The sequence below is a fragment of the Bacillus sp. FJAT-25509 genome, assembly GCF_001420605.1.
Taxonomy (GTDB): Bacteria; Bacillota; Bacilli; order Bacillales; family Bacillaceae_G; genus Gottfriedia.
The window spans coordinates 57672-115342 of the sequence record NZ_LJIZ01000038.1 but is presented as its reverse complement, the minus strand read 5'-3'; the positions used below and the strand labels follow the sequence as shown (position 1 = coordinate 115342).

The window sequence follows — 57671 nt, the reverse complement described above, 5'->3', positions numbered from 1 at the left end:
CGAGACTTTTGGCGAAGTTAGAGGCGTAGTTGCATTTATATTTGTTTCCAAAAATTAGCAACTACATCAAGTTTTCTTCTCCGCTTCTAATGTATACTTTAATGTCAAAAATAAAACAGAATGATTTTGTGTCATCCTGTTACAATAAAACCTTAAATACCTTTCTTGGGCGTCCACGTGAATTAGGAGTTTCTTCAGCAACTTCTTTTGCAAACCCTTCATTCAAAAGTTGATCCAATATTCTGCGTGCACTTCTTGGTATGATTTGTAAATGCTGAGCAAGTTCATGTGCTGTAATTTCTGTTTTACCTATTTTTTTTAAAATCGAATCAACTTTACTTATAGTAGAAACACTTAATGAGGTTTGTTTACTGATCGTCTGGAATTTCTTTGATCCATAGGAGTAAGTAATTTTTTCAGGTCTTCCTAATGGACCATTAATTGTTTTGTTGTCAAAGAAGACCATCCAAGCTCCGTTTCCATAATTCTTTGCATTCAGTAGTGCTTTTCCAGCGTGTATTTCAGCCTCATATGCAGATTGTCCGATTCCTATGCCACATGTCACAACTCGTTGACTAAGCTGCTGAATTTCTTCTAAATCAGGAACAGAAGTAAAGTTTTGGGTTATATCAGAAAGTGCACCGCGTGTTGAGAAAATAACGTAACGTCCAGGGCCTACTGATTTTAGTGAGCCTTGAACTCTCTTAGTATAGATAAGTAACTTTTGTATAATTTGGATTTCCTTATTATAAATTTCATCAGAAGAATACATGTTATTAGATAAACCAGACAAAATATCAATTTCAAACATTTGAACTCCGATTTGTCTGGTTTTAAAATGTAACAGTTCATTTTTACGAAGTGCCGTATTCAATTCTGATTGAATTGCGTTTTTTGTTGGTTGAACACGAAATACTGGTACACCGATTTTTTGTAGCTCTTTAAACACGTACCATGAACAAGTAACAGCAGCTTTTGTCTTTTCTTTTTTCCACAGCTCATAATGGTGCTCAATAATAGGATCAGGGGACGTCTGATCTGTTATTAGAAAATTCTGAGTAAAAGTAATATCAATTTCCTCAAAAACTTGTTCTAACTCGGATCGTGTAAAAAAATCAAAGCTAAGTTCATTTATGTTCACTTTATGATAATATAACGTGTGGTATAACGTTTTGTATAAACTCGCTCCCGTATACTTAACAAAAAACATCGGCTTATTAATTTTCCCCCACTCTTTTGCAAATGAATATGGTAAATAACCCGAAAAAAGCCACATATCGATATCATGTTGATGAGACTCCAAAATATCTATGATATCCTCATGGAGATAATGTAAAAATGTAAAAGTAGTAAACTCCGAATATTGCTTGGCAACGGAATCCATCAATTGTAAATTATCTTCAACGCCTATTATTCCTAATCGAATTGTCATATTCACCCTACTTTTGTTGTTGCCTTAAGATACACAACCTAATTTTATTTTAGTAAACCTTTTTATATAAATATTTTTCTATATGATTCATTTACTATAACCTAACTTTTTTACATTTTGTTTCGATTTATATGCTCCTATATTTCTAGCATATAATATTTACTTAATTACATAATTATTTTATAACATAAATATTAAAATAAGCTCAAATTATACTTTGATTAAATGTAAATTATTCTTTATAAGGATTTCTTCTGCAAAAACAATGTGATGCAGACATAGAACTTTAATGCTCATTCAATAATTCGCAGACTTTTATTTTCCAAATCATATGATCATTTCCTTTTTCCCAATAATCATTTAATAAGTAATCAGGTTCTCCAAATTTCTTTTTCCAAATTTTTTGGGCGCTAATATATCCACTATCTAAACAAGATTCTTCAATACCTCTATCCTGTAAAGTAATATACATTTTTTTTAATAATAAATTCCCAATTCCCATCTTCTGATAATCAGGATGAACAAATACAGTTCCTATCTCAGTTAGACCTTTTAAAGCATTATTTGTGTAATTACAAATAAAATCGCTCGCAGGTCCGTATTCAATTGACCCAATTATCTTTTCGTTATTTAATGCAATCAAAAAATATCTCTTCTCACCATTGCTTTCAAAATCAGTAATTAAGTATTTTTCTTTTATCTCGATTTGATTTTTAATTCCCTCCAACTTATCCCCTATACCTTCTTTATTAAACGTATCAGTAATCACTATTCTAAAAAATTGATTTAACTCCTGAATGTCCTCAATTTTTGGCCTTCTTATCTTAATATTTATCATCTAAAAACCACCCCTTACTACTCTACATTTCAAGAACAAACTAAGTAGTTTCCCATAATCTATACTGCTATTTGTTGAATTATTATTTATTCATGCCTATTCTATAAAAAAAATTATTTTCTGTCCCATTAGGGTTGTCCATAAAAATTATAGAGGTACTATAAAATAAAAACCCTCTTATTATTTAAAAGAGGGTTTTTGTTTTAACTCGGCTAGAAGCCAACCAGTGACCTCTCCCCTGCCAAATTCAGAGTACGAGTATTATACAGTAATTATGAATATATTAGTTCAATTAAGTCCAGTAAATCAAGCGGTCTCTGCAATTTTATTCTTTGCAACTCTTTTAATTCTAGTAGTTCTATTATGTCTGTGCAATCGAAAAGTAACGCTTTTTGATGTGGTAGGATGAATTGCACAAATTTGAAATTGAAGAAGAAATTACTCCGATTAATCGAAGAGTTAGAAGATCTTAAATCTGAGGATGGTGTCATTGAGGCTATTGAAATTCCTGGTGAGAGATTTATAGTTGGAGTCCAATGGCGCCCTGAGATGATGCAGAGAAACAAAGTAAATCACTCTGTCATTTTTGAGAGTTTTATTAAGGAGCGCTCTCTTAGGAATTAAAATCAGGAGCTGATAGTCAATCAGCTCCTAATTATTTTTTCTCAGGATTGTCGAGTAATTATTTAATTCTGTTAAGATTATTTTCTTATATTAATCTTCAACTACCGTGAAAATAAACTGCTGTAACTCTAGGAAAAAGGCAATACAATAAGACTCAGCTTATTCATCAAAAAAAGAGGTGCGACTGATCAATGTTGTTTATGGACTCGAGTTATTAAGGTCTTCAATGACCTAAATGCTCCAACATCCTGTAGGAAGTGAAAGATAAAGTAATAGCATCCAAATTGTGTCATACGAACGAAATAAATTAAATTTTCGCCTTTATATTTCCCCTCAAAAAGGAGATGATTAATAGTAAGATTGGAAATATACTAAATAAATAAAAAGCAGCATTTGCGAGAGTTCCCCCATTTTAATCGCCTAATTGATATTCCTAGGAACACTTGCAATGATGTAAGTGATAGGAATCATACCAAAAACAAAAGGTCGAATACATCTTTTTTTAAAAATTTGAGCCATTCCTAGTGCGGCTACATAAATAGCAATTGTATAAGTTGTAAATAATTGCATAATCCAAATTACAATGAATAAGGAGTCGAATCTTTCAAATAAAAGACCTGGAATTTCATAACTTCGAAAATATGTGAATAGTGGCCATGTTTGTAACACAACACCGTCTACTGATAATGCTCCAACTACTATTATTATAGTAATTGTATAGAAAAAAATAATCATCCCAAGTCCAAGAATAACGACTTTTGATGCTTGCTTTTTTTCTTTCATATACATAAATATAAAGAGAATAATTACAAATCCAGAGAATCTGTAAGAAGAAGTCATTATTCCTTTAAGGATTGGCTTCACACCCATCCCTAATACGGGACGTAAATTATCAATTTCGAATATCCCGATCCCTAAAAATAAAACTATTAGTAAGCAGATAGCCGTAATAGGAAATAAAATCTCTAACATCCGGCCCAACGAATTGATTCCTCCAAGTACTAAGTATAGACCGATCCAAATAAATGGTATCATAATAGCCCACATTGGAGTTCCTTTAAGAAAATATATTCCGATCGTGTCCGCCATGGATCGAACTTCAAATGCTGAGAGCGCTATGTAATTGACAATTACATTTAAGCTTAGAAATAAGCCTATCCATTTTCCAACAATTTTTTGATTAAATTGAAAAAACGTTTCATTTGGGTATCTTTGGCATAGTTTAACATGTAAGAGTACGATAAGAATAATTAATACGCCACCTAAAATAACTGATATCCATGAATCTGGAGTTTTTACTTTTTCTGTTACTGTTTTAGGTAGTACAAAATTCCAGCTCCTAAAATAAAGTTTGTAAAAAACATTATTGCTTGAAAATTGCTAATTCGATCAGTTGAACTATTAATATTCATTCAAAAAGATCCTTTCGAAATGCAATAACTTTTAACTCCCACTAAATGGATACAAATCAAATAGGAAGAATAAAAAAGCCCGATACGTGTTATTTTTACCAACATTTAACAATCACATTACAAAGCAAAACTTATAAATGGGAATAGGTAGATAATTAACATAGTTTATTTTTCCCTATTAATATGTTAATATTCACCAACGTTTTTTATTGCTGAGAAAAGTATTTATGTAGACTAGATTTCAATACTAATCTCGTCCGCATTCAATACTTCAATATCAACCGGCTCTTCTTTTATCCTATTCAAACGGATACTTATCGATATAATTCCGTATATATAAGAAGTTTATAAACGACCTAAGCTTATTTATGCAGTTTCTATCGTTCGTTGGTGATAATCCCATCTTCTTATAATTCCGGTAAAAAGTCGTTATTATAGTGCTTAACGTGTTGATGCAATAAATAATCCGAATAGTTTCGGATATGTGCTTCGTCAAAATTAAACCAAGTTCGCCGAAATGACGCTCATTTTCGTTAAAACTATATTCATACTGTTCCAGCGTCTTGACCGCCTTACCTTCTACTTTCATTCGGACATAAATTCCTCTCATAATTGATATTAGCCGTTATTGTTACCTTTTTTACGTTATTACTTTCGCTTTAATACGTTTACTTTAAGCAAATTACTAGTGTTCACAACGAAAAACGCTTCCCTTATCGTAATTTATCGGTTTAGAACCCTGCATATTAAAAAGGGTGCTAACGGATAAGCTAACGATAAGCAAAGCGCATTAGGTCAACGGTATGATCCCAACTGGAAGCCAAAGTAATCATTTTTCAGCCGTAAAAAATAAAATCAGCAAGAAATTGAACGTCCTTGGTTCTTAGTTCTAAATTGTAGTCATTGATCTAAACCCATCACTTATCGACAAAGAAATTGATATTTCGTTGTTGAGTAGTATAGGTCTTCTCGTTCTAAAATGATAGATGGAAATTCAGGGTGATTGATCGCATCTGGATACCCTTGTGTCTCAAGGCAAACCCCTAAGTATTTTCTCGCTGGGACATCTGATATGGAAAATGGGCCTTCTAATTGATTTCCTGAGTAGAGAACGACACAGGGTTGATCAGTTGTAACACGTAAAGTCCGCCCACTTTCCTCTTCCCATAACATTATAATATTCTCACAATTGTTAGCGCAAACAATCGGATGGTCATAACCGTGACCAACAAGGACATTTTGGGGATGAGACGATTGGATTCCGTTTTTTAATTTTCGACCTTGCTTAAAATCAAAGGGAGTGTTCTTAACATCAAGTAATCTTCCAGTAGGTGTTAAATCAGGACTTAACTCTAAAAAGTAATCAGTTTCTAATTGAAGCATATGCTCCAAACAATCCCTTTTTAAATTACCACTTAAGTTAAAGTAAGAATGATTCGTTAAATTAACCAATGTCTTTTTATCCGTTTTTCCCTCATACTTAATTTTCAGTTCATTGTCGTTTGTTAAAAGATACGATACGGTTAGATCTAAATTTCCTGGATATCCTTCTTCACCATCATGACTAAGATTGAAAAATTTCAGACCAATTGCATTTTCTTCTTCAATTTTTTCTGTTTTCCAAATGACAGAGCTAAGCCCTACTTTTCCACCATGTAAATGGTTACGATCGTCATTAGCTACTAGACTATATTTCTTACCATCCAAGTCAAACGATGCACCTTTAATCCTTCCAGCCACTCTTCCTACTATCGCTCCAAAGTAAGGTGACCATTTTAGATAGTCATTAAAATTATCAAAACCAAGGACAACATTTTCAACAATTCCATCATGATCAGGAACCATAATTTTCGAAATGACACAACCATAATTTAGGCAAGAAACCGACATTCCTGAATTATTATAAAGAGTATACTCTTTGACGGATTCACCCTCGTAATTGCCAAACAACCTTTCAATCATTTGCATCGGATTATCTCGACTTTTGGAGAACATAATGATTGGATAAAACGATGAAATCCATCAATTCCCACTTCATCTCGTTTAAAAACACCTGAATCCTCTAATGCTTTCAAAAACTTCTTCCCTACTTCTTCTCTTAAAATCGATTCAATATTTGTTTCATTGGCAACAGAATAATACTGATTCTTTAACTCATTAGCCCAGTGGAAATGATATTTTGCAACGACACTTGCTTTATTAAGAATGAATTTCCCTACTTCTTCAAGTTCATCCTTTAGTCGTGCAGGTAACACTGCTAACCCCATGACTTCAATAAGACCTATGTTCTCCTTCTTGATGTGATGAACATCTTCATGTGGATGAAAAATCCCATGTGGATACTTAGAGTTCGTTCGATTATTACGAAGAACTAAATCTAATTCAAATAAGCTTCCATTTTTACGAGCTATTGGGGTAATCGTATTATGATACGCCGCGCCTGTTTTCGATATGATTCCTAATTCTTCATCATTGTAGCTTTTCCAAACTGTTAAAATTCTTTCTGCTGCTTCAACTAGTGTGCTCGATTGTTCCGATTGTAACCGAATCACAGACATTGGCCATTTCAAAACTGAACATTGAACATCTCGAAACTCTTGCAATTCAAAAGTCAAATCAGCAGCCGCACGTGCCATAGCAAATTCATAACGACCACCTTGATAATGATCATGAGATAAAATTGAGCCACCTACAATGGGTAAATCGGCATTGGATCCAACAAAATAATGTGGAAATTTCTCAACAAAGTTTAACAATCGTTCAAATGTCTTGCGGTTAATGGTCATATTTGTATGTGTTTTGGATAAAACAATACAATGCTCGTTATAGTACAAATAAGGTGAATACTGTAAATACCAAGTTTCTTCTAATAAATTAACTCGAATCATACGATGGTTGGAACGAGCTGGATGACCGATTCTTCCTACATAACCTTCATTTTCAATGCAAAGCAAGCATTTCGGATAGTCGCTTTTTTGAGCTGTCCTTTCTAATTCAATGCTTTTTGTATCTTTTTCTGGTTTAGACAAATTAATGGTAATATCTAATTCACCATATTTTGTCGACACCTTATACTCAATATTCTTCTTGATTTGCCTCATCTGAATATAATTACTATTTTTACCTAATTGATAAAAATAGTTTGTGGCTGATAGAGGATCCTGTTTATATTTTTCATAAAAAAACTGATTCACAATTGATGGCTGTGGAATAAAGCAGTTCATTATTTTACTAGAGAACATCTCTCTTTCATCAAATTGGTTCTCAATGATCCCTTTTTCACATGCATAATTAACGATTAAATCAAGTAAGTCTGGAATCATAACTTGACTCTCCCCAGTTGATTCCTTATATTCGGCTAATTGTAAAAGGAAAAGAATTTGATTGCGTGCATATATTTCATCATCCGACTCAATTAATTGAGCGGCAATTGCTTGATTGATTAATTGTTGTACGTATTGAAAGATCATCTTTTCACCTCTATTTCTGATAACCGCTAGGGTGATGTTGGTGCCAGTTCCAAGCATCACTAATGATTTGGTCAATTGAAGATTTTGATGGTTTCCAGCCGAGTATACGTTTTACTTTTTCAGATGAAGCAATGAGAGTACTTGGGTCACCAGAACGTCGCTCCCCCTTTTTAACCTGAATATCGATGCCCGTCACCTGTATTGCAGACTCAATAATTTCTTGAACAGAAAAACCTTGACTACTACCAAGATTAAAAACGTTACTCTTCCCACCATTTTGCAGATAACGAAGCGCTAAAATATGAGCTTCAATTAAGTCCTCTACATGAATATAATCCCTCACACAAGTACCATCTTTTGTATCATAATCGTCACCAAAAATCGTAACAGCTTCTCTCTTTCCTAATGCAGCTTCTAAAACAACAGGGATTAGGTGTGTTTCTGGGTGATGATCTTCACCTATTTGACCGTCACTTCTAGCTCCTGCAACGTTAAAATAGCGAAGGGATACATAATTCAAATCAAAGGCTTTTTCGCTCCAATCCATCATTCTTTCCATCATTAATTTCGTTTCGCCATATGTGTTTGTTGGCAATTCACAAGCCTCTTCCGAAATAGGTACAATTTTTTGTTCCCCATAAACAGCCGCTGTCGAAGAAAAAACAATGTGTTTGACTCTAAATTCTTTCATCATTTCAAGAACAATCTGTGTACCGTATACATTATTATCAAAGTACTTTAATGGCTCACTCATGGACTCACCTACAAGAGAATTAGCCGCAAAATGCAGGATTGCCTCGATGTTTTCTTTTTCAAAAACAGATTTCATAAATTGGCGATCGCGGATATCTCCTTTATAAAAATGAGCTTTTGGATGGATTGCATCTATGTGACCTGTTTGTAATTGATCTATCACAACCACTTCAAAATCCTGATCGATTAACTGATAAACAGCATGCGATCCAATATAACCTGCTCCACCTAGCACTAGAATACTCATTTATATCGCCTCCGTCATTTCAATTTCTTTCGCACCATCCCCGATGCTTGCTACATAAAAATCAGCATCATAGCCGATAACTTCTCGATAAACTGCACCTACATTTGCTATAAAGCAAACTATCTCGTCATTCGCCACAATTGCAATCGCACAGCCCCCGAAACCTGCTCCTGTCATCCGTGCTCCAATGACTCCAGGCTGTTTCCATGCCGCTTCTACTAAGCTATCAAGCTCTTTCCCCGTCACTTCATAATCATCTCGTAATGATCGGTGTGAGTCGTTCATTAATTGGCCAAACGCCTCTAAATTCACTGCTTTTAATTCTCTAAGTGCTTTTAATGTTCTTCTATTTTCATAGACCGCATGCTTGGCACGCTTTCGAACGACTTCATTTGAAATAAAATGTTGATTTTCATCGAACTCTTTTTCAGAAAGCTGCCCAAGAGCTTCAATCGGAAGCTTTTGCTGAAGTTGCCCAAGAGCTTCTTCACATTCTCTTCTACGCTCATTGTATTTCGAATCCGCTAACTCTCTGCGCTTATTCGTATTCATAATTAAAATTTTATATCCTTCAAGCTGGATTGGCGCGTACTCATAACTTAGCGTCTGGCAATCTAGTAATATCCCTGCATGTTTAACACCCAAACCGATCGCAAATTGGTCCATGATGCCGCTTTTCACCCCAATAAACTCATTTTCAACCCTCTTTCCAAGCTTGATAAGATCTAATCGTGGAATATTAGTATTATAAAGGCCATTCAGCATTACACCTGTTAACATTTCAAGCGATGCAGAAGAAGAAAGCCCTGCACCATTTGGAATGTTCCCGTAAATAAGCAACTCAAATCCTGAAGTAATTTTGTATCCTGATTCTTGTATATATCGGAGCATACCTTTTGGATAATTTGCCCAATTATGTTGCGGATCATAATCTAATGAGGTCAAGTCAAACTCGATGATCCCTCTGTCTGGAAAATTAATAGAATACATACGAATAATCTTGTCCTTACGCTTTTTAACAAGAGCATAGGTTCCATAAGTAATCGCACATGGAAAAACATGGCCACCATTATAATCCGTATGTTCTCCGATTAAATTAATCCTCCCAGGTGCAAAAAACGCTTTTTGTGGTAACGAATAATATAATTCCTTAAATTTAGAGATTAATGTTTCCATATTCATACTGTTCAAATCGGGAATCGTAAGCATTCTCTTTATTCCTTCCTTCAATTTTTTCCATAATACAAAGCCCCTTTAATAGTTTATTTACATTTTATTAAAGGGGCTTTTAGCTATATTCAAAATATTTCTATTAAACTATTTCTTCTTCGCATGCTTACGCATATCAAATGCAACAGCAACAATAATAATTACACCTTTTACAATGAATTGAATGTATGGGCTTATTCCAAGGAAAGCTAGACCATAGTTAATGATTTGGAAAATTAAAACACCAGTAATAACACCAGGTACCGTACCAATACCACCAGATAATGACACCCCTCCGACAACGCATGCTGCAATGGCATCAAGCTCATACATATTACCTGTATTATTCGTAGCACTACCTACGCGCCCAGCTTCAAGTGTTCCAGAGAAACCATAAAGAAGTCCGGCGATTGTATAGATTATGATGATATTTTTTGCAACATTTACGCCAGAAACTTTAGCTGCCTCAGGGTTTCCTCCGATTGCATACATATTTTTACCTAATTGAGTTTTATTCCAAAGAACCCAAATAATAATAGAAAAGATAATAGCATAAAAAATAAGAAATGGAATTTCATAGTCTCCTATTGGAATTCCCCGTTGAGCAAACTTTGTAAAACTTTCGCTTAGTCCTCCAATTGGCTGTGCACCGTATGGAGGGCGATCAAAGTAGATCGAAGTTATTCCATACACACCTATCATCATCCCTAAAGTTGCAATGAATGGTGGTACATGAAATTTTGAAACTATGACACCGTTTAAAGCACCAAATAGACCCGTGATTACCATGGCTATGATAATTGGAACAAACAAAGGTAATTCTGGCAAGCTTGGATACATTTTATAAGCATAATCACCGGCTTGTAATAAAGATGCCGACACTACAGCCGCAAGACCGACCATTCGTCCAGCAGAAAGGTCCGTTCCAGCCGTAATTAGAATCCCAGCTATTCCAAGCGCAATTATTATACGTGAAGATGATTGACTTAAAATATTAATTAAGTTTGTAACCGATAGAAAATCAGGAGACGCAATTATAATTCCTATCACAAGAAGTATTAAAAAAACATAGATTACATTTTCGAATAGCCATTTGGTAATTTTGGAATTTTTCATGGCCTGTGTATTCATTTACATTTCCTCCTAATACAAAGCTGCTAAACGCATAATTTCTTCTTGAGATGTAGTAGCCGTATCAACGATTCCAGCTACTTTCCCATTACTCATTACTAATATTCGGTCTGTGACGCCCAACAGCTCTGGCATTTCAGAAGAAATCATGATGATGCCTTTACCACCCGCTGCTAGTTGATTAATAAGTTGGTAGATTTCAAATTTTGCTCCTACGTCAATTCCTCTGGTAGGTTCGTCTAGTAATAAAACTTCTGGATTAGTGAGCAACCACCGTCCAATGATTACCTTCTGTTGGTTGCCACCGGATAGACTGCCAATGGACGTCTTTTGAGATGGAGTCTTTACCTTCATTGAATCAATTACCCATTTAGTATCATCGTGTACTTTCCGATCAGAAAGGAATATCCCTTTTTTATACTGAGCTATGTTAGCTATGATTGTGTTAAAGCTTATGCTAAGATCAGGGTAAATTCCTGTCATTCTTCTTTCTTCCGTCACGAGTGCAAAACCATTTTTGATGGCTTGCTGAGGTGAACGGTTAAGAACTTTCTTACCATGAATTTCAATCTCACCTGATCTTATTGCTCTCATACCGAATAATGACTCCATTACTTCTGTCCGTTTTGAGCCAACTAGACCTGCAATACCTAAAATCTCACCTTTTCTTAGCTCAAAATTGATTTTAGAAAAGGAGGATTCGTCTTCAGCAGTTAAGTCTTTGACTTTTAATATAACCTCACCAGGCTGATTAACCTTTGAAGGGAAGCGTTGTGAAAGATCCCTGCCAACCATAAGCTTGATAATCTCCTCTGTCGTTAAATCTTTTGCACTTTTGGTAGCAATGTATTGACCGTCACGCATGATGGTTACTTCATCTGAAATCTTCAGAATTTCTTCCATTTTGTGTGAAATATAAATAATAGCGACGTTTTCACTTTGTAGTTTTCTAATGATTTTAAATAGATGGTCTACCTCTTTTTCGGTTAGAGATGAAGTAGGTTCATCCATTACAATAATTTTCGAGTGATAAGAAACCGCTTTTGCAATCTCCACCATTTGCATTTCAGAAACAGATAAAGTGCTCACTCTACTTCGTGGATCGATAGAGATATCTAGACTTTTAAAAATAGCAACGGTATCTTCATACATTTTCTTTTCATCTATAAAAATGCCTTTTTTCGGATAACGCCCTAACCATAAATTATCCATGACATTTTGCTCACGTACTTGATTCAATTCCTGATGAACCATAGAAACTCCGTTTTCTAGTGCTTGTTTGGAATTGGCAAATCCGACTTCCTTGCCATCCAAAAAAATCTTGCCCTCATCCATTGAATAAATGCCAAATAAACATTTCATCAAAGTTGATTTTCCTGCACCATTTTCTCCCATTAAGGCATGTACTGTCCCAGCTTTCACTTTAAGTGAAACATTTTGAAGAGCAATTACACCTGGAAATCTCTTCGTTAAATGACTCATTTCAAGTATATTTTTCGTTTTGGCTTCTAACATGAGCGAGCCTCCTTTTTAACCTTTGAAAAAATATGAATGGTACTTAAAAAGTGCTTCTCATATTTTTTATTGAATCCAACAGCTATATTCTACTTATTTATAAGCATCCTTACCGACTTTAATATTATCGTTTGTTACTTCAATGTATGGAACACGAACTGCTTTAGAGTCATCTAATGTCCAGTCTGTTCCTTCAAGTACGTCTTTGCCGTTTGCAGCATTTGTAGCAAGTTCAATAGTCGCTTTCCCTTGGTTAGTAGCGTCATTTAATACCGTTCCAACCATTTTTCCTTGTTCAATCATGTCAAGAGCTTCTGGAATTGCATCAACACCTACAACGGGCATAAACTTGTTTCCAGAAAAATATCCTGCTTTTTCAAGTGAAGCAATAGCACCTAAGGCCATACCATCATTATTAGCAATTACAAATTCAATTTTGTCATTGAATTTAGCGATCCAAGCATCCATCTTTTCTGTTGCTTTGGTTGCATCCCACATAGCTGTATCCATTGCTAATTCTTCTACACCGATCCCTTTTTCTTTAATTGTATCAATTGCAAATTTTGTACGAGATTCTGCATCTGGGTGACCTGGTTCCCCTTTTAGTAATACATATTGAATTTTTCCATCACCGTTTTTGTCATACTTTTTAAGGTTTGCTTTCCATGCTTTCACAATCATCTCACCTTGAATCACACCTGCTTCAGAAGATGTTGTTCCAACATAATAAGCCTTGTCATAACCTTTTAAAACAGATGAATCTGGTTCTTTATTAAAGAAGATAACAGGAATATTCTTTACCTTTGCTTTGTCAATAATTGTCTGTGCTGCCTTTGGATCTACTAAGTTAATAGCCAATGATTTAGCACCTTTTGCAATTACCGTATCTACTTGTTCAATTTGTTTTGCTTGGTCATTTTGGGAATCATTCAACATCAGATTAATTTTCCCTTCAGAGGCCCCTTCCATTGCACGACGAACATACGACATAAAATTATCATCAAATTTGTAAATTGTTGCTCCAACAGCTGGAAGCTTCTCGCCACCCTTATTTTTGCCAGAATCCGAACCACTAGTAGTGATACTGCAGCCAGTAGTTAATAGAATGCTAGAAGCAACTGTTAAAGATAAAATCAATCCTTTATTCTTTTTAATCATTTGATCATTCTCCTCTTCTATTTAGTAAAGTCAATGATAAGTTAATACTTTCCTTGCACTTTGAAAACCCTTACAAATATGTTAGCATGATGTAATTTTGTTCATAAGGTATAACCAATAGCATTAAATTGTGATATTCTAGATTATTTTGTAAATATAAACATTAATAGAAAAGATGAACCTTTTACAGAATATAAAAAGACCAATCCGCTAAATCGAATTGGCCATTATTAGATTCTATCAATCTATTTACTTATTAAACAAACGCATTCTTTATTAACTTACAATTGCTTTACGGAACTCAGAAGGGGATAAACCTGTATGCTTCTTAAATACCCGACTAAAATAATTTGGATCTTTATATCCGACTGAATAACAAATTTCCTTTAAGCTTTTTCCACCGTCTAGCATTTCTGTTTTTGCCTGCTTCATTCTTACTTTTGTTAAGTAATCAATAAACGTCATACCAAATCGATCTTTAAACAATTTGCTGAAATAAAACGGGCTTAACTCTACATAATCAGCAACTAACTCCAAATTTATGGCTTCAGCATAGTTTAATTCAATGTATTCCTTCGCCTTTTGAAGCATACTTTTTGCATGATTATTTCGCCAATCCTGTACGTGACGAACGACCGATAGTAAATAGGTCTTTCCATCCTCAAAAAGAATTTTAATATCTTCAGACTGATTAATTGTAGGCGTTTGTTCATAGCTTATACCCAGATCTTGTAGCATTCGAGAAACTAGAATAAACAATTCATCAAAAGATTTACTAATCATTTTTGGATTGTTTTGTTGGTTGAAGGAAAGTTGTCTTACAAATTGTTCATAAATGACGGACACTTGGTTAACATCTCCTTGACGTAAAGCATCTAATAGTTGCTTCTCAGTCTCGAATAACTCTGTCGAAGTTGATATTTCAGTATTTCCTTCATGATTACCGAATAAAAACTTTTGATTAGGTACTTTAATCAATTGTTGTAGTGCTGAAAGTGCCTCGTGATATGATTTATACAGTTCACTTGCATTTGCATATGGCAATCCCACCCCGACCCTTAATTCTGCGTGAAAAAATTCCTTTTGAAAAAGATGGCATATATCTTCTATGATGTTAATAGCATTCGTTTTAAAATGTATTTTTTCAGTTGTTTTTCTGCAAAGGAATATAACAGGAACTTGTGTATCAATGAAAGGTCCTACCATTAATTCATATTTTTTTACGACCAATTTTAATGATTCCTTCAACCATAAATACCAGGATTGTTTATCTTTTATGAAATGTTCTAAATCAACTGCTTCTTGAAGCGAAAAAAGCATCATGTATCCATAAGTAATTTCTACTCCGAGCAATTCACCCCACTCATCAAAAGTAAGATCCTCAACCTGGTTCATTAATAATGTATTTACCCATTCCTTCCCCGCAATTGATACAGCTCGGTCCAAGTTTTTCCTTAAATTTTGCTCCTCGTTTATTCGTTTACGCTCCTCAAGAATTTCAGCCGATACACGTTGTAAGCTCTCGAGTATATCTTGCTTTCGACTTGGTTTCAAGATAAATTCCTTTACTCCCTGCTGCATCACTAATTTAGCATACTCAAAAGTATTAAAAGCAGAAACCATGATAAATCTTATACTAGAATCAATCTTTTTTATTTCCCTTACAGCTTGAACACCATCAATACCTGGCATTTTAATATCCATAAAAATGATATCAGGTCGTTCTTGTAACGTCATTTCTATTGCTACTCTTCCGTTACGGGCTTCTCCAATGACTCTAACGTCTGTTGAACATCCATTTATGATTTTCGTTAATGCCTTTCTTTCTAGAACTTCATCATCAACAATCAATACCTTCAGCAAACTTCTTCCCCCTCTCCTCAACCGTATAAGGTATAATTAGTCTGAAATTCGTTCCTTTATTCAATTCCGATTCAATTTCAACAACTTCATTTCTTTGATAAAAGAGCTGTAACCTTTTAATCACATTTTTCACACCTATGCTAGTAGAATGGCCAGTTGATTTTTCTGGTGAAAATATCTCTTCAAAATCCTTCCCATCTATGTAATTAAGTAATCTAGCTTTTGTTTGATCATCCATCCCATTCCCATTATCAATCACTTCTACATGGATAAGGTCTTGAACGCGGTATATATTTAAGCTAATCCTAGCATTTTCTTCAAATGATTCAATACCGTGTATGAATGCGTTTTCAATAATTGGTTGCAAAATTAAGGTAGGTATTTCAAAATCTAAACAATCATCCTCGATATTTGTAAAAAATTCAATTCGGTCACCAAATCTTGTTTGCTGAATAAAAAAATACTCTTGAACAATTTTTACTTCATCTCTTAGTGTCGATGCCTTCTTTAAATTACCAAGATTATAACGCAGCAGTGCTGCAACAGCTTCAATTAACCTGGAAGTTTGCTCTGCTTCTTCCAAATAAGCCATTTTTGAAACAGTATTTAATGTATTAAATAGAAAATGTGGATTGATCTGATTTTGCAGACTCTTTAACTCCAATTCTTTTAACAGTTTATCTAATTCTGACTTTTGTTTAATTTCCGAGACCAGCTGCCTAAGATTCATTCTCATCTGGTTAAAGGTTTCCGTTAAAGGCTTTAATTCATCCTTAGATGTTACCTTTATATCTTCTCCAGATAAATCGCCTTTTGAAATCCGCCTTGCTGCTTCTGATAATTTACTTATAGGCTTTGTAATACCACTTGAAATCCATAATGCTAACAACGTACTCAGAAAAAAAGTAGCAGAAAAAAGAGAAATACACATAAACTTATAATATTGATTTTTCAGTTCCATTTGAGCATAAAACAATTGATAATCAGATAATTTATTATTTAACAAAGCAAGTGTACTCTCTTGAAGAAATCCATTTATTTTTAATACTTCATTAAAATGATTGGAGTAATTATTAATATCATCCTTCTGAAAAGACCTTACCGTTTCATCCGTTTCCGCTAAAAAACTATTAATCATATTTTTATAGTTTATTAATGTTATATCTTTTGTCTTCATTACATCTTCGAGACTTCTCTTATCTTTGATTAAATTTAACTTTTCGTTTTGATAGTCGGCTAAATAAGTATTTTCTTTATCCAGAATATAAGAATGTAACTTATTCGTAATGAAATTTGTTTTTTGTGAAATATCGTTAAGTAAAAGAAATCGTTCAAATGCATTGTCATATTCATTTTCAAGTTTTTCACTGCTCTTATAAAAAAAGAAACCAACTGATGATAATAAAACCACTAACACAATGAAATATAGAAGTAACTTAGATCTGATTCGGAATAACATTAACGTGAGCTTTCCCTTCTATCCATAAGACTTACTTGAAGATCGTTTACCCTCATAATTCTAGTATTTGTATGGACAATAGTGGGTACCTTTTTTCCTTCTATTAGATCAATCATCATTTCTACTGATCGATATCCCATATCGTAAGGCTCCTGGACAACTGTGGCTTTAATAATTCCTTTTTTTATGTAATTAATCGTTTCAGGAAGAGTGTCAAATGCAATGATCGTCATATGATTTTTCTTTTTGTATTTCTCAACCACTTGTGCAATTCCAATCCCATCTAAAGCACTTGTCCCATAAAATGCATTCACCTCAGGAAAATCTTGTAAAATTTGATTCGTTTTCTCAGCAGCCCGAACTCGACTAATATCTGATTCTTTAACAGTAATAATGCGAATCCTTTTTTCTTTTTTCACCGCTTCCCGAAAACCCTTTACCCGCTGTATTTGGTGATTCTTATAAAAGTTTCCAGTTATGATTGCAACATTTGTGATTCCATGTGTCTCTTCTATCATTGCTTTGCCTGCCAAATAACCTGAATAATAATTATCTGTCCCAATATAAGCGTTTCGCTTACTATTTGACGCATCAGTATCAACTGTAATTACTGGAATTTTTTTCTCAACAACTCGATCAATTAACGGTGTATACTGTTCGTCATTTAATCCTTGCATAAGAATGCCATCTACTTTTGAGGCTACTGACATTTCAATTGTTTTTATATGCTCATCCATATTGGATTGCTTCGGCCCCACATACTCTAAGAGCACATTATTCTTTTCTGCTGCATTCCTTGCCCCTTTCTCTACAAGTCTCCAATACTCATTATCTATTTCTTCTGGGACTAAAACGATATGGTATTTATATTTTTCTAACTTATTACTCTCTGTGGGCAATTTATGTGTGACCACTTTGTATCCAAAATAAATAGAAAAGGATAAACTTACGAGGAAAAAAAAAGTCCCCAAGACATACGAAACACTCACTAACCTGCTCACTAAACTCCCCCTTCACCACCTGTTCCCAAAGGTTATTATCCCGATACTACCAAACGGCAACAAATGTATAATCAGACTTACATAAAACATGCAGTTAATTCTAAAAAACTATTAAAGAATAAAAAAAATAATAAGAATAATAAAAATAACCTATCCATCATTGGCAGATAGATAGGCTATTAAACTTATCTCAAGCTTTAAATCAGGAAAATTCTCTGCAATTGCTTCACTGGAAGGTACTGAATGAATAGTTTAGATCATTAAGCCTGCAGAAAACTCCATTGCAGTTGATTTTTTAATTAATGACTTTTCCTTTATTAAAATTTTGAAGTATCCAATGATCAAGCTTCTCTTTTAGAGTAATAGAATCAAACTGTCTCAGATTTGCTATATTAATACTTTAAGTTTTTACTAGACCACTGTAAAATAATGAAATTTTATGGTAACCCATAACAAAATTTTATCGATGTTCAAAAGCAATCTATTCTTAGTAGAATCGTATTTTATGCTACAGTCCTAAACAATTGATGGATGAACTCATTATGAATAAGGTCAGATGATTCTCATAAATCAGTCTGTTCTTTTTATCATATGTACGGCTTTTAATACTGAAGGAATGAATTTAGCTATGTCAAAATACTTAAACTCTAACATAGGGCGGACTCTCCTCTTAATGAATCAATGAACCTGTTCCATGATATCGCTAAGGTTTTTTCTTTGTCTTATATTGGAAGCTTTTTTGCATTTTGTTTTCGTTTTAATACTATTGAATTGCTCCTAGATTAGATGATTTTTTTACTGTCACTACATATTATCTAACACAAATTCATCGCCATCTAAATCAATTAGCGAAAATTCTCCTTATTCATCTAACTTCTTTGCTTCATACTACTCGCTCCATTCCATATACTCGAAGAAAAGCTCAAAAAAACAGGATTAAGTAGGACCTGAATATTCCACAGATCATTACTTAATCCGGTTTAGTTTAATATCATCGGATAATTTACACCGATTTCTTGAAACACTCAAAATCTTGAATTTAGCAAAAGAACACTGTGACAGGTTCACTGTCCCATTTGAATAGATAAATAGCTTACTAGTATATTAATAAAGAATAAACATCTACTACTGAACTAGATAATTTCCTACCTTTTACGCTTGCCTTATTTGACTTATCGTTACCTGAAATATTTGAGCCTCATTTTTTCTCTAAATTAGCTATAGCTAACTTTAAGTTTTTAGTTGCTGCATTTACTTCTAGCTGTGTAGCCTCTTTATCTTTTAATACTTTGTCAACATTTTTTAATTCTTTCTTAAGCTTTGTTACACTTTCCTTAGTATATTTAGATAAATCCATATTATTTACTTTATTTATTAAATCTTCAAGATCAGATTTATCTGGAACTAATTTTAAATCAAGGTAAGATTTAAGTAGGTTATTATAAGCTGCATCTACTACTACTTCTGTTACATCTTTATTTTCTAAAACCTTTTTACCCTCATTTAATGCTGTTTTAACCTTATTCCAATTTGATTTAATATATTTATCTTTATTTAAGCCTTCAACCATAATTACTAAGTTTTGAAGATCAGTCTTATTTATATTCTTCTTAACTAAAGCATCTATAGCTGACTTTAAGTTATTTAATGCGTCATCTACTTCCTTTTGCATTGCATTTTCATCAGCTAATACACCTTCTGCTTCGAATTGAACTCTTTGTAAGTTAGCCCATGAATCTCTTGTATATTCTTTTTCAACCAATACTTTTGCCGAATCTACAATAGTTTGTAATGCTTTCTTATTTCCTTGGTTAAAATCAAGCATCCATATTGAATTAACTAATTTCTTATATGCAGCATCTATTACGACTTCTGTTGCATCTTTATTTCCATAAACTTCTTTAGCCTGCGCTAATGATTCATTAAAGTCTTTAACAACAGCTGGAACTACACCTTCTAATCCGCCAGTAGCTACCACTTCATCAGCATAGTCTAAAGCTATCTTTAATGCTGCTTTACCAACTTGTTCTTCTTTAACTTCTCTTTCTATTGTTATTCCATATTTTACTTCTTTAAGTCCATTTTCAGATCTTACAATTACATCTAGCTTCTCTGAATTAATTACAGTATAAACTACAGATGATGATGCATTATTAGTTGCATCTACTGTTATTTTTGGTAACTCTTCATTAGCAGCTAATTTAATTGTGTAGTTGTATTTATCAGCAGTATATCCATCTAAAGCTTTATCATTAACCTGAATTCCACTTACCACGAAATCTGAATTCGGCTCTACTCTCTCTTCAAAAGCTTTTATTTCTTTTATTCCTAAAGATTTACTACTTTTAGGTTTCATCTTTATTCTTAATGCCTTTGTTTTTACCATATCAAAAGTATAATAATTTGTATCGATTGATGATGTTACATTCGGATTAGCAACTAAATTTGTTACTGTTACCCAATTTTTATCATCATTAAATGGATTTTCTGCCTCCATTAATACATGTGATGGTTGCTTTGGTAAAACAAGCTTATCCCCAACATAATATTGTATTTCAAAGCTTTCTGGACTGCTGCATCCCCAATCTTCAAAGAAAGTTGCTTCTAGATTATTTATATATTTCTCCTCTGGCAATCCTGATCCTAAGATAATGCCAACCCAATCACCACTTCTTGGATTTTCTACCCAGTTAGTCCACCTAGTATCATTTATTACTCCATCATTTACATATTGGATTTTATCTTTTGAATTTGGATTTACAAATGTATCATTTGTAAATGAAGCTATTGCCATTGGTAAATCAAAACCTGCCTTTGTTGCAGCAATGTTAACACCTTTTACAGTTTCATTACTTACTCTGATACTAGCAGTTACAATTCTATTTGTTCCTTCTACTTTTCCATTTATCGAAAAAATCCCAACTTTATTTAGTAACGCTTTATCATAATCCTTCCAAATAACAGGTAGATCAACTACTTCTCCATCTGTATAAAAAGCCTTTACCTTTTGTGGAAGCTTTGGCTCTACCATTACATTAGTTGCAAGTGAAATATTTTGTAATGCTGATAATCCTTTTACAACAACTCTTGCCTTCACTTTTAAAGCTTGTCCCTCAACAGTTCCTTCAACTTCAAATACTCCATACTTATTGAATGACTCTTCTTTTAACTTATCCCAGGTAACCTTTACCTCTCTAGGTAATCCAATATCATAGATCGCCTTTACCTTTTCTGGTAATATTGGTGCAACACCCTTATCAGTTTCTATATTTACTTTTTCAAAAGAAATAATAGTCTTTACGGCAGTATTCTTTCCAATATTTATTACTATATTTTTAGTCGTAACTGTCTTACCACTATAAGTTACCTCAGCATTTAAAGTTACGGTTCCTGCTGTATAGGCATATAATTTATTTCCTTCGATCTTAGCTTCTCCTGTATCATCTGAAGTTAAATTATATTTTACTTGTAGTTGATCTGACCCAATTAAAGAACCATCTTCTAATCTACCATCTACTTTAATATTGACAACATCGTCTTCAATTAGATCTTTTTTAGATAATTCTATCGTTGCTGAAGTTAATTTTGGATCACCTTCAGAGAAATTAACTAGATAACTACTAGTTGTTCCATCTTCTGCTATAACGATAACAGTAGCGTTACGATCAGCATTTAACGCTGGAACTACAAATACACTGGCATTATCCTTAGCAGTAGCTGAAACTACTGGCACTTTTGATCCATATGGTAGATTAATTCTGTATTCATTCATCTTTTCATTAAAGTTTTCAACAGTTGCACCATCTACTTTAATATCACTTAGTAATGCTGTTCCTTGCATTTCTATTACATCAGAATAAACATAGAATTCAGTAAGACCAACTGCCTTATTAGCTGAAGTATCTTCTTTTAGTAAGGCTCTTATTTTAGATGTGCCTACTTCATCAAAGGTAATTTCTTCTGTACCTGCTGCAGAGAATCCTTTTGTTTTACTTTGATTAGAAACTCCAACCCATTCATTACCATTCCAATATTCAACTAAAATCTCACTTGGAATCGCAACTCCATAATCACTATATAATGAAATTCCTATTTTATTAACAGAATACTCTGTACCGAATTCAATCCCAACATTATCATCATAATTTTCTCCAGGTTTCCCCCAGTTTGTCCATCTATTTTTCGGACTGCTCGCCTTATTAACCACACCATCATTTATATAATTTATACTATCATATCCTATAGTATATGAACCAAATGCCATTGGATAAGCCTTGCCTTTATTTAATGCTATATTTGCTTCTTTAAAATTATTAGATATAACTACGATTGCTTTAGGATGTAAGCTTTCTATTCCTGTAATCTTACCTTCTATTGTAATCGTTTTAGGTGAATTAACATCCTCTGCTGTTAACTCTCTATCCCAAATTACAGGGTACTTTTCTATACTTCCGTCATTACTTACTACAGATACTTCTTTTGGAAGCTTAGCTTGTTTGCCAACGGGTACTAACATCCTAGAATCTAATACTCCAATAACGTCTTTAACAATTACTTTAATAGTTACTGAAATATTACTGCCTTCTACAGTTCCTTTAACTTTAAATATTCCAGGATTTTTTAAAGCATCCTCTGGAACTGAATCCCAACTAACAGCTACCTCTTTTTTAGTTTCGTTTGAATAAAGTGCTGTTACTTTCTCTGGAAGTTTTAGTTCCCCATTAATAGGTACTATTAAATCGCTTACATCATACCCTACTATTTTATCTTCATTTAGCTCTTCTTTAGACACGGTATATACTGTTAAATTATCAGAAGAAATTCCTTGACTTGTTGCTGTCAATGTAAAGGAACCTGCATTTTTTGTTGATTGAACGATCACTAAAGCCTTACCATTAAACGCCTTTCTCTTATTATCCTTATATCTCTCAACACTTGCAGCATTACCATTATCTACTCCTACAATCTTACCATTACCTTTAACGTCAAAATTTACTAAGTTATCAGCATTTGGTACTAAAGTTCCGTTTTCATCAGTTACATCTACTGTTATATAGGATAAATCATATCCATCTGCAGTTATAACTTGTCTATCTGCACTTAAATCAATCTTTTTAGCATCATTAGCAGTTTTAACTACATCTCTTGCAATTTCTTTCCCATTTTCGTCCTTTGCAACAGCAGTTAATTTACCTGGTTTGTAAGGAACTCTAAATTCTAAGTGAAACTTACCATCCTTAGTCTCTTTATATTTTCCATTGTAACCTGCATTTGTAACTTCATATCCTTTACTTTCTACTAATTCACCTAAATCTTTACTTGTTACATCTTCATTAAAATATAAATCTACAGAATTAGCATTCGTATATGCATAAACTAATATTTTATCTCCATCAACTTTAATACTATTATCATTTTCCCAATTCCAGTGTGGTAATAAATGAACCATTGGCTTATCCGACCATTGGCTTTGGTAAAAATAGAATATATCCTTTTCAAATCCAGCTGTATCTATAGCTCCAAAATATGACGACTTTGATGGGAATTTATTATAATAAGGAGTTGGTTCTCCTATATAATCAAAGCCTGTCCAAATATATTCTCCTAGTATATATTCTCTATTTCTATCCATCTTCCATGATGATTCTGCTGTTTTCCCCCAAGGAACATAATCATTATCATAAGAAGATTGTTGTAAATCTGTATGATTATCACCTACACCATATCTTTCTGGGTGTGAGTATACTCCTCTGCTTCTTATAGCAGAAGAAGTCTCTGAACCGTACATTATCCAATCTTTATGTTTTTCTTTTAATTTATCATACTGATTTTCGGCATAATTAAAGCCTACAACATCTATAATATCAGCTACATTTTCATGAGGTCCTTCTCCCCCCATAAATGCAATTTCTCCCATAGTCGTAGGTCTCGTAGTATCAATTTCCTTAACCCACTTTTGAAGCTTGGTTACTGTTTCTACACCCTTTGCTTCACTGGTTTCCCATATTTCATTTCCTAATGACCACATCATTATACTCGGTGCATTCTTCCCTCTACTAACCATTTGCTTAATATCATACTCTGCCCAAGTCATATCTCCATAAATAGATTTTTGCTCAAAAAATCTTGCATAGTCATATGTCTTCTTTCCGCCATACCAAGTATCAAAAGCCTCCTCTATAAGAAGAATCCCCTCTTCATTACAACTATCTATTAAGTGTTGTGATGCAGGATTATGAGTAACTCTGATAGAATTTACTCCCATCTCTTTTAACTTTTTAACTTGCCTTCTTATTGCTGTTTTATTATCAACAGCACCTAAAGCTCCTTGATCATGATGCATACTGACTCCCTTAAGCTTCATTTGCTTCCCATTTAAGAAAAAGCCATTGTTAGGTGTCATATTAAACCATCTAATACCAAAATCTGTTTTATACTCATCTACAATTTTATTATCAATACTTACAGTAGTAGCTACCTTATATAAATACGGTTTTTCAGTTCCCCAAAGTATTGGATTTTCTATGGTTACATCTGCATTGAATTTCTTAGTAGCACTTGCACTAACTACTTCAGTAGTTACATTTTCCGCTACACTATTTCCTTTAGCATCTAAAATAACTGATTTAACACTTACTTCTTTATCTGTAGAATCCTCATTCATAATATCTGTTTTAATATTAACTTTAGCTTTACCTTGTTTGTATTCATTTTCTAAATCTGGTGTAGTTACATAAGTACCATACTCTGCAACATGAACATTGTCAGTAACGGTAAGGTTTACATCTCTATATATACCACTACCTGAATACCATCTACTACTTGGCTGCTTATTTGTCGCTTTTACAGCTATAACGTTTTCAGTAACACCATCACATACTACATCATCTGTAATATCAAATGAAAATGGAGAATATCCATTAGGATGATTACCTATTTGCTTTCCATTTACATAAATATAACTATCCATGTATACTCCGCCAAAGTTAATACTTATTTTTTTTCCTTCCATTTCCTTAGGAAGTACAAAGCTCTTTCTATACCAGCCAATTCCTCCATCTAGATATCCTCCCTCATGAGTTGCTGGAGAATCTTTATTAAAATCTAACTCAATGCTCCAATCATGAGGTAACGTTAACTTTCTCCATTCACTATCGTTAAAATCTTTTTCTTTTGCTCCTACTTCATCTCCTAAATGAAATTTCCAATCGTCATTAAATGATATCGTTCTTTGTGATTCATTAGTTATAGCGCTAACAATTCCACTATTATCTTTTGCTATAGTATTTGCCAATGCTGTTATCCCTGAAGTAGTTGTAATTACTACTGTAGCTATGGCTAGGCTTACTATCTTTTTAAACTTCATGCCTTCAACTCCATTCATCAATTTTTTAACTAAACTAAATATTCTGTATATTCTGACTGGTATTTTTATACTGTTACTAGTATAGTTTCATGGACACTTCTTAGTTAAGCTTTCTTATCATTGACCATAATGAAAGGATGTGTCCTTTATAGGTTTGCTATAATCAGAACCACCAGTAGAACTACTGCAGCCAGCTGCTTATAGAATACGAGAAGCAACCGTTAATGATAAAATCACTCCTTTCTCTTTTATTTAGTAAAGACATCGGTAAATTAACACTCACCTTTTTTGAAAGCACTTACAAACATGTTAGCATGAGGGAATTTCGTTCAATAGGCAAACCAATAGCATAAAATTGCGATTTCCTAGATTATTTAGTAAATTTTAAAACTAAACTGAATCAAACATAATAAAGTAGGGAAATCTCTCACGAGACTTCCCCCTTATCAAACCTATAGAAGCGTCAACCATAGAATCTACTGCTGTTGTTCCACTTTTCAGGAAAGCCTTGTGCTTTTTATCCAGCTCCGAAATTATTACGACAAATACTATTATCTAGAAACAAAAATCTAAATAATATAATGAAAATAACTAAAACTTCATTTAGTAAAGGTAATTAGAACCTTTTACATTCAATTAATTAAAAATAAAGGCTGTTTTCGTAAACATTGTTGCTATAGAACAATGTTTAATACCTAAAAAAACGACACATAGCAAATGCTACATGTCGTTTGATTAATTACGCTTCTACAGTATTTTGATCTATACCACTTCCATATTGCTTTTTGAAAGCTACCGCAAAGTATGCTAAAGATAATACACTGAATAAGACAATAAAGCCTAATAAGATTATTACATTATGCCACATTAAGCTATAGTCCCCAGTGGAAATAACTACCTTAAATACTTATACAGTATATGTCATTGGTAAAATCGCATTAAAGTGTTGTAAGAATTTCGGTACTAGTTCTAACGGGAATGTACCAGCACTTAAACCCAGTTACCAGAAATAAACCTTGGAATTAGATTTGTTTTCAAATTATACATTCATAATACCTTTTGATTATGTTAACTAGATTTGAAAACTTTCATCATAAGATGAAGTTGATTTTGAATGATGAACCTATGGCGATAACAAGGTTTACATTGAGCATGTTCAAAAAAATACAAATTAAGTTTCAACAGATATTTTCTTTCCAAATTGCTAAATGAAAAACTCAATATTAGAGATGATGAGTATGGAATAAATAGACTAAAAGTTTGAAATGAAATCATAGAAGGTATACGTAAATTCTTACCACGTGAGGTACTGTTGGAACTTGTTAATCCCATTAAACAGCCATTTGACGTTGTTTGCTAAATTCGCAACGGATTGTTGGTACAAGTTAATTCGAATAAATAAACTTTTGTAAACTGAAATTTATTACTAATTTGAATATACAATTACTATAATTTATCCGTCATCCCATCAATTAATATTTAGTGGGTTGTTGGTATAGATAAACTTTATATAAAACTCATAGACAAAATGCTATGAGTTATGATTAGCTTAATTCTGTGTAAAAGCGGCAGCGATCGCCACGTACAATGGAGATACAAAATTCAACAGGCTCACCATTGGCATTGTAGGCAGTACGTTCAAGGAGAAGTGCGGGACTGCCTTCCTCGGATTGCAAATATTGACTTTCGTCGGCACGGATGAGTACTGGTTCAAAAGCCTCTTTTGCTCTTGTTACCATGGTATTGAACTGTTGTGAAAATAAATCATATAAAGAAATTTCGCCTACCTTATTTAACTGCTCTATATCTGTAACAACATGTTTCGGAATAAAAGATGATTCCAAAATAAACGGCTCATCTTCAGCACAACGAAGGCGTTTCATTTCAATGACATTCATATTTTCACTCAACTGAAGCGCTTCTTTGATTTTGACAGTCGGTTTGACCTCTTCTATTTTCAGAATGATATCCTTAGGGTTCAGTCCCTTTTCTTTTAATACTTTGCTAAAGCTGTAGAATCCCATCAATGACTGCTGTAATTTTGGTTTTGCCACATATGTACCTTTACCTTGAATTCGGTAAAGAATCCCTTCTTGAACTAGCTCCTCAATTGCCTTTTTAGCGGTGTTCCGGCTCACACTGAATTGAACCATCAATTGATTTTCCGATGGGATTTTATCACCAGGGGTCCAATTTCCCTTTTCAATCGAATCCTTTAGTCTTTCCATCAATTGGTGATAAAGTGGGATTAAACTTTCATGCTGCAATGGTTTCATTTTACTAAACCTGCCTCCAAACCATACTAAGATTCTATTAATAACATAAATTATATCACCAACACTTGTAGAGTCAACCTAACAACCAGATTCTATAAGGGAATAGTTTCTTCCAAACTATAATAATGATGTTTTATCTAAATCGCTTGTAAAATATTAATAACCTCCTTAATCGAACCTGTTTCCGTGTTTTAGTCAAAACGACTTTAAAAACAAATCAAAAAATAAGGAAGCTCGAGATCCTTCCCCGCACTTCCCTACCTTTCTTCCCCCGAGATTTTTACAAACCACGAGTATGCTGTCTCTTTCAAGACAATTTTTAGTTCTTGAATATTTATTTACCGGTTTCTTGTTACCATGCACGTCCAGCCTGTTCTCCATCTTCTGCAAATGGAGCGACTCCATTTTTCAATATTGCCCGGCCATCAAGGACACCATTGATTGAAACTAGATTGTAAGAATAATAGTTAGATTATTTCAAGTAATTCTATTCTATTCTATTCTATTCCTAATCGAGGCATGGGAGTTATTCACTTTATCGCTTTCATTATATTCCAGACTCTTTGGCTCTTGGACGTTCCGACTTTTGAAAACCTTTAATCGATTCTTTACCAGTATTGATCGCTAAATCTCTTAACCCATCGATTTGAAGTCCGTCCTTTAATAAAGCAGTTTCGATGACCATCGCAAGATTTGTACCGCCAACTACAGCAGAATCTTCCTTCCCATTCGTAAGCGAAACGGCCGTTTTAAACGGGGAACCGCCAACTAAATCACATAAGACTAAGATAGATTCACATTCTTGTAATCTTGAAAAAGCCTCAAGCAGCTTTTTCTCCAAGTCACCTGTAGAATCACTTTCAAGAAAATCCACGTATTCCACATTGGGTTGATCTCCAGCGATTAGTTTTACCGAAGATTGAAGCCCCTTTGCAAACGATCCATGACCGCTAATGATTAAACCATTCATTTTAAAAAGCCTCCTAACATGCTAAATATTATAAAATAGTTCCAAAAGGAAATGGAATTTTACCAATTATACCAATGATAACGGTAATGATAATTAGCTTAACTGGAGAAAATCCCTTTTTTAATAGGTAGTACATTAATAAGGTATAGGCTAAAGGCAATAGATTTGGCATGACTTTATCAAGCAAATCCTTTTGCAGAGCAATTTTTGCCTGACCAGCATGGATTACTAAACTTGATTCTAAATTTACGAATGAGGCAATCAATGCGCCAACAACTGTTAACCCTACAATAGATGCTGCATGTGCTACTTTTTTAGTATTTTCCTTTAAAGAACTGATAGCATTTGTTCCGGCATTATAACCGTAATGCATTAATCCAAATCTAAGCGAAAAATGTACTGCGTTAAAGATTAATAAGAATATGACTGCTCCCATAGGGTTTCCATCTTGCCCAAGCGAGGCACCAATACCAACGCAAATAGGAAGGAGGGTTAGCCAGAAAAGGGCATCTCCAATTCCGCCTAGTGGTCCCATCATGGCTACCCGAATGGCTCTAATCGTATTTCGGCTTTGTTTCTTTTCCTCCATAGCAAGGACAATCCCCATAATTATGTTTACAAGGAATGGATGCGTGTTGAAAAATTCCATATGACTTTTCATTGATTCACTTAAATCGTGCTTATTTTTGTGAATCTTTTTCAAACCTGGCAAGATCGAATATAACCATCCTGCGGCCTGCATTCTTTCATAGTTAAATGACGCTTGTAATAAAAGGGATCGCCACACCATCTTATTTAAATCTTTTTTAGTTACGGCCTGATTTGTGGCACCATTTTGATAATAATCCGGACTGCTCGTATTGTTGATTATCGTTTCTACTGCTTGTTTAGATTCCACGTTTTGGAACCCCCCTTCCTGATCCATCACCAGTAGTTGCTTTGAAGAAATCGTAAAGCGCGATTGCGATTCCAATTAATGCAACAGCAATGACTGGCATGTTCATATATGTAACTAAAATAAATCCAACGATCAAAAAGGCTACATATTGTTTTTTCAACATGATCTTTAGTAGCATAGCAAAACCAATTGCGGCCATCATTCCACCAGCAGCACCAAGGCCGCTAATAAGCCATTTTGGTAAAACTCCTACGACTCCTTTGGCAGCATCTGCTCCAAAATAAATTGGTAAAAAAGCAATAACGAAATAGAATACAAATAATGTAAGAATACCTAAATAATTGATTCGTTCGATTCCCTTTGTATTCGCCTCTTGTGCATATTGATCAGCTTTATGCATAACTGGAGAAAAAGCAGTAAACATGAGAGTGATACACGCCTGAACGGCAACTGCAAACGGAACAGCAATACCGATTGCCACTTTAGGCTCTTGTCCTGTCAGAATCGCAAACGACGTTCCGATTATACCCCCAATAACAACGTTTGGCGGCTGTGCACCAGCGAGCGGCACCATACCTGCCCACACTAACTCAATGGCAGCACCTGTTATAACTCCTGTTTTTAAATCCCCTAAAATCAATCCAATAATGACACCGGTTACAATCGGGCGGTGAATGTGGAACAACCCGTTGAACAGGTCTATTCCTGCAATTCCAGCCCAAATGGCAACTAATAAGGCTTGTAGCAGCATATGATTATCCATTCCTTCTCACTTCTTTCTATAAATGTTTATAAATATCGTCCGGTCTTTCATCTGGAACGCGACGTACCTCGAGTTTCACTCCCAAATCACGCAGCTGCCTAAATGCATCTTTATCACCTTCATCAACGGAGACGGTGGAGAATACTTGTGTTTTCCCTTGAGAAAAATGCATGTTTCCAATATTCACCTTGTCGATTGGCACACCGCCCTCTACAAGTCGCAACAAATCTAGTGGTGTTTTCACAACTATAAAGATATACTGATCATCCGCTGCATTGTGGATCACATCAATGGTTGTCTGGATTGAGAAAAAACGGATTCCGATTGACCCCGGTACAACCATTTCCATTAAATCTTGTTGTACCTCATCTTCAGACACTTCATCATTTGCGACGACAATTAAATTAGCTCCTAAATGATTAACCCAAGTAACCCCTACTTGGCCATGGACCAATCGGTTGTCGATTCTTGTTAGCAAAATATTCGGCATGATATTACCCCCTATAAATATGATGGATGAAATTGATATACTTTAACTCCCCTAACAACCCGGTTTACCATATCAGATGATGATGGGTTATCTGGAGCTATTCTCAAAAATTCGAATGAAATAATGCAAAAGAAAACAAAAAGCAATTAGTTCTAGGAAGGAAAACATCTACTTGCTACTCTCCTACCTGAATTTACTGGTATTCATCGATGGCTACGCCTTTAACGACAAAAATCACCATCGAAAAGAGCATTAAAAGGCTCTTTTTTAAGTTAGGTATTAGGGTTAACACGTTAACGGGTCAACCCTAATATCACTAAACTAATAAGAGATATTTACTTTTATTTCTCTACATAAGCAGGGTTCTTTGCAAAAAATTCTACCTCTGCAACAGATAACATAAGTGGACCACTATGTGATTCCTTAAAGGTAATCGATAACTTTGTAAATTTGGTTCCAATCGGTAAATCAGTCTCCGCTAAATCGAAGGTTACTGATTTATCGTCAAATTGAACACTTTTTGCACCTAAATCATACTCTTTTCCAGAATCAGAATATATTTTGGCACTTAGTGTTTTAATTTTGCCATTCGTATATTGCGGGCGATTATAAACAATAAATTTAGTCAATTCTTGTGGTTTAGTAAAGTTAAAATCAACAGGTAACGGTAGTGAAATTCCTTCATTTCCAGTGAGGCTCCATTTCAATTCCGCCAATGAATTTTCACTTATCTCACCGTCAATCAACTTGGCAAAAGCTGCTGCACCGCCCTGCATCTTTTCCCCATCACCAGTAACCGTCATATCTTTACCCGATAATTGCAGTTCCTTAGGCTCTTGTGGTTGTTCAACCCCTCCCGGTTCCTGGCCTGGAGTTAAAACTTCACCTATTTTATCAATAGTGTCAGAGGCTGTATTAATCAGTAAGGATCTGGTGATCGGAATATCGAATTGAAGATCTTTCTTAGCCTTTAACTTAAGCGTGGCCAATGTCTTCGTACCATCTAATGTATTTTGTGTTCCCTTGTTAGAAAACGCTGCCATAATACGTTGTTCAGAATTTCCAATACCCGCAAGTGCCGAGTAATTTAACATATTGGCTATTTCATTGGAAGGCGTAACAATATTTTCACCACAAGTCCCGTCAGGTTTACACTCTTTTACTAATTCATATTTGTTCGGATCCAGCCCTAGTTCCAGGTTAAACGCATTGATATCCTTTAATCCTGCTCCTATTATTTCTACTGAAAATTCTTCTCCTGCTTTTAACTGCTGCTTACTTGGTCTAATGTCCAATAGTCCGGCAACCGGCCTTCCTGTTGCTTGAAGAGGTTTTTCACTTAATTTAGATGCTACATACATTAAATCGTAGGCATCAATTACACCATTAAAATTAATATCAACCCTTGATACTTGTCCCCAAGCTGTATCCGTTTGGTCAACACCCATATAGCTTGCAAAGAAGAGTAGGTCATCTTCATCAATGACTCCGTTCGGTATATTCTCACCTACTACGGTTCCTCCTGTTTTATCCTTTTTGTATGGCCTGAATTCCTGTGCACTTCCAAAGCCGCCTACAGAGTTTAAAATGGTTAACTTAATATATCTTGCAGTAATATTTCCCTTTAAATCTATGACTTTGGTTTCATTATTCCTCTCAAATGTTCCATCAGTGATGATATTTTTATAAGTTTTGCCATCTAGACTTACGTCTAAATTGTATTTTAATATTGTTCCATTCCCTGCATCAGGTCTTGGAACATACTCGAGCTTATCTAGTTCATACGCTAGCTTCATATCAATCTCAAAGGTATGTGGCAGTTTATTTCCTGCATCTCCCCATTGAGTATGCCACAATGTATCAACCTTTCCATCGACTGCTAAAGATGCTTCTTGTCCCGGCTGTTCACTATCTGCTTTTGCCGTCATATTCTTAGGGACATTTCTGTATCGGTCAAGCTTCGTTCTTATTTTGATTTCATCACTCCAGCCAGATGACCCTTTTGTATTCGTTGCTCTTATTCGATAAGAATATTCTGAATCAGATGTTAAACCTGTATGGAGATAGAATGGTGTTTGCTGACTATCACTTGACTTAAACACATTTGTATGAACAATACCATCGATCATTAGATCATAAGTTGTATTCGAACCATCAACCTTATCCCAATTTAATTTAATTTCTCGATCTGTAATGTTGGCGTCATCTGCATGAAGCCCCGATGGAATCGTTGGTACTTCTTTATCTACTACATCCTTCTTTTGAGTATTATTGAAGCCATCTACTGTAAATGTTATTTTATTTTTCGTGATATCTGTTTTCCCTACCTTAATATAAAGCTTTGGTGATGTAATAATATCAGTCTTTTCAAATGGTGAGCCTTTGGTAGAATATTTGTTTAAGTTTGGATGTTCATTATAGAAATACACGTTTTCTGAGTTTTTATATTCCTCTTCATTCGTAACTTTCCTTAATGTAATATCTTTATTTCCAACCTTAACCGTTATATCCCTCGGGTTTGCACGTGTGCTGACAATCACTTCTGTGCCCCTGTTTGTAACCATCCCTTTATAGCCCTTTCCTTTTGCGCTATCAACGGTTATAACAGCTCTTTCCTTAATTACCTTTGAAGTGACCTTCGTTCTTGTATTTTTCTTTTCCTTATACTCAACAGTTTTCCCATCGTCTTCATATAGAGTAAATTCTGATTTTCCCGATGGATATACATCAAATATTCTATTTTCAGAACCATTTAATTCATTAATTGAATTATTTTCTGGTGCCATTGGAATAATTGCCCCAGCTTTAACAAATACAGGGGTCTTCCATAATGGAGCGCTAAAGTTATGAAGAACCGAACCTCCCTGGTATTGTTCACCTGTAAAATAATCAATCCAAATTTGATTTTTATCTGGAAGATAAATATCGTTCCTTACTTCAGCTGCATTAGAGTTTCCATCATATATTGGTGCAACTAATAGATTAGGCCCCCACATATATTGATATTGTGTTTGCGTACCGTACGTGTAAGGATCATTTGGATATTCTAACATCATTCCTCTAATCATTGGCATGGATTTTGATGTAGCTTCCTCGGCAATGGTGTAGATATAAGGCAGCATTTGTGACTTTAGATTTAAATACATCCGATTAATCGACGCATATGGTTCACCATAATTCCATGGATTTTTAGATTTACTGTAATCATTACCTCCGGATGCCCAGCCATCCATGTCGATTTGGATAGGAGTGAATGCTTTCCATTGGAAATCACGAGTCTGTACTTTTGCATCTCCACCAAATATACCATCCATATCTGAGCCGACGTTTGGATTTCCTGATAAGCCTGCGCCAATGTAAGTAGGGATATGCATTCTTATGTACTCCCAATTACCTCCATATTGGTCGCCTGACCATAATCCAGCATATCGTTGAGTACCAGCCCACCCATCTAGCGAAATAACAAATGGACGTGCACCACCTGAATTATCTTCTTTTTGAATTCCTTCCGCTGCTTGGCGTGTCGCATTTAAGGCCATGGAATATCCTTGCCCAACCCATGCAACATCAGTCTTTATTGCTCTTACACCTGCTTTAACTTCCCCGTCAAGGTCTCTTCGTAAAGGACTATCAACAGGTAGATTAGGATCTGGGTAGAGATTGCTTTGTGTCCATAAGCCTACTTCTACTTTTTGATTATTTGCTTTATCAACAAACTGCTTCAAATTACCAAGTCCGCCATATCCGCATCCATAGCCATCATTTGGTAAAAACCATCCTAACGGCATATCGTGATCAGCATATTGATTTATTGTATTTAATCCATTAGTCTGGAGTGTTCGTTGGTCCTTATGACCATTATGAGTTCCATTAAAACAATCAGCATGCCCTAAATAGAAACCGTATTTTGGCATAAGTGCCGGTTTCCCAGTTAATTCTGTATAATCATTAACGATTTTTGGAATAGAATCATCTACAAAATAATATGCGTCAAATCTGTCTTCACTGTGAGTCAAAGTAGCCGTTTTTGTAAAATCATAAACGCCTGGCTTAAAAGTATTTCTCATGACTCCGTAGCCTTCAGTGCTTATATAGAAAGGGACTGGGCTTGATGCAGCTCCTGCATCCCAACCTCCCCCGATTGCAATGTTTATGGAATTATTCTTATGGGCATAAAATCCATTCTGTTGACCTCCGCCATAAAAATATTCGTTTTCTTTTGTATCAAAGGTTTGAACTGTACTTCCGTTGGAATGTTTTAGCGGTTCACTTTCACTCCAAAGAATCTTTGATCTTTTTTTATCGAACAGGCTCATCTTTGAAGTCGTTTTATCTACTCTTAACTCTAAAGCATCAGTGGAAATTTTATAGACATTGTTATCACGATCATCAACCTTAATGTCAATTTCACCATATTGTTTTTTGTAATCGCTAACATTTTTGTCAATAATTTTTGTCACATGCTCAGGCTCATTGGGAGTTGGATATTCTTCAAAAATACCCTTTGGGTCCAAATGCAGTCGAAAAACATTATTTTTTAGGAAGTTAATTTTTATTTTTTCTCCTGTTTCTAAATCCAAGTACACATTATTTCTTTCTTTCGTAATCTTTGTTACTTTTCCTATAGTCTTATAGGTTTGATTGGTAGAAATATTATTAAATAAGTTCTCCTTTTCAGTTACAGCAGCAGATGCCGTTGGAAGCATAGAAAGCAACATACCCACTGATAAACACAAGCTTACCAGATTTTTCAACCTAGCTTTACGTCTTAGCATATTCTACCTCCGATTGTAGTGGTCTTCTGAAAATGAAATTCCGATTGTCTTTAATTCTTCGTATGGCTCGGTAGCTTTTACAATTCCTGATGAATCCAATTGGAAGAATAGAAAGACACCCCCTTAAAACTCACAAAAACGTGCAATTTGTCCTATTGATGGATAACTTTTTTTACCTTCACAACCCTTCTATATTTTTTTATATATTTTATATTTAAATATATAAGCGTAATTAGGTAAGACCTTCATAGAGCCTTAATTTTTGGTTTTCGTATAATGAGAAATGGAATTTGATATAATAAAAGATTGCGTAAAATCTATATTGATAGGGGGAATTTAAGATTGAGAAATATATTCCGATGAATGTTAGATGGATGTGCTGTCATGATCAATCAATTTAGCCCTTCGTTGCCTTTTTAATTTTTAATGCCCTTATTGCCTACTGGTATGCATTTTCTGTTTTATTTCAAATATAAGATCCATCCAATCCTCTCTTCTAATTAATAGATGGAATTTTCTTACAATTCCATTATAAAATATATTGGGTTGATGGGTCAACCCAATATATTTAAAAATCCTGATTGGGGTAACGTCAGGATATTTCGTATTTACAATGTTAAGACAGAAAATCTTGTATAAATAGAGTAATTAAAGTATCTTACTTTTAAAACTTTAGGTTTTTGCGACTTTAATGTAAAATCAAAAGTCATTATGGTAACCATAACAAAATTTTATCGTTGCGATTTTCTTACTTTATCAATTCCCAAGTGATAGGGTTTAATTTACTCATAATCCCCCCTTATGATTAGTAAATCGGTTGTCAGAGACGCATGGATGGTAGGAATCAAGTTTATTTTAGGTACGTCTAAGGTCACGCTTGTTATTGTGTTATTTATGCGTACTTATCCCGATCAAGTATTAGTCTAGGAGGTTGAATCAGCATTAGGTCGTAGGATTGGACCTGTCTTTGTTGGCTAGATCCTTTTATGGCTTTTAAATGTGATATCGATTGACACATTCGAGATGACGCTGCTCTTTATTAACTCGCTCCTTTTCCCTGGCACCCCGTAATACGATTTTTTGTCACAATTTAACAGTGCAGAACTCACCGATTTTATACAAATAAAATAAAATGTAAAAGGAGGCTCATCATGTCAGTAACAAAACTTGATGTCAGTACTTTATAAACATATCAGGTATTACATTGATACTAGGTTAAGATATTCTAAATCTTTTAATCATTAGGAAAAATTCTATTTAAATTATATTATGTATTTCTTTTTGTTTATTAGGAATAGCTAACTGATATACTATTAAATTACAATCTCTAAATTTTCTTTAATACTTAATTGAATCCTGATCTAGTTCATCAAAATATTCTTTATATCTTCTATGAACAGTAGCCTTACTAGCATCAAATCCTAAACCTCGTAATGTAGCTGCTATTTCTTGAAAAGTAAGTTTCTTTTTCCTAAGATTTATAATTTCTTCCACAGGTAATTCTTTTTTTTCTCTACCCCCTAAATGATTATTTGATAAATTCTTGTGTGGTTGAAAACCATTCTCGACAGCTCTACGCATCCCCCTGCTTATTTTATAATTTGCAATTCTTCGTTGAAACTCTTCTACCGTACTTAATATCTCCAAGACCATTAAATCAGCATCCGATAAAGATATCTCCCCATGATCTTGTATTGTAAAAACTTTTATTGCCATTTTGCGTAATTCATGAATAAGTGCAATTTTTGAATGTCCCCTTCCTAGTCGGGTATCATCTTGTAAAAGTAGTATCTCTGCCTGTTTATCCTTAAATAATCCTAAAGCCTCAATAATCCCTTCCCTTTCTATATCAAATCCACTATGTCTTTCTTCTATAATCTTTATCACATCGAAATTATGAATTTCTGCTACTCTTTCTAGCTCTTCTCTTTGTCTTTTTAAAGAGGTATCTTGTGTATTTTTTTCTGTACTAACCCGACAATAAATAATCGCTTTCAATTTTTCTCCTCCTCTAAATATATGAATCTGACTTAAACATTTTGTGAGATTTCATTAATTAATAATTGTATAAAATTAAAAATTACTCTCCCTGTATTATAGGAATATATATTGTATTTAAAAGATTTCCACAGATATTTAAATTTTTTTATCCAGCGATTCTTTTTTTATTATGAATTTTCCGTTGATATTCCTCTACAATACTTAAAATTTCTAAAACCATTTCATCGCTTTCACTTAATTGAAATTGTCCATTTTGAGAAGAAGTAAATAATTTTATCCCTTCCCTTTTTAAAAAATGTAATAAAGCGATTCTTGCATGACCTCTGCCTAATCGTGTTTCATCTTGTATTAATAAAGCATCAACTTGGTGCTCTTTTATAATTTGAAATAGTTGGAAAAGTCCTTCTCTTTCTACTTCATAACCACTGGCCTGTTCGCCTATTGTTTCTAGAATACACATTCCCATCCGCTCACCTAATTCGGTTAGTTCACTCATTTGTCTTTGTAATGATGTTTCTTGTGAATCCTTTGCTGTACTTACTCTCGCGTAAATTATTGCATTCATTAACTGTTCCCTCCATACGAACATGAAAACTACTTTAATAAAAAATAGAACTAACGTTTGTATATCATATCCTATCATGATATAATGAAAAAAATAAAGAGGAACGTATTATCTACTTTATAGGCAAGGGGGAAATTCAAATGAACAAACTATCGAAAAGGCAAGCAGAAATTTTAGCTTATATTAAAGACGAAGTAAAAATTAAAGGTTATCCACCTTCAGTTCGAGAGATTGCTGAGGCTGTTGGTTTAGCTTCAAGCTCTACAGTGCATGGTCATTTAGAGAGACTAGAACAAAAAGGCTATATTCGAAGAGACCCTACGAAACCGCGTGCAATCGAGATTCTTGGCGATACAGCTACGGTTGTGAATGAAGTACAAGCATCATACTCTGAAATCTATAACGATATTATTAACATTCCTGTAATCGGTAAAGTAACTGCCGGGATTCCAATTACTGCAGTCGAAAACGTAGAAGAATATTTCCCTTTACCGACTTCTGTTGCTCCATCTAACGAACAAGTTTTTATGTTACGTGTAGAAGGAGATAGTATGATCAATGCTGGTATTATGAATGGCGATCTTGTAATCGTTAAAAAACAATTCACTGCTGAAAATGGAGAAATTGTAGTTGCCATGACTGAAGATAGTGAAGCTACCGTAAAGCGCTTCTATAAAGAAAGCGACCATTTTAGACTTCAACCCGAAAATGATGCTCTGTTTCCAATTTTATTAAAACAAGTATCAATTTTAGGAAAAGTAATAGGAGTTTATCGTACATATCATTAAACCTTTTAAGAGCAATGACATATTTATGTGATTGCTTTTTATTTTTAATAAGCATATTCAAACTACACTAACTTATAATTTAAGGGAGTTTTTTTAGTGAGTAAACTCGAGTGGAGAAAAAGTTTAAAAGAAATTTATTTACCAAAAAGTAAGCCTAGTAAAATTAATATACCAGCCTTTAAATATATAACGATTGAAGGCAAAGGGAATCCAAATAATGAATTATTTAAAGAAAATGTAGAAGCACTTTATTCTTTAGCATATGCAATTAAAATGTTGCCTAAAAAAGGGATAGTTCCAGAAGGTTACTTTGATTACACAGTCTTCCCTCTTGAAGGAGTATGGGATTTAGATGAAGAAGGCCGAAAACTAGACTATTTAAACAAAGAACATCTTCTATATAAATTAATGATTAGACAACCTGACTTTGTTACAGAAGATTTAACATACATCATTTTAGATCAACTTAAACAAAAAAAGAAAAATCCACTGTTAGCAAACGTAAAACTCGAATCGATTACTGAAGGCTTATGTGTTCAAACCATGCATATCGGAAGTTATGATGACGAACCACGAACTTTTAAATTAATGGAAGAGTTCTGCACGGAGAATAATCTACAAAGAGTTCAAAAAACACATAAGGAAATCTATATTTCTGATGCAAGAAAAACTCAACCTGATAAATTGAAAACTGTTTTAAGGTTTCAAGTGGAAGAGCGATAGACAAAACTAAAAGAGCTTGGATTTTCCAAGCTCTAGACTTACAATTAGTTACCTGTAACATATCACTTTTAAATTAAGCAGTTTATCATTCACTATAACTTTCAAAACACTTCTCTAAATCATCTCTAAATGCAATTGCTAAATAATTATCGATTATATTTCTAGTAATAGGTGATTGAAATACTTGACTCTTATATGCCCCACCATCATATTCAATTATATCAATCTTATTTTCAACCTGTTCATTTTGCACTTCATCAAAATATTTAATACTAACTACTACTCCAGAGTCATCAATCGTAATTAATAACTCTCTTTGATTTAATAAGACCTCAATCAAACTATCTTTATCAATCATAATATCAAATTCACCATTCGAAACTTCAATTTCCTTTTTTAAAGACTCCTTTAAATCTACAAAATAAGATTCAAATTTTTCACACATCTTACTGTATGCCATATTTTCTGTAACAGTTTCTTTATATATTGCTTTTGTTTTTAAGATGAATTCCCTTTTAAAATCCATATTTCCACTCCTTGTAATGATATAATTGGAGCATTTATATATTATTACTATTCATCATGCATTGAAAAATAGAATAACAGGAAGAATGTATTTAAATTTTTTTTAAATTGATTAGCCTAAAGTAACAGACTAATTATTCTGTCAGGACTTCTTACACACTTTTTCTTAATTATTGTAAATAATATTACACTTTTTAAATTAATCTATGAAATGATTATAAGATTGAGAATCAGATGAGATTACATTTGAATTGAAGATGGGTAATTGGAAGTGGTTAATGATATTTGGGGTAATAAAATTATTTTTATTCTTGTTTAAAAAATTAATGCCGAAAATATCGTTTAATCTATTAATTTAACATAAATAATTTCAGGATCCCCTTCATCCAAATTATCGATAAGTCCACTTTCAATATATCCTAAAGATTGAAATACTTTTTGCATTTGGATATTTGATTTATTTGTAGATGAAAATAATTTCTTTTCTGAAAAAACTTCAACATATTTCATGAGATTTTTTGCTATACCAATCCTCCTCATGTTTGGTGAAACAATTATTAAATCAATAAATAAATGTCCAAAGAAAAATTTATGATAAATCATAAAACCTACTATACTTCCATTCAATTCACAAACTATGCATCGATTTTCTTCAATTGATAGTGTAATTTGATTTTCCCTCATTCTGCTTCCAATAATTTGTGAATCCAGAATTACGACTGATTCACAATCATTCAGATCCGCATTTCTAATTTCCACTTTCGTTCTCCTTTTCTAATGATAGTTATAGTTAACCTTTTCTATAAAATACTTTCAAACCCTTTTATGTATTATGGTTAATGTTAATAAACCTGTATTTAAAATCATACAGGTTCACTTAATAAAAAATTCAATATTTTATAGATTTGTTGGATTGAAAAGTTTCCCCCATGTTTTTACCCCAACAATTCCATCTACTACTAAATCATTTTTTCTTTGAAACTCTTTAACTGCATTTTCAGTTAGGATACCGAAAATTCCATCCACTTTAACGCCTATTTTTTCTTGAATTTTCTTTACTTGTACTCCCCTCGAACCTTTTTTTAAGACTCCCTTATAAGGATATAACTCAATTTGAATAATCCTTTTATATAATCCATTTTTAATATTTGCATTATTTACCGAGATGAGCACATCTGCATAATTAGGATCTACTGCCCATCCTGCTGCAGCAATTGCTTTAAATTGCTCATTAGCAGTTTTGTAAGTTTTCACTTCACTGTATCGTGGATTACTTAAAATAAAATCAACATAGCCCTGAACTGGATCATTATATTTTATATAATATCCACCTTCATTTTTAGGTCTAGCAGTTCCTCTACTACTAAGTGGTAAACCTGGATACCACGTTTGACCTGCAATATTGTTATTTTTCTTAAAATTTTTAGACGTAAAATGTGCTGTTTCTACTTGCCATTGAGTATAAATCACTTCAGTTAACCAGCCAATTTTTTTTGAAACTTCTTGGGCATATTGAAAATATTTAATTGTATTAGACACTATAGACTAATCCTCTCCTTAAAATGCTTGTCCTATAGAGTATTCATATGCTCCAATCTTGGTACTAAGGAATTAGTAGAAAAGTAATCGAATCTGTCTATTTTTTCTATTTAAAAATTCATATATTCTATTACCCTTCTTGTATTTAACAACTATTAAAGTTTCTTCATACGATAGTTAAAAACTGGAGTTGATAAAATGACTAATTGGATCTACATTTCTACATCAAACCGCCAGCTAAAACTTTTCGACGGAAACACTCTGCTTAAAACTTACCCAATTGGTGTAGGAAAAATGCTTACTCCTACTCCTACAGGAACTTATACAATTATTAATAAAGATCCAAATCCTGGTGGACCTTTTGGGGTACTATGGATGGGACTTTCCGCTCCACATTACGGAATTCATGGAACTGATAATCCTGCAACAATTGGTCACTTTGTTTCACATGGTTGTATTCGAATGTTCAATAAGGATGTACTTGAATTATCTTCGATGGTTCCAATAGGCACAGGTGTCGTTATTCATCAATAAATGAAAAAACCACGAGAAGTTCTTATCTTGTAAGTTTTCATAGATTAAGCGGCACTTCTATTAAAATAAATTTCCATTCTCTTAAAAATGGTTTATGGCTTCCATGTTACAACTAAGAAGAAAATTAAAAACCCTTACTCTACTGTAAGGGTTTTGGAAAATGAATTGAAAATTGAATATTTCCATCTATTAATTTCACATCATGTTTTAACTGATGACGGTTTAAAATCGATTTTACAATCGCTAGACCTAAGCCTGTTCCTGTTAAATGTTTATTTCGGGAAGCCTCCATAACATAAAACGGTTCCCAGATTTGCTTAATTTGAGTGGAATTTTTAAGATTTGTTTCATTTTTAATGCTGAATACAATTTCCTCATTTTCCTCGTAAATCTTAATGGTTATTACCGGATTTTTTGTATATTTAATTGCATTACTAATTAAATTATTAAATACTTTCTCAATTTGGTCCCGATCTACTTCAATATTAAGTTGATTCTTTTTAATATATTCTTTTTTTATGATTATATTATTTTGGTTCAATTCGATTTCGAAGTTTTCCAAGCTAGAATCAAAAAGCTGAATTAAGTCAAATTGTTCTATATGGAATATTTCACGTTCAATTCTTGATAACTCTAATAATTTATCGATTAAACGGTTTATTTGATCTGTTTGTTTAATGATTGTATCAACATAGGTTCCGTCATCTATACCGTCTTTAATGCCTGCAGAATAAGCTTTGATTAGAGCTAGGGGAGTTTTAAGTTCATGAGAAATATCTGAAATAAACGTTTTTAAATTAGCATTCCGCTGATTTAAATCATCATGGGCAATCCTCAATTTGTCACTCATTTCGTTTATACTTTTAGCAAGTTCTTCGATTTCATCATTTGTTGAAATTTTTGCCTTTTTAAATTCTAATTGAGCAATTTCTTTTGAAATATCTTTTAACTCTTTCAATGGATCTGTTATTTTTTTTGACCAAATCCAAACCATTAAAATCAGTATTAAAATCAAGAAAATCATAATATAAAAGGTAAACTTATTTACGATTTGAACAGCATCACTTAAATAAACAATCGAGACACCAACTACAATAAATACATGATCCTTTTGAATAAAATCGACTAAAAAACTAGATTTCAACTTACCTTGATCGTAGATTTTACTAATTCTCTTACCACTTTTAACTTGTTTTAATGTTTCTTCTGTAACCCAAAATTTATTTAACGTTACCCTTTTTTGATATAAATTATCTTTTAATAATCCATTAAACTCGTCTAAATTGGACTGTATTGGTTCATAAGCGATTGTTACATTATTTTTTTGTTCCAATTGATTAATTGATTGTTTAAACTCAGCCATTGTCATCTTGTTTATCGCTGTTGAAAGGTCATGCACTCTATTTTTCATCTGAAATAAGTAATATTTAGGTAATAAATATGAATTGATAATTAGATAAAAAATAAAAACAAAAAGAATACATACGGTAATTGCTATCGATATTTTTCTTCCTAATCGATTCATTTTTCTTTTCTAAGACTGTATCCTAAACCTCGATGTGTTTGAATAAGATCTTCTCCTATTTTTTCTCTTAATCTTCTTATATGGGTATCCACCGTTCGATCATCTCCATCATAATCAATACCCCATACATTAACTAACAAATCCTCACGTGACAAGATGTTTCCTCGATTACGAACAAAACAGCTTAATAAATCAATTTCTTTTTTCGTTAAATTTAAATTTTCTTCGTTTTTAAATGCAATTTTACCTTTAAAATCTACTTTTATATGATCAATTACAATAAGATGTTCCTCTTTTAGTAATTTTTTAGCTCTAGTAATCAGGACCCCCGGATGGAATGGCTTTCTTACATAATCGTCAGCCCCAAGTTTTAGAGCTTGTAGTTCGTCCTCATCTTCACTTTTAGCTGTAAGCATTAATACTTTTGTTTCACCGTTTTTCTTTATTTCTTTACACACATCAATCCCACTACTATAAGGCATCATCCAATCTAAAATAGCTAAATCAATTTTTTCGCTATAAAAGATTTCGATCGCTCGTTCTCCGTCTTCTGCTAAGAAAACGGTATATCCTTCCTTTTTGAAATAGGCCTGTAAGATCTTTAACATATCTTTTTCATCATCAGCGATTAGAATATTGATTTTTAATTCCTCCGTTCAATTATGTTATTTTGTCACGTTCATGTAACAAAGGTAGCTTAAACTGTTTTCGAGGAGTGATAACATGAGGATCATTGAAATTTTAATCAGTGCTCTATTTATTTTATTTGCAATCTTAATTGTATCAATTCATTCATAAAAGGCAGGTTATAGACATGAAATATACCATATTTAGAAGGATCGTTAGAAGATTACTATTTTTTACTTTGATATTATTAATTTTCCCTATTATTTTATATAGTTATTCAAAAAGTATCGAACCAAAAATGTTGGATGTAAATCAAATAACGATCACATCAAATTCCGTTTCAATGCAGATGGAAGGATTGAAAATTGTTCAATTTAGTGATAGCCATCTAGGTGCTCATTATACATTAAAGCAATTAAATAAAGTTGTCGATCAAATTAATAAACAAACCCCTGATTTAATTGTGTTTACTGGTGATTTAATTGATAATAGCGCTTTATACAATAAATTAGATCAAATCCCTGCAGTACTTCAACAATTAAAAGCAAAATATGGTAAATATGCTATTTACGGTAATCATGATGTTGGTGGAGCAGGCAAGAAAATCTCATCATCTGTTTTCATAAAATCTGGTTTTACAGTTTTAGAAAATGAACAGAAAGTAATCGACTTAAAAGATCATAGCAAACTAAATATTATTGGTTTGGATGACTATCTCTTAGGAAGACCAAATCCGGCTAAAGCATTTAAAAATATACAAAAAAACGCTTTTAATCTCTTACTAGTTCATGAACCCGATGTGGCAGCACGCCTAAAAGAGTATCCGATTGACTTACAACTCTCTGGCCATAGTCATGGTGGACAAGTAAAACTTCCATTTCACGAAGCAATTTATACTCCACCATTAGCAACCATTTATACTGAAGGTTTATATAAAATAAATGATCATAAAAAACCTTTGAACTTATACGTTAATCGGGGTATAGGAACAACAAGGCTTCCGTTTCGATTTTTTAGTGTTCCAGAAATTTCAGTTTTCACTTTAAAAAGTAATTGATAAAACCCGCAAGGAAATATGAAATCCTTGCGGGTACATTAGAATCAATCTTTATCAAAAGTTAGTCAAACAAGTTCACATAATTTCTCCTCATATACAAATCACGTTGCATTGAAGATTTTAGGACATAGGACTAAAATCTTTCCAAATTGTTACTGATAATAGTTCATGAGTAATGTCCTTACTAAACCAAGTTTCATTCCATTCAACCTGGCTTCTTTCAAACCTCGTTCGTTCTTCATATTCTTCTATAGTTCTATATTTAATAAATAAGTTGATGTAATAATATTGCTCATCTTCTCTTTGCATAAAATTCATTCCAATATTTGATGGCTCTGAATGAAATTTTGAATGTGCTGACTTTTTTAATCTTGATTTAAAATCCTCTAAAAACTTCTTTTCAAACTTATATTCAAATAAGACGGTAATCATTGTTTCAACCCATTTCTATTATTAGTTGTCCATTAGCTAAACACTATTATAAGTATTCAATTTCTTAATTATTCTTACCAACCACTCATACATATAAGATTTAATTTGAGAGGATAATATAAAAAATAGAAATTTCTATAAGAGGTGCTTATGGAAGAAACACAATCACTGAACTCATCTGAAAATATTACTAGTCTTATTTGGAAACTATCAATAGGTTCTACATTAGCATGGGAAATCTCAAATTTTTTTGGTTCCTCACATCCATACTTAGGTCCAGTTTCTCTTATACTTACTATTCAATCGACAATGGACAAAACAATTAATTTATCAATCAAGCGAGTAATTGGAACAATGATTGGAATCGGTATTACTGTAATAATCGCGAGTTATCTAAAAGTCACTGGATGGAACTTAGGACTTTTAATTCTGATTGGTACATATATTGCTAAATTTTTAAAATTAGACAAAAAAGTACTTCACCAGGTCGCTCTCACAATTCTATTTGTATTTGCATTTGAACACCAATCAAAGGATTATGCGATGGATCGAATGAGGGATACGCTTGTAGGCGTCTTGACTGCTGGATTAATACAGGTCATTTGGTCTTCTCTCATCTCAAGAAAAAAAGAATTGAAATAGTACAAATACTTGCCTGATTTGTTTATTTTTTATTTTTAAGAGGAATAATTAAGAATACTACTTATTTCAATCCTCTTTATTTTTCAGATTATTCTTTCACGATACTGCACATTAAAATTTCAGTTTTTCATGTTCTCATAGAAGACAATTCTATTACCAAACGGATCTCCAACCCGAACCTCTCGTGTTTTCCAAGGAGTTTCTTCAATTCCTGGTCGAGCATATTTATATTTCTTTGCCAGTAGCTTTGAATGAAGTAACTCTAAATTTTCTACTTCAATTCTAATAGTTGCACCTGGGCTACAATCCCCATGGTGTTCAGAAAGATGAATTACACAATTGTTATAAGAAATTTGCATATACAAAGGTAAATCGTCTTCAAATCGATGCTCCCAATCAATCTTAAATTCTAAAAATGTTATGTAGAATTCTTTTGCCTTATCTTCATCAAACATACGTAGAATAGGTGTAGGACTTTTCATAGAAATTTTCGATGTATTCATTTCTCTTCTCTCCTTTTCTTTTAAAACTACTACCTATTAAGAAGTTCATTTAACTTATTGCATCAATAATTCCTTGAATTACTTTCATACTCTCAATGTCCTTTGAACGAAGCTTTCGTCCCGTACCTTTTTCATAAACCTTTTTTTCTTCAAGTAATTGGTATGGGTTTAGGACATTAATTGATATACCTTTTAAATTATATTTTTGAATTGGCAATGCATCATTTCTCCATTCCCAGTCTGGAAAACCATTCGCTATGATTTTACCTTCTTCTGAAATTTTAACAAATACAAAACTCACATCGATTTCGTCTTTTATGAAATCTGTTTGGAGCATACTGACTGGAATTTTCTTAAAACCAGCTTTAACCATTGCCTTTTCTAACTCATCCCTGTATTGAATTAAAGAGACTAAATCAATATCCGAGTGTTCGCGAGTCACTTTTCCAAGCAGAAAATCAATTGCCCACCCTCCCCGTAGTCAGATATGAAATTTTAGATTTAAACAAATAGTATTTATATCACTGAGGATCTTTAACTGTTTCTCAACCTTATTGGAATTGTCCAATTTCACCACACCTTTTATATGTATCTATTTATTAGTTTCTTCCTCGTTGGTTTTGGCACCTTCTAGAACTTAAAATAACCAGTGTGTAAACAAATTCCAAATTAAAAAAGCTTCTTCAATCGAAGAAGCCTTTACTTAAATGTCCAATATTTTGGTTTATGCCATTTGGTTTATTAAATACAGCTATTGAATCAACTATAGATTCGCTTGCTGCATTTAAACCAATGATGGTAGTTTTTATTTCATTTTCATGAAATTTAATCACAATTTTATCAATAGCTGATACACCAGATTCGTCCCATATATGAGCTTTTGATAAATCAATCTCGACTGTTTTTACTTCATCTTTAAAATTAAAAGCTTCAACAAAATCTGTGACAGATGCAAAGAACAGTTGACCTTCTACTTTATACACTCGCTTATTTTCCTCAAGTTGAGAAGTTACTTTTACTTTCGAGATTTTCGCTGCAAAGAAAACAGCACTTAATAAAATTCCAATAATAACACCAATGGCTAAAAAATTATGATTTAACATTAATAACAGATTGTCCAATCATTGCACATCCAGCCATTCCCCCAAATAACCAATACACTTGAGGATATTAAACGGGAAAATTGGATTAGTAAATCTACGCTATATCGTTATTTAGAAAATTAAAAATGACCTTTGAGTAAGGTCATTTTAGTTTTTGTAGATGAATATCTTTTGAGTTAGTTCATAAATAACCCAAGTTTGATAAAATTACGAATACAATTACTGTAAATACAAAAGCAAGTATCACAGTTTTAAATCGACTCTTCTTTCTAACATTTTCAACATAGTAAAAATCATCATTTCCCATCAGCGCTCCTAAAACTAGATAGACTAAAAGAGATACTGGCAAAAATAAGAATACCAATCTTACAAGAATTGATGGAATCAAAAGAGCTTCTGCAATACCTCCACATACACCTAAAAATACATAATCTGTATTCGATTTATATAGTCTATTTCTATTCATGATTTCCCTCTTTTAAAATTCATTTTTACCATCTAAATTTTAAAAAACAAGTTCATTTGAGCATATTACTCACTTATTTATCAACTTCTTCACATTCTCATTCGGACTCCAACAATTAAATTTATAGTTCGTCATCGTTTCAAATCCCAACCTACTACAATAATATTTCATACCTTTCACTTGTTTCTCTGCTTTAAAATGCTGACACGTTGCACAGCAATGGAAATCTTTCATAGGACCTCCTAAAATGAAAACAAAACTTTGAATTAATTACATTTCCCAATAGAATTAAAGTTCTTATTTATCGAGCAAATCTTCAATTGAATTAAAAGTAGCAACAGGTTACCCTTAGCACTTTCTACCTCTAATTTTAATTGAATTTTCAATTTATTAATTGAGTACAAAATCTCATTTACTTTTGTATTTATACATTTGAGTATCTTTTCAATATTTTACGGTTAATTTCTTCATAAACACAGAAAATAGTAGAGCATAGTAATTAATGGAAAAGGAGATTTACCGATGAAGCTTTGGATTACTTCTATATTCTCTATATTTGTAGCTCTATCTACTACCTGCTCTTCAGTATATGCTGAACCTAATCATAAGCTTGCAATAGTGATTGATGATTTTGGTAATAACATGAAAGGAACGGACCAAATGCTTTCACTACCGATCCCATTAACAGTTGCCGTGATGCCTTTTTTACCATCTACTAAAAAGGATGCAACTGTTGCTCATTCTAAAGGATATGAAGTCATTGTTCATTTACCAATGGAACCAAGGAAAGGGAAAGCAAGTTGGTTAGGACCTAATGCAATTAAGACCAACTTAAGTGATGAAGAAATTCGAAGAAGAGTCCTAGCTGCTATTGATGACGTCCCATACGCAATCGGAGTAAATAACCATATGGGTTCAAAAGCAACTTCCGATGAGAGAGTAATGCGCATTGTCTTAACTGCTTGTAAAGAAAGGGGCCTATTTTTTTTCGATAGTAAAACGAATTATCGAAGCGTAGTTACTAAAATTGCAGATGAAATAGGCGTGCCGGTCATTGAAAACAAGTTATTTTTCGATGATTTATACACATATAAGCATATAGAAAAGCAGACTCGACTACTATTAGAAAAAGTAAGAGTAGAACCAACTATGATTGCGATTGGACATGTGGGAGAACCAGGCGAAATTACTTCAAATTTAATAAAGGAATACATACCCAAAATTAAAGAAGAAGCTAATTTTGTATTTTTATCAGAATTAGTAGAAAACTTGCCAATCCCATTACATTAAGAAAAAATTAGGAACCGCTATTTTGCGATTCCTATATTTTTTGATCTGTATTCCTTAAAGTAATCCTCAACCTCGTTAATATTATTAACGACCAATATTTTATCATTGTAATCTTTAAACTTTTTAAAGAATTTTGGTTTCCCCACTTCTTCAAAATACTTATTCCATTTAAACATTTTGAAGAATATTTTAAGTGTCGGTTTATAATTTGACTTCTCTAATCTAAGTTTTTGTAAGAAATACCTTTTAATGATTCGATAGGTTCTAACAGAATAGCTAGTATCTAAAAAAATAATCAACTCTGCATTTTTAAAACTATTACCTACCCAATCTTCATTATGAACACCTTCAATAATCCACGTATCCGTACGAATGAGTGTATTTAAATAGCATTCTCTTTCTTGTTTTGAACGCCTAATATCTTTATGACCTTTTTGCCTTTTCCATACAACATTATCTAACTCATAATAAGGTATATTTAGCTTTTTGGACATTTGCCTGGCTAATGTCGTCTTACCACTTCCAACTGAACCAATGATATGTATTTTCTTTGGTATGTTATTTCTCACTTAAATCACCACTTATCTTAAAACATCGATTCTATATTATTCGATTAAGTACTTAAAATGACCTTGTTTAAACTTAAATAAAAAATAGGAGCTGAATGAATCAGTTCCTATTTTTATTTAATCGTTCCGCTATTAAATTTAATCTTTAACTAGTTACTAAACAATGTTCATTATTTACGCCAAAAAGTCGTTAATTCAGATTTATCTTGAATATTGAACTCAATCATTTTCTGAAGCAATTCATAATTGACTGGGACTTTCCAAGGAATACGAAACAAACCTTTTGTAGCACTATAGCCAGCCTCAGCAATTTCATCGGCAAAGTGCTCAATACCTTTTTCTTCTGGTGATACACTCATATGTTGCTTCGCAGTCGAAATGCCAATGATAAATGTACCATGATTGGAAAACATAGGCGTATTCCACTTAATTTGCGGCTCTAGGCTAGGAAATTTATTCGAAATCCAATCCAAAATTTCAGCAGTTCGTTCACGGTGGTCTGGATGATCAATACCCGCTAAATATTCTGCAAAAACTACCATGTCGGTCCCTCCTCAATCAAAAATTATTTAAGTATGTAAGACTTTAATTTAAACTATATACATATAATCCAAAACAGTCAAAAATCACTTCAAAGTTTTATCATTATTAGATTTCTCTACTTCAAAAACCCTTGTTCTACTATGATCTTATTAAAAAGTCATATTATCATTCATTGAAAAAAAAGTTATAATTCCTAAAACTAAAATGATAATCAAAATTGTCTGTATGCATATCCCAACAATACTGCAAACCTTTCCCGAAATTGCTAGGCCTTTCCCTTTTTCATTCGAATGATTAATTTCGGCAATACTTTTTCTAGAAATAAAAAGACCTATTATACCAAGTATGAACCCAATATAAGGAATGATTATCGATAATACGCCTAAAGTTAATGAAGAAATAGATTTACTATTCGTTGTAACCACATCAAAACCCCCATGAATTTAAAAATATGAATTAATTCTAAAAAAATGTATAATTACACTATTATATATAATTCTATTATAATATTACACTAACAACTCCTATTTGTAATTTGGGTTTATTTCAGCATTTCTTTATAAAAAGTAAGAACCATTTAAGGCGTATAAAATAAAAAAAGGATAGAAATTAATTTCCATCCTTAACTGTTTATTTCTTTTTCTCTCAAATAATCTTCATATGCTTTTTTTACCTTATCGGATATTGGCAAAGCTGGTGCTACTTTTGAAAGTCTTTTGCTTAGATCGTTTAAAAGATATACCCCTCTAAACAAAATGCCAGCTAAAATTCCGAAACCTATAATGATACCAACTTCTCCTATCATCGAAAGAAATATACCTAATACGGTTGCTAATATGATTGATATTAACAATTTCAAAGGAATTCTTCCTTCCCTAGTTTTTCTTATCCACAAAAGACTATATTTAATGTCGAAAATCAAATTTATCATCAGGGACATTCAGAGTGTGACCGTTAATAACAACTGTATCACTATCAATCCATTCAATATCTGCTGCGCTCTCACGATAATTCCAGTATACAGTTTTACTCTTCTTTTCCTTGTTAAATACTAATTCTCCTCTTACAGTATTTTCAGTTGTTGCTCCTCCACTTGTTACATATGCTTTTAAAGTATAATTTCCGTTTGGAGATTCTTCTTCTGTAAGATATTCTCCTTTTGGTAATCTATTCATATCAAAAAATGCCCAGTATACCCCATACCCGATAATCACCAAAAAAAATACGCTTACAGAAATTAATATTTTAAATGTTTGTCGTCTTCTTTTCTGCCAACTTTTTTTATTTTCTAGTATTTTAGTAGACAAATTACGATCTCCTTTTTTGTACCCAATGAAATTTCAATCTATTTACTGAAATTATAATTGCTTTAAATTGGTTTATAAAAACTTAAACACCATTATTTTCTACTAATTCCCTTTTGCTTAAGAATGTTATCTGAATTTCACCATAATTAAATGAGTATTTTTTAACATTCTTACTTCTCCGTTTTATTTATGCAAGTTCTAAAGGTAAATAAGCATATTCTCCATCCCTAATAATCTCACACTTTTTAACTGAAATCGGATACTTAAAAATCGGTCCATCTATCACGGTAGTATGGAACTCCCCACTTTCTCCACATGGATCAATGCCTCGACTTTCAAGCTCCTTCACATATTCATGAGTTAATGTTCGTCCTAAATCTTCTTCTCGCATTCTTAATGATAAGTTGACCGATACAACAATTGTTTGAAACCCCCTATTTATAAACTCATCGACAGCTTCACGGTGATTCATTTCCCATAATGGCATACCAAGCTTTAATCCAACATTTTTAGTAACCTTATCATGCCAACAATCTTGTGCAGGCATATCTATGTCTCCCGTTACTAATACTTCTGTTCCTTGATTTTTTGCATTTTCTAATAGCTGTGTAAATACTTTTTCATATTCCTGCCAATTTGCCACCCCTGTATAAACAGGTAAGCCTATTGATTCTGCTTGAGCGTGTACTAATTCAGGAGGCATTCCATGGGATCTAGAACGTTTTCCTTCTTCCTCAAGCATAACGATCAATCCAACCGCTTCCCCTATTTTCATAGCTTTATATAAGGCTAGTACACTATCTTTCCCTCCGCTAAAAGAAGTTATAAATTTACGACCAACTGCATTATTTTTCCAGTTTACTGTTTCTACCATTCACAACTTACTCCCTTATCTTAATGATTTTTCCACTATATTTTTAAGTACAAATTAATATTAAAATTTTTCTAATGTTCTTGCAATATTCCTCACATTTTCAATACTAGGAAGTTCTCCATTCTCATCTTTCATTATCCTATAAGAACCAGTATCGTTTTTATACCGAACTTAAAATTACTACTCATTAGTCGTCTCCTTATACCACGAGTTTTTTAATCTAATTTTAATATTCGACAAAATTTTCAACCTCCCTTGCTATCTATGCAATAAATTGTTTCAAAAATAAGAAGACCGACAAAAGTCGATCTTTTCCTGGAATTAGCTAATCTATATTTAGTAGAATCTAAATTGAACTTTTCCTCCAGCTATACCTAACCAATAATTTTAAATTTTTTTAACACTCCAAATTAAGCAAATAAAAAGATCTGCTACCGCAGACCACTTTTAAAAAAAATTGTATATTTTATTTGTAAGTTTTAAAAAAGTAATAATCTTCTCTACTAAATGGGAAAATCCATAAAATCATTTCTTAACATAATGAAGCATTGCAAGTTGACCTAATTTTTCTACTTTGGTCAAAGTGTATTTTTGGGTAATATCATCACCAGCATAAAGAGAGATACCTTTTCCTAATACAATTGGAGCGATCGCTAGTTGAAATTCATCAATCAAATTTTCTTTAAAAAATTCTCGGGCTAGATTCCCTCCACCAATAAACCAAATATCCTTACCAGGTTGTTGTTTTAATTCTTGTATAAAAGCTTTAATATCTCCGTCTATAAAAGTAGCATATTCATCTGAACCAGTTGCAGCTTTTGAAAACACATAGTTTTTGTATGTACGATAAGGATAATCCATATCAAATCCGCGAACGACGTCATACGTTCCCTTTCCCATCACTACAGTGTCAATTCTCTCTAAAAGAGTATTATAGCCAGAATCTCCTTCTACTTCTGTTGTTTCTAGCCATTCTAACGTGCCATCATTGTTTGCTATATAACCATCAATTGAAGTACCAATATATAATATAATTTTACGATGTTTTTCCATGTAAATCTCCAATCTTTTTTTTGATGTTTGTTTTGCTCATTACTTCTCATGCCATATGTATTCAATACTGAGGGATTCTGGATTTTGGAAATATCAGTTTCTTCAATGCCATTTATATTAATCTTAGGAATGATTCACACGGGCATTGGATTCTTGTTATTCTTTTCAGGAATGCAGAAATTAAACGGGCAAAGCATAGCAGCATTAAGTTATGTTGATCCAATCACTACTTTAGTGATTTCAACTGTTTTCTTACAATAGAAAATGACAATTATTCAAATGATTGGTGGGGCATTGCTATTAAGTTCCACATTTGCAAGTGAAAATCATTCATGGAGACTGTCTAAACCATTTTTGAAAAAACAGCTAAATAATAAAATAAACAGTGGGAATGTGCAATTTCCCACTGTTTTTAATTTTAGATTATGAATTTCTATACTTAGCAAACATTAATTCATCATGATATTTATCTAGATCCGGTAATTTTAAATTTTCGGCAATCATAATTTCAGCTTCTTTATCATATTCTACCCTTACAAATTGGATCGAATTAGATGAATAAGAACCATCAAGAATCGCATACGATGCTGAAGTTAAATCAAGAGAATTTCCAACACTTCCTACATTGCATAGAATTCCGTTTTTGAAAGTTTCCAAAAAGGTAGTATGTATATCTCCATAAAAGACGATATCTGGGGTCTTTTCGTTTTTGTTTGAATTTGTTATCTCACTATTTTCAAACATACTTAACCGTTTTTCAATTGGATGAAATGGTAAAATCCTCTCAAACTCACTCCTTGGTGAAGCGTGAAAAAATCTGATTAATTGTCCATTTAATTCAAGGTCAATATGAAATGGTAATGAAGATAGAAATTGATAGTCATTATCTGTTAATCGGTCTCTAAACCATTGAATAAAATCATTTTCTGCAGGTGACTGAATAAATACATCCCAATTGCCACGGACCACTTTTTCACAATTTTTTTGAATAAGCTCTATACACGCTGAGCCTTGAGGCCCCTTACCAATTATATCACCTAAGCAAAAAATTCTTTCAATTTCTCTAGAACGAATGTCTTTTAAAACTGCTTCTAATGCCGTTTTATTTCCGTGAATATCTGAAATAACTGCTATTTTTGTCATGATGCATGCTTCCTCCTCTTCTCTAACATTTGCATTTTACTAAAAGACCCAAATTATCTATACCCTATATACTAGCAAACATTTATTTATATTGAAATTGTTAAAGCGAACTACTCATATTTGTTAACCATTAAACTATTCCATTTAAAAGAAGTTTAATCCTTCATTATCATTTTACTATAAAGAAAAAAGGAGCTATTTTTTAGCTCCTTTTCAATGCAAATGCATGAATTGGTATTAAACTTGGGTATAGACCGACAATCCCTTTTTGAAAATTAAGTAAGATAGATGTATCTGTCATGTCATTAAGTGCTTCATTTATTTCATGGTCAATAACTTTTGAAAGTCTTTAATCAATCACAAGTAAACTCCTAACATCAATTACTAATATGTTATCACTTTTATTGTATACCTAATTTTTTTCAAATTCGACTATAAATCATCAGAAATGCATAGAATTGTTATTCAAATAATAATTATAGTGTTTTGTCATACTTACTTCTAAATAATCAAACGAATTTATTAACTCCAATGCTTTTTCATTGTCATCATATTTTGTATCAACATTCGGTAAATTGATTATTCTATTTTTCAAAGTAGGATGTGTAGCGTATTCAGCTTCAGAATTGCTTAAAGCTTTACCTAATGACTCCTCAATTTGCTTCTTGTAACTTTCAACATTTTCACGGTAATAGCTAAAGTAATTTTCAAATTGAAATCCATGAACAATTTTTTCGGTCATTTGTTCATCAATTAAACGATTAAAAACATTACCATGGCTTATTAACTTAGACAATGCCTCTTTAAAATTTTCATTTCCACACATTTTTGCTGCAATAAAATCGGCTCTGTACTCCATTTCTCTAGAAATTTTCATATTAAATTTGTGAAAAATTTTAAGATAATATTTCATAAGCAAATTTGGTAAAATCATTGGAATTGATATAAATATTGGACGACGACGACCATTGTGATTAAACAAGGATGTAATATAGTCTAAATACTTATTTGCACCTTTATAGACAGGAGAAACGAACCGATTGAAAACTAAATCTCTACCCGTAAAATGCGACAGTTCATGGGCAATAATCGCACGCAGTTCATTTACTGATAATATGTGAAGTAAAGGATAACTAATTGCTAGTATTCTACCTTTTGCAATTCCATTAAACACAATAATTTTGCCTTCAGATACAAAAAAGTTTGATTTCACATGCAAAATGATCGAGTCTGGCATTTGTGTATTCATTTTTTCAGAAAGTTCAGAAATCAAATTGCGAAGTTTTGGATGATCATGAGGATTAATTAATATAGCCGGCTCAAATTGTTTATTTTTAAAAAACATAGAAATAATTGCAATAAAACAACTCACTACCCCAAATATCATACCAAAAAAAGGTAGAGCATCGATTAATATTAATCCAAAATATGCAAATCCTAATTCACCTAAAAATTCACCTACAAAATAATGAATAATAAAGATTAACCCGCTACCAACAAATACGATTAATGCGGTTGTAAATAAAACCATAAGATAAAAACCTGGAATAAATAGAAGAGAAGCAAAGATTTTCTTTTTTGATACAATTGGTTCACATTCCATACTTTCTTCTGACAATAGATCACTTCCTTCTTAGTTATTAGATCCCAACCACTATATATTTTTAGAAATCAATTATATATATCTATAAAAATTATATAAGCAATGATAGAAGTAATCGGAATAATACTGATCAATTTTGGTATGTTGAAATTAAATTCATTTAAAGTTTTTCTCAATAAGCCATCCAAGAGAGAATAGAGATTTATAGCCAAAAACACAACTAATAAAGTAATAATAAAAGAATAATTCTTAAGAAGAAATTTGGTTCCAATAAAAAGCGAAGGTAAAAAAATTATCTCTAAAATGAATTAAGCTAGATCATGCCTTCTATTGTCAAATTTGAAAAGCCATTTCCCATATCTCTTTAATAACGACATTTTGCCAGCACCTCTTTATGATAGATATTCGCTATTAAATTTACACTTTCCTTTTATGGCCATTTTTACTGTTTAAATTTTTTCTCATTCACATTCCAAGTTTTATTCCCAATCCATAATCCCATTAAAGTGGAGAATATTATTGCTATTAAATATTCAAAAATAACATAAGGAATATAGGTTAGAACTACTCTATTAAGTACAAACAAATTAAATGTGGTAAATAGTAACC

The 57671-nt window shown here is 32.9% G+C and carries 46 protein-coding genes and 4 pseudogenes; 8 read left to right on the top strand and 42 right to left on the bottom strand.

The features are described from left to right. Positions 1-139: 139 nt before the first annotated feature. Together AN960_RS22500 and AN960_RS22495 are read right to left on the bottom strand one after the other, a co-directional pair. Entirely contained in the window at positions 140-1432 is a 1293-nt protein-coding gene (locus tag AN960_RS22500) for a helix-turn-helix domain-containing protein (protein ID WP_056476703.1), read from the bottom strand. Between the two features lie 286 nt (positions 1433-1718). Then, positions 1719-2270, bottom strand: coding sequence for a GNAT family N-acetyltransferase (locus tag AN960_RS22495; protein ID WP_056476702.1), 552 nt, complete (start codon positions 2268-2270; stop codon positions 1719-1721). 405 nt (positions 2271-2675) lie between these two features. Here AN960_RS22495 and AN960_RS22490 point away from each other — a divergent pair, with 405 nt between their 5' ends. Next, the gene (locus tag AN960_RS22490; protein WP_056476701.1) at positions 2676-2894 is read left to right on the top strand and encodes a gamma-glutamyl-gamma-aminobutyrate hydrolase family protein; all 219 of its coding nucleotides are present in this window, start codon (positions 2676-2678) and stop codon (positions 2892-2894) included. Positions 2895-3201: 307 nt separating this feature from the next. On the opposite strand, the pseudogene AN960_RS22485 reads toward AN960_RS22490, so the two are convergent. From AN960_RS22485 to AN960_RS22385, 21 genes and pseudogenes are all read right to left on the bottom strand, one after another. Further along, positions 3202-4306: pseudogene (locus AN960_RS22485) on the bottom strand (GerAB/ArcD/ProY family transporter). A gap of 921 nt (positions 4307-5227) precedes the next feature. Beyond that, positions 5228-6274: an aldose epimerase family protein gene (locus AN960_RS22480; RefSeq protein WP_056476699.1), complete on the bottom strand. Its 1047-nt coding sequence runs from the start codon at positions 6272-6274 to the stop codon at positions 5228-5230. Further along, positions 6265-7776, bottom strand: coding sequence for a UDP-glucose--hexose-1-phosphate uridylyltransferase (gene galT, locus AN960_RS22475; RefSeq protein ID WP_056476696.1), 1512 nt, complete (start codon positions 7774-7776; stop codon positions 6265-6267). Before galT ends, AN960_RS22480 begins: the two co-directional genes overlap by 10 nt. A 10-nt stretch (positions 7777-7786) precedes the next feature. Beyond that, a complete protein-coding gene (gene galE, locus AN960_RS22470; protein ID WP_056476693.1) occupies positions 7787-8776 on the bottom strand; it encodes a UDP-glucose 4-epimerase GalE in 990 nt (329 codons plus the stop codon). Continuing rightward, positions 8777-9958, bottom strand: a complete 1182-nt coding sequence (locus tag AN960_RS22465; RefSeq protein WP_056477341.1) for a galactokinase — start codon at positions 9956-9958, stop codon at positions 8777-8779. 135 nt (positions 9959-10093) lie between these two features. Next, positions 10094-11116, bottom strand: a complete 1023-nt coding sequence (mglC, locus tag AN960_RS22460) for a galactose/methyl galactoside ABC transporter permease MglC (RefSeq protein ID WP_056476690.1) — start codon at positions 11114-11116, stop codon at positions 10094-10096. Positions 11117-11128: 12 nt separating this feature from the next. Beyond that, a complete protein-coding gene (gene mglA, locus AN960_RS22455; RefSeq protein ID WP_056476688.1) occupies positions 11129-12631 on the bottom strand; it encodes a galactose/methyl galactoside ABC transporter ATP-binding protein MglA in 1503 nt (500 codons plus the stop codon). A 93-nt stretch (positions 12632-12724) separates the two neighbouring features. Continuing rightward, positions 12725-13789, bottom strand: coding sequence for a galactose/glucose ABC transporter substrate-binding protein MglB (mglB, locus tag AN960_RS22450; RefSeq protein ID WP_056476684.1), 1065 nt, complete (start codon positions 13787-13789; stop codon positions 12725-12727). 276 nt (positions 13790-14065) lie between these two features. Continuing rightward, positions 14066-15652, bottom strand: coding sequence for a response regulator transcription factor (locus AN960_RS22445; protein WP_056476681.1), 1587 nt, complete (start codon positions 15650-15652; stop codon positions 14066-14068). Beyond that, complete coding sequence (locus AN960_RS22440) at positions 15630-17111, bottom strand: sensor histidine kinase (RefSeq protein ID WP_056476680.1); 1482 nt, start codon at positions 17109-17111, stop codon at positions 15630-15632. The genes AN960_RS22445 and AN960_RS22440 overlap by 23 nt, the downstream gene beginning before the upstream one ends. Next, positions 17111-18112 (bottom strand): sugar-binding protein, encoded by a 1002-nt coding sequence (locus tag AN960_RS22435; protein ID WP_056476679.1) that lies wholly within the window; start codon positions 18110-18112, stop codon positions 17111-17113. Before AN960_RS22435 ends, AN960_RS22440 begins: the two co-directional genes overlap by 1 nt. 1198 nt (positions 18113-19310) lie before the next feature. Beyond that, on the bottom strand, positions 19311-25478 hold the full coding sequence (locus AN960_RS22430; protein WP_056476676.1) for an Ig-like domain-containing protein: 6168 nt from the start codon (positions 25476-25478) through the stop codon (positions 19311-19313). Between the two features lie 739 nt (positions 25479-26217). Next, a complete protein-coding gene (locus tag AN960_RS25485) occupies positions 26218-26346 on the bottom strand; it encodes a hypothetical protein (RefSeq protein WP_502692562.1) in 129 nt (42 codons plus the stop codon). Positions 26347-27022: 676 nt separating this feature from the next. Beyond that, positions 27023-27754, bottom strand: coding sequence for a GntR family transcriptional regulator (locus tag AN960_RS22425; RefSeq protein ID WP_056476673.1), 732 nt, complete (start codon positions 27752-27754; stop codon positions 27023-27025). Between the two features lie 547 nt (positions 27755-28301). Further along, the gene (gene agaF / locus AN960_RS22415; protein ID WP_056476666.1) at positions 28302-28724 is read right to left on the bottom strand and encodes a PTS galactosamine/N-acetylgalactosamine transporter subunit IIA; all 423 of its coding nucleotides are present in this window, start codon (positions 28722-28724) and stop codon (positions 28302-28304) included. 28 nt (positions 28725-28752) lie between these two features. Beyond that, positions 28753-29622 (bottom strand): PTS system mannose/fructose/sorbose family transporter subunit IID, encoded by an 870-nt coding sequence (locus tag AN960_RS22410; RefSeq protein WP_156339756.1) that lies wholly within the window; start codon positions 29620-29622, stop codon positions 28753-28755. Further along, the gene (agaW, locus tag AN960_RS22405; RefSeq protein ID WP_082459644.1) at positions 29612-30385 is read right to left on the bottom strand and encodes a PTS N-acetylgalactosamine transporter subunit IIC; all 774 of its coding nucleotides are present in this window, start codon (positions 30383-30385) and stop codon (positions 29612-29614) included. Before agaW ends, AN960_RS22410 begins: the two co-directional genes overlap by 11 nt. A gap of 16 nt (positions 30386-30401) precedes the next feature. After that, positions 30402-30875: a PTS N-acetylgalactosamine transporter subunit IIB gene (gene agaV / locus AN960_RS22400; RefSeq protein WP_056476660.1), complete on the bottom strand. Its 474-nt coding sequence runs from the start codon at positions 30873-30875 to the stop codon at positions 30402-30404. 341 nt (positions 30876-31216) lie between these two features. After that, positions 31217-35650 carry a discoidin domain-containing protein gene (locus tag AN960_RS22395; protein ID WP_056476657.1) on the bottom strand — a complete coding sequence of 1478 codons (4434 nt, stop codon included), beginning with the start codon at positions 35648-35650 and terminating at the stop codon, positions 31217-31219. A gap of 1338 nt (positions 35651-36988) precedes the next feature. Further along, entirely contained in the window at positions 36989-37648 is a 660-nt protein-coding gene (locus AN960_RS22390) for a YneB family resolvase-like protein (RefSeq protein WP_056476651.1), read from the bottom strand. A gap of 163 nt (positions 37649-37811) precedes the next feature. Then, positions 37812-38216: pseudogene (locus AN960_RS22385) on the bottom strand (YneB family resolvase-like protein); the annotation flags it as partial. Between the two features lie 140 nt (positions 38217-38356). On the opposite strand from AN960_RS22385, the gene lexA reads away from it, so the two are divergent. Next, a complete protein-coding gene (gene lexA, locus AN960_RS22380) occupies positions 38357-39004 on the top strand; it encodes a transcriptional repressor LexA (protein ID WP_056476647.1) in 648 nt (215 codons plus the stop codon). A 96-nt stretch (positions 39005-39100) separates the two neighbouring features. Next, positions 39101-39727, top strand: coding sequence for a GyrI-like domain-containing protein (locus AN960_RS22375; RefSeq protein ID WP_056476643.1), 627 nt, complete (start codon positions 39101-39103; stop codon positions 39725-39727). Between the two features lie 85 nt (positions 39728-39812). Here the strand turns inward: AN960_RS22375 and AN960_RS22370 are convergent, their stop codons facing one another. The 3 genes from AN960_RS22370 to AN960_RS24945 all read right to left on the bottom strand — a co-directional run bounded on the left by AN960_RS22370 (position 39813) and on the right by AN960_RS24945 (position 41791). Further along, a complete protein-coding gene (locus AN960_RS22370) occupies positions 39813-40253 on the bottom strand; it encodes a hypothetical protein (RefSeq protein ID WP_056476640.1) in 441 nt (146 codons plus the stop codon). Between the two features lie 341 nt (positions 40254-40594). After that, positions 40595-41011 (bottom strand): GNAT family N-acetyltransferase, encoded by a 417-nt coding sequence (locus AN960_RS22365; RefSeq protein WP_056476637.1) that lies wholly within the window; start codon positions 41009-41011, stop codon positions 40595-40597. A 138-nt stretch (positions 41012-41149) separates the two neighbouring features. Further along, positions 41150-41791, bottom strand: coding sequence for a glucosaminidase domain-containing protein (locus tag AN960_RS24945; protein WP_056476634.1), 642 nt, complete (start codon positions 41789-41791; stop codon positions 41150-41152). A 198-nt stretch (positions 41792-41989) separates the two neighbouring features. Between AN960_RS24945 and AN960_RS22355 the strand changes: the two genes are divergently transcribed. Beyond that, positions 41990-42325, top strand: a complete 336-nt coding sequence (locus AN960_RS22355) for a L,D-transpeptidase (RefSeq protein ID WP_056476631.1) — start codon at positions 41990-41992, stop codon at positions 42323-42325. Positions 42326-42464: 139 nt separating this feature from the next. Here the strand turns inward: AN960_RS22355 and AN960_RS22350 are convergent, their stop codons facing one another. Further along, on the bottom strand, positions 42465-43850 hold the full coding sequence (locus AN960_RS22350; RefSeq protein WP_056476629.1) for a sensor histidine kinase: 1386 nt from the start codon (positions 43848-43850) through the stop codon (positions 42465-42467). Next, entirely contained in the window at positions 43847-44491 is a 645-nt protein-coding gene (locus AN960_RS22345; protein ID WP_056476626.1) for a response regulator transcription factor, read from the bottom strand. The genes AN960_RS22350 and AN960_RS22345 overlap by 4 nt, the downstream gene beginning before the upstream one ends. A gap of 173 nt (positions 44492-44664) precedes the next feature. Here AN960_RS22345 and AN960_RS22340 point away from each other — a divergent pair, with 173 nt between their 5' ends. After that, positions 44665-45534, top strand: a complete 870-nt coding sequence (locus AN960_RS22340; protein ID WP_056476623.1) for a metallophosphoesterase — start codon at positions 44665-44667, stop codon at positions 45532-45534. Positions 45535-45654: 120 nt separating this feature from the next. On the opposite strand, the gene AN960_RS22335 is transcribed toward AN960_RS22340, so the two are convergent. After that, positions 45655-45966, bottom strand: coding sequence for a hypothetical protein (locus AN960_RS22335; protein ID WP_056476620.1), 312 nt, complete (start codon positions 45964-45966; stop codon positions 45655-45657). Between the two features lie 150 nt (positions 45967-46116). On the opposite strand from AN960_RS22335, the gene AN960_RS22330 reads away from it, so the two are divergent. Next, entirely contained in the window at positions 46117-46608 is a 492-nt protein-coding gene (locus AN960_RS22330; protein WP_056476617.1) for an FUSC family protein, read from the top strand. Positions 46609-46727: 119 nt separating this feature from the next. Here the strand turns inward: AN960_RS22330 and AN960_RS22325 are convergent, their stop codons facing one another. The 4 genes and pseudogenes from AN960_RS22325 to AN960_RS22310 all read right to left on the bottom strand — a co-directional run bounded on the left by AN960_RS22325 (position 46728) and on the right by AN960_RS22310 (position 48680). Continuing rightward, positions 46728-47111 carry a glyoxalase superfamily protein gene (locus tag AN960_RS22325; RefSeq protein WP_056476614.1) on the bottom strand — a complete coding sequence of 128 codons (384 nt, stop codon included), beginning with the start codon at positions 47109-47111 and terminating at the stop codon, positions 46728-46730. 49 nt (positions 47112-47160) lie between these two features. Next, a pseudogene (locus AN960_RS22320) lies at positions 47161-47580 on the bottom strand (nucleotidyltransferase domain-containing protein); the annotation flags it as partial. A 214-nt stretch (positions 47581-47794) separates the two neighbouring features. Continuing rightward, the gene (locus tag AN960_RS22315; protein ID WP_056476612.1) at positions 47795-48232 is read right to left on the bottom strand and encodes an STAS domain-containing protein; all 438 of its coding nucleotides are present in this window, start codon (positions 48230-48232) and stop codon (positions 47795-47797) included. Positions 48233-48395: 163 nt separating this feature from the next. Beyond that, positions 48396-48680, bottom strand: coding sequence for a PspC domain-containing protein (locus AN960_RS22310; protein WP_056476609.1), 285 nt, complete (start codon positions 48678-48680; stop codon positions 48396-48398). A 522-nt stretch (positions 48681-49202) separates the two neighbouring features. Between AN960_RS22310 and AN960_RS22305 the strand changes: the two genes are divergently transcribed. After that, a complete protein-coding gene (locus AN960_RS22305) occupies positions 49203-49970 on the top strand; it encodes a divergent polysaccharide deacetylase family protein (protein ID WP_056476606.1) in 768 nt (255 codons plus the stop codon). Between the two features lie 17 nt (positions 49971-49987). Here the strand turns inward: AN960_RS22305 and AN960_RS22300 are convergent, their stop codons facing one another. The 7 genes from AN960_RS22300 to AN960_RS22270 all read right to left on the bottom strand — a co-directional run bounded on the left by AN960_RS22300 (position 49988) and on the right by AN960_RS22270 (position 54316). Further along, entirely contained in the window at positions 49988-50539 is a 552-nt protein-coding gene (locus AN960_RS22300; RefSeq protein ID WP_056476603.1) for an AAA family ATPase, read from the bottom strand. Positions 50540-50709: 170 nt separating this feature from the next. Beyond that, positions 50710-51081, bottom strand: coding sequence for an iron chaperone (locus AN960_RS22295; RefSeq protein WP_056476600.1), 372 nt, complete (start codon positions 51079-51081; stop codon positions 50710-50712). Between the two features lie 150 nt (positions 51082-51231). After that, positions 51232-51507, bottom strand: coding sequence for a DUF4190 domain-containing protein (locus AN960_RS22290; protein WP_056476595.1), 276 nt, complete (start codon positions 51505-51507; stop codon positions 51232-51234). A gap of 197 nt (positions 51508-51704) precedes the next feature. After that, positions 51705-51941: a hypothetical protein gene (locus tag AN960_RS22285; RefSeq protein WP_056476591.1), complete on the bottom strand. Its 237-nt coding sequence runs from the start codon at positions 51939-51941 to the stop codon at positions 51705-51707. A gap of 46 nt (positions 51942-51987) precedes the next feature. Next, the gene (locus AN960_RS22280; protein ID WP_286131791.1) at positions 51988-52326 is read right to left on the bottom strand and encodes a DUF5412 domain-containing protein; all 339 of its coding nucleotides are present in this window, start codon (positions 52324-52326) and stop codon (positions 51988-51990) included. Positions 52327-52576: 250 nt separating this feature from the next. Then, a complete protein-coding gene (locus AN960_RS22275) occupies positions 52577-53263 on the bottom strand; it encodes a Dph6-related ATP pyrophosphatase (protein ID WP_056476587.1) in 687 nt (228 codons plus the stop codon). A gap of 525 nt (positions 53264-53788) precedes the next feature. Further along, entirely contained in the window at positions 53789-54316 is a 528-nt protein-coding gene (locus AN960_RS22270) for a dihydrofolate reductase family protein (RefSeq protein WP_056476584.1), read from the bottom strand. Positions 54317-54352: 36 nt separating this feature from the next. On the opposite strand from AN960_RS22270, the pseudogene AN960_RS24180 reads away from it, so the two are divergent. Then, positions 54353-54745 (top strand): annotated as a pseudogene (locus AN960_RS24180) (EamA family transporter); the annotation flags it as partial. Here the strand turns inward: AN960_RS24180 and AN960_RS22265 are convergent. Both AN960_RS22265 and AN960_RS22260 read right to left on the bottom strand, forming a co-directional pair. Next, a complete protein-coding gene (locus tag AN960_RS22265) occupies positions 54740-55459 on the bottom strand; it encodes a metallophosphoesterase family protein (RefSeq protein WP_056476580.1) in 720 nt (239 codons plus the stop codon). The pseudogene AN960_RS24180 and the gene AN960_RS22265 overlap by 6 nt on opposite strands. Positions 55460-55901: 442 nt before the next feature. Then, positions 55902-57077, bottom strand: a complete 1176-nt coding sequence (locus AN960_RS22260; RefSeq protein ID WP_056476577.1) for a M48 family metallopeptidase — start codon at positions 57075-57077, stop codon at positions 55902-55904. Positions 57078-57671: the final 594 nt, after the last annotated feature.

Coding starts and splice junctions, on each gene's coding strand:
- AN960_RS22370 (WP_056476640.1), bottom strand. CDS start 40,253: ATGGATTTTAAAAGGGAATTCATCTTAAAAACAAAAGCAATATATAAA.
- AN960_RS22495 (WP_056476702.1), bottom strand. CDS start 2,270: ATGATAAATATTAAGATAAGAAGGCCAAAAATTGAGGACATTCAGGAG.
- galT (WP_056476696.1), bottom strand. CDS start 7,776: ATGATCTTTCAATACGTACAACAATTAATCAATCAAGCAATTGCCGCT.
- AN960_RS22295 (WP_056476600.1), bottom strand. CDS start 51,081: ATGGTAGTTTTTGCAGAATATTTAGCGGGTATTGATCATCCAGACCAC.
- AN960_RS22275 (WP_056476587.1), bottom strand. CDS start 53,263: ATGGTAGAAACAGTAAACTGGAAAAATAATGCAGTTGGTCGTAAATTT.
- AN960_RS22330 (WP_056476617.1), top strand. CDS start 46,117: ATGGAAGAAACACAATCACTGAACTCATCTGAAAATATTACTAGTCTT.
- AN960_RS22310 (WP_056476609.1), bottom strand. CDS start 48,680: ATGAATAGAAATAGACTATATAAATCGAATACAGATTATGTATTTTTA.
- AN960_RS22335 (WP_056476620.1), bottom strand. CDS start 45,966: ATGATTACCGTCTTATTTGAATATAAGTTTGAAAAGAAGTTTTTAGAG.
- AN960_RS22480 (WP_056476699.1), bottom strand. CDS start 6,274: ATGCAAATGATTGAAAGGTTGTTTGGCAATTACGAGGGTGAATCCGTC.
- agaW (WP_082459644.1), bottom strand. CDS start 30,385: ATGGATAATCATATGCTGCTACAAGCCTTATTAGTTGCCATTTGGGCT.
- AN960_RS22500 (WP_056476703.1), bottom strand. CDS start 1,432: ATGACAATTCGATTAGGAATAATAGGCGTTGAAGATAATTTACAATTG.
- agaV (WP_056476660.1), bottom strand. CDS start 30,875: ATGCCGAATATTTTGCTAACAAGAATCGACAACCGATTGGTCCATGGC.
- AN960_RS22350 (WP_056476629.1), bottom strand. CDS start 43,850: ATGAATCGATTAGGAAGAAAAATATCGATAGCAATTACCGTATGTATT.
- mglB (WP_056476684.1), bottom strand. CDS start 13,789: ATGATTAAAAAGAATAAAGGATTGATTTTATCTTTAACAGTTGCTTCT.
- AN960_RS22340 (WP_056476623.1), top strand. CDS start 44,665: ATGAAATATACCATATTTAGAAGGATCGTTAGAAGATTACTATTTTTT.
- AN960_RS22440 (WP_056476680.1), bottom strand. CDS start 17,111: ATGTTATTCCGAATCAGATCTAAGTTACTTCTATATTTCATTGTGTTA.
- AN960_RS22425 (WP_056476673.1), bottom strand. CDS start 27,754: ATGAAACCATTGCAGCATGAAAGTTTAATCCCACTTTATCACCAATTG.
- AN960_RS22355 (WP_056476631.1), top strand. CDS start 41,990: ATGACTAATTGGATCTACATTTCTACATCAAACCGCCAGCTAAAACTT.
- AN960_RS22265 (WP_056476580.1), bottom strand. CDS start 55,459: ATGACAAAAATAGCAGTTATTTCAGATATTCACGGAAATAAAACGGCA.
- AN960_RS25485 (WP_502692562.1), bottom strand. CDS start 26,346: ATGTGGCATAATGTAATAATCTTATTAGGCTTTATTGTCTTATTCAGT.
- AN960_RS22395 (WP_056476657.1), bottom strand. CDS start 35,650: ATGCTAAGACGTAAAGCTAGGTTGAAAAATCTGGTAAGCTTGTGTTTA.
- mglA (WP_056476688.1), bottom strand. CDS start 12,631: ATGTTAGAAGCCAAAACGAAAAATATACTTGAAATGAGTCATTTAACG.
- AN960_RS22325 (WP_056476614.1), bottom strand. CDS start 47,111: ATGAATACATCGAAAATTTCTATGAAAAGTCCTACACCTATTCTACGT.
- galE (WP_056476693.1), bottom strand. CDS start 8,776: ATGAGTATTCTAGTGCTAGGTGGAGCAGGTTATATTGGATCGCATGCT.
- AN960_RS22490 (WP_056476701.1), top strand. CDS start 2,676: ATGAATTGCACAAATTTGAAATTGAAGAAGAAATTACTCCGATTAATC.
- agaF (WP_056476666.1), bottom strand. CDS start 28,724: ATGAATGGTTTAATCATTAGCGGTCATGGATCGTTTGCAAAGGGGCTT.
- AN960_RS22430 (WP_056476676.1), bottom strand. CDS start 25,478: ATGAAGTTTAAAAAGATAGTAAGCCTAGCCATAGCTACAGTAGTAATT.
- AN960_RS22465 (WP_056477341.1), bottom strand. CDS start 9,958: ATGAATATGGAAACATTAATCTCTAAATTTAAGGAATTATATTATTCG.
- AN960_RS22270 (WP_056476584.1), bottom strand. CDS start 54,316: ATGGAAAAACATCGTAAAATTATATTATATATTGGTACTTCAATTGAT.
- mglC (WP_056476690.1), bottom strand. CDS start 11,116: ATGAATACACAGGCCATGAAAAATTCCAAAATTACCAAATGGCTATTC.
- lexA (WP_056476647.1), top strand. CDS start 38,357: ATGAACAAACTATCGAAAAGGCAAGCAGAAATTTTAGCTTATATTAAA.
- AN960_RS22305 (WP_056476606.1), top strand. CDS start 49,203: ATGAAGCTTTGGATTACTTCTATATTCTCTATATTTGTAGCTCTATCT.